Source organism: Agromyces sp. NPDC055661 (assembly GCF_053618135.1).
The window spans coordinates 57672-113684 of sequence record NZ_JBSHHC010000001.1 but is presented as its reverse complement, the minus strand read 5'-3'; the positions used below and the strand labels follow the sequence as shown (position 1 = coordinate 113684).

At 72.0% G+C, this 56013-nt stretch carries 55 protein-coding genes (1 of these 55 cut by a window edge); 39 read left to right on the top strand and 16 right to left on the bottom strand.

All coding sequences use genetic code 11. The annotated features are described in order from the left end of the window. The first annotated feature begins 131 nt into the window (after positions 1-131). Entirely contained in the window at positions 132-1043 is a 912-nt protein-coding gene (locus ACWGO8_RS00520) for an alpha/beta fold hydrolase (protein ID WP_452043502.1), read from the top strand. 6 nt (positions 1044-1049) lie between these two features. On the opposite strand, the gene ACWGO8_RS00515 is transcribed toward ACWGO8_RS00520, so the two are convergent. Continuing rightward, positions 1050-1850, bottom strand: a complete 801-nt coding sequence (locus tag ACWGO8_RS00515) for a glycosyltransferase family 2 protein (protein ID WP_452041218.1) — start codon at positions 1848-1850, stop codon at positions 1050-1052. Between the two features lie 190 nt (positions 1851-2040). Between ACWGO8_RS00515 and ACWGO8_RS00510 the strand changes: the two genes are divergently transcribed. From ACWGO8_RS00510 to ACWGO8_RS00490, 5 genes are all read left to right on the top strand, one after another. After that, positions 2041-3600 carry a M28 family metallopeptidase gene (locus tag ACWGO8_RS00510; protein WP_452041217.1) on the top strand — a complete coding sequence of 520 codons (1560 nt, stop codon included), beginning with the start codon at positions 2041-2043 and terminating at the stop codon, positions 3598-3600. A 102-nt stretch (positions 3601-3702) separates the two neighbouring features. Next, positions 3703-4461, top strand: a complete 759-nt coding sequence (locus ACWGO8_RS00505; RefSeq protein ID WP_452043501.1) for a fructosamine kinase family protein — start codon at positions 3703-3705, stop codon at positions 4459-4461. A 93-nt stretch (positions 4462-4554) separates the two neighbouring features. Then, a complete protein-coding gene (locus tag ACWGO8_RS00500; RefSeq protein WP_452041216.1) occupies positions 4555-5796 on the top strand; it encodes an LLM class flavin-dependent oxidoreductase in 1242 nt (413 codons plus the stop codon). Continuing rightward, the gene (locus ACWGO8_RS00495; protein ID WP_376956946.1) at positions 5793-6431 is read left to right on the top strand and encodes an FMN reductase; all 639 of its coding nucleotides are present in this window, start codon (positions 5793-5795) and stop codon (positions 6429-6431) included. The genes ACWGO8_RS00500 and ACWGO8_RS00495 overlap by 4 nt, the downstream gene beginning before the upstream one ends. A gap of 142 nt (positions 6432-6573) precedes the next feature. Beyond that, a complete protein-coding gene (locus ACWGO8_RS00490) occupies positions 6574-8859 on the top strand; it encodes a cell wall-binding repeat-containing protein (protein WP_452041215.1) in 2286 nt (761 codons plus the stop codon). Positions 8860-8886: 27 nt separating this feature from the next. Here the strand turns inward: ACWGO8_RS00490 and ACWGO8_RS00485 are convergent, their stop codons facing one another. Beyond that, complete coding sequence (locus tag ACWGO8_RS00485; RefSeq protein ID WP_452041214.1) at positions 8887-9495, bottom strand: DedA family protein; 609 nt, start codon at positions 9493-9495, stop codon at positions 8887-8889. A 67-nt stretch (positions 9496-9562) separates the two neighbouring features. Next, a complete protein-coding gene (locus ACWGO8_RS00480; RefSeq protein WP_376956943.1) occupies positions 9563-9766 on the bottom strand; it encodes a dodecin family protein in 204 nt (67 codons plus the stop codon). A gap of 203 nt (positions 9767-9969) precedes the next feature. Between ACWGO8_RS00480 and ACWGO8_RS00475 the strand changes: the two genes are divergently transcribed. After that, entirely contained in the window at positions 9970-11949 is a 1980-nt protein-coding gene (locus tag ACWGO8_RS00475; RefSeq protein ID WP_452041213.1) for a glycosyltransferase, read from the top strand. Here the strand turns inward: ACWGO8_RS00475 and ACWGO8_RS00470 are convergent. The 3 genes from ACWGO8_RS00470 to ACWGO8_RS00460 all read right to left on the bottom strand — a co-directional run bounded on the left by ACWGO8_RS00470 (position 11933) and on the right by ACWGO8_RS00460 (position 14684). Continuing rightward, entirely contained in the window at positions 11933-13492 is a 1560-nt protein-coding gene (locus ACWGO8_RS00470; protein ID WP_452041212.1) for an alkaline phosphatase family protein, read from the bottom strand. The two genes, ACWGO8_RS00475 and ACWGO8_RS00470, sit on opposite strands and share 17 nt — an antisense overlap. A 33-nt stretch (positions 13493-13525) precedes the next feature. Then, positions 13526-14341, bottom strand: coding sequence for an MIP/aquaporin family protein (locus ACWGO8_RS00465; protein WP_452041211.1), 816 nt, complete (start codon positions 14339-14341; stop codon positions 13526-13528). Positions 14342-14492: 151 nt separating this feature from the next. Beyond that, positions 14493-14684, bottom strand: a complete 192-nt coding sequence (locus ACWGO8_RS00460) for a DUF5302 domain-containing protein (protein ID WP_376956939.1) — start codon at positions 14682-14684, stop codon at positions 14493-14495. Between the two features lie 347 nt (positions 14685-15031). On the opposite strand from ACWGO8_RS00460, the gene ACWGO8_RS00455 reads away from it, so the two are divergent. After that, the gene (locus ACWGO8_RS00455; RefSeq protein WP_452041210.1) at positions 15032-17314 is read left to right on the top strand and encodes a polyribonucleotide nucleotidyltransferase; all 2283 of its coding nucleotides are present in this window, start codon (positions 15032-15034) and stop codon (positions 17312-17314) included. An 83-nt stretch (positions 17315-17397) separates the two neighbouring features. On the opposite strand, the gene ACWGO8_RS00450 is transcribed toward ACWGO8_RS00455, so the two are convergent. Together ACWGO8_RS00450 and ACWGO8_RS00445 are read right to left on the bottom strand one after the other, a co-directional pair. Beyond that, positions 17398-18288: an ATP-grasp domain-containing protein gene (locus ACWGO8_RS00450; RefSeq protein ID WP_452041209.1), complete on the bottom strand. Its 891-nt coding sequence runs from the start codon at positions 18286-18288 to the stop codon at positions 17398-17400. Positions 18289-18293: 5 nt separating this feature from the next. Continuing rightward, positions 18294-18758 carry an Lrp/AsnC family transcriptional regulator gene (locus ACWGO8_RS00445; RefSeq protein WP_376956933.1) on the bottom strand — a complete coding sequence of 155 codons (465 nt, stop codon included), beginning with the start codon at positions 18756-18758 and terminating at the stop codon, positions 18294-18296. A gap of 166 nt (positions 18759-18924) precedes the next feature. Here ACWGO8_RS00445 and pdhA point away from each other — a divergent pair, with 166 nt between their 5' ends. Genes pdhA through ACWGO8_RS00425 form a run of 4 tightly spaced genes read left to right on the top strand, consistent with a single transcriptional unit; the run spans position 18925 to position 22886 of the window. Beyond that, positions 18925-20067 (top strand): pyruvate dehydrogenase (acetyl-transferring) E1 component subunit alpha, encoded by a 1143-nt coding sequence (gene pdhA / locus ACWGO8_RS00440; protein WP_452041208.1) that lies wholly within the window; start codon positions 18925-18927, stop codon positions 20065-20067. After that, entirely contained in the window at positions 20064-21074 is a 1011-nt protein-coding gene (locus tag ACWGO8_RS00435) for an alpha-ketoacid dehydrogenase subunit beta (protein WP_452041207.1), read from the top strand. Before pdhA ends, ACWGO8_RS00435 begins: the two co-directional genes overlap by 4 nt. A 5-nt stretch (positions 21075-21079) precedes the next feature. Then, positions 21080-22549 (top strand): dihydrolipoamide acetyltransferase family protein, encoded by a 1470-nt coding sequence (locus ACWGO8_RS00430; RefSeq protein ID WP_452043500.1) that lies wholly within the window; start codon positions 21080-21082, stop codon positions 22547-22549. Positions 22550-22577: 28 nt separating this feature from the next. Then, on the top strand, positions 22578-22886 hold the full coding sequence (locus ACWGO8_RS00425) for a 4a-hydroxytetrahydrobiopterin dehydratase (protein ID WP_452041206.1): 309 nt from the start codon (positions 22578-22580) through the stop codon (positions 22884-22886). A gap of 18 nt (positions 22887-22904) precedes the next feature. On the opposite strand, the gene ACWGO8_RS00420 is transcribed toward ACWGO8_RS00425, so the two are convergent. Both ACWGO8_RS00420 and ACWGO8_RS00415 read right to left on the bottom strand, forming a co-directional pair. Next, positions 22905-23387 (bottom strand): GNAT family N-acetyltransferase, encoded by a 483-nt coding sequence (locus ACWGO8_RS00420; RefSeq protein WP_376956925.1) that lies wholly within the window; start codon positions 23385-23387, stop codon positions 22905-22907. Further along, entirely contained in the window at positions 23366-24025 is a 660-nt protein-coding gene (locus tag ACWGO8_RS00415) for a TetR/AcrR family transcriptional regulator (protein ID WP_452041205.1), read from the bottom strand. The genes ACWGO8_RS00420 and ACWGO8_RS00415 overlap by 22 nt, the downstream gene beginning before the upstream one ends. 102 nt (positions 24026-24127) lie before the next feature. Between ACWGO8_RS00415 and ACWGO8_RS00410 the strand changes: the two genes are divergently transcribed. After that, positions 24128-25735: a carboxyl transferase domain-containing protein gene (locus ACWGO8_RS00410; RefSeq protein ID WP_452041204.1), complete on the top strand. Its 1608-nt coding sequence runs from the start codon at positions 24128-24130 to the stop codon at positions 25733-25735. A 116-nt stretch (positions 25736-25851) separates the two neighbouring features. Here the strand turns inward: ACWGO8_RS00410 and ACWGO8_RS00405 are convergent, their stop codons facing one another. Continuing rightward, positions 25852-26577 carry an MBL fold metallo-hydrolase gene (locus ACWGO8_RS00405; RefSeq protein ID WP_452041203.1) on the bottom strand — a complete coding sequence of 242 codons (726 nt, stop codon included), beginning with the start codon at positions 26575-26577 and terminating at the stop codon, positions 25852-25854. A 115-nt stretch (positions 26578-26692) separates the two neighbouring features. On the opposite strand from ACWGO8_RS00405, the gene ACWGO8_RS00400 reads away from it, so the two are divergent. The 11 genes from ACWGO8_RS00400 to ACWGO8_RS00350 all read left to right on the top strand — a co-directional run bounded on the left by ACWGO8_RS00400 (position 26693) and on the right by ACWGO8_RS00350 (position 39070). Further along, complete coding sequence (locus ACWGO8_RS00400) at positions 26693-27265, top strand: TetR/AcrR family transcriptional regulator (RefSeq protein WP_452041202.1); 573 nt, start codon at positions 26693-26695, stop codon at positions 27263-27265. 166 nt (positions 27266-27431) lie between these two features. Beyond that, positions 27432-28208, top strand: a complete 777-nt coding sequence (locus ACWGO8_RS00395; RefSeq protein ID WP_452041201.1) for an electron transfer flavoprotein subunit beta/FixA family protein — start codon at positions 27432-27434, stop codon at positions 28206-28208. 10 nt (positions 28209-28218) lie between these two features. Beyond that, entirely contained in the window at positions 28219-29205 is a 987-nt protein-coding gene (locus ACWGO8_RS00390; RefSeq protein ID WP_452041200.1) for an electron transfer flavoprotein subunit alpha/FixB family protein, read from the top strand. Between the two features lie 609 nt (positions 29206-29814). Then, a complete protein-coding gene (locus ACWGO8_RS00385; protein WP_452041199.1) occupies positions 29815-30933 on the top strand; it encodes a cytochrome b/b6 domain-containing protein in 1119 nt (372 codons plus the stop codon). Between the two features lie 94 nt (positions 30934-31027). Then, entirely contained in the window at positions 31028-33112 is a 2085-nt protein-coding gene (locus tag ACWGO8_RS00380; protein ID WP_452041198.1) for an acetyl/propionyl/methylcrotonyl-CoA carboxylase subunit alpha, read from the top strand. A gap of 8 nt (positions 33113-33120) precedes the next feature. Then, positions 33121-34284, top strand: coding sequence for an acyl-CoA dehydrogenase family protein (locus ACWGO8_RS00375; protein ID WP_452041197.1), 1164 nt, complete (start codon positions 33121-33123; stop codon positions 34282-34284). Between the two features lie 33 nt (positions 34285-34317). After that, positions 34318-34854: a MaoC family dehydratase gene (locus ACWGO8_RS00370; RefSeq protein WP_452041196.1), complete on the top strand. Its 537-nt coding sequence runs from the start codon at positions 34318-34320 to the stop codon at positions 34852-34854. After that, entirely contained in the window at positions 34851-35666 is an 816-nt protein-coding gene (locus tag ACWGO8_RS00365; protein WP_452041195.1) for an HpcH/HpaI aldolase/citrate lyase family protein, read from the top strand. Before ACWGO8_RS00370 ends, ACWGO8_RS00365 begins: the two co-directional genes overlap by 4 nt. 177 nt (positions 35667-35843) lie before the next feature. Next, entirely contained in the window at positions 35844-36941 is a 1098-nt protein-coding gene (locus ACWGO8_RS00360) for an aldo/keto reductase (protein WP_452041194.1), read from the top strand. An 85-nt stretch (positions 36942-37026) separates the two neighbouring features. Next, the gene (locus ACWGO8_RS00355; protein ID WP_452041193.1) at positions 37027-38412 is read left to right on the top strand and encodes a M16 family metallopeptidase; all 1386 of its coding nucleotides are present in this window, start codon (positions 37027-37029) and stop codon (positions 38410-38412) included. Positions 38413-38467: 55 nt separating this feature from the next. Further along, a complete protein-coding gene (locus ACWGO8_RS00350) occupies positions 38468-39070 on the top strand; it encodes a histidine phosphatase family protein (protein WP_376956898.1) in 603 nt (200 codons plus the stop codon). A 38-nt stretch (positions 39071-39108) separates the two neighbouring features. Here ACWGO8_RS00350 and ACWGO8_RS00345 read toward each other — a convergent pair whose 3' ends face one another. After that, entirely contained in the window at positions 39109-39588 is a 480-nt protein-coding gene (locus tag ACWGO8_RS00345; RefSeq protein WP_452041192.1) for a GNAT family N-acetyltransferase, read from the bottom strand. A 58-nt stretch (positions 39589-39646) separates the two neighbouring features. Here ACWGO8_RS00345 and dapB point away from each other — a divergent pair, with 58 nt between their 5' ends. Then, on the top strand, positions 39647-40396 hold the full coding sequence (dapB, locus tag ACWGO8_RS00340; RefSeq protein WP_452041191.1) for a 4-hydroxy-tetrahydrodipicolinate reductase: 750 nt from the start codon (positions 39647-39649) through the stop codon (positions 40394-40396). Then, entirely contained in the window at positions 40393-40833 is a 441-nt protein-coding gene (locus tag ACWGO8_RS00335; RefSeq protein WP_376956893.1) for a hypothetical protein, read from the top strand. The genes dapB and ACWGO8_RS00335 overlap by 4 nt, the downstream gene beginning before the upstream one ends. On the opposite strand, the gene ACWGO8_RS00330 is transcribed toward ACWGO8_RS00335, so the two are convergent. The 4 genes from ACWGO8_RS00330 to ACWGO8_RS00315 are packed head-to-tail and all read right to left on the bottom strand — an operon-like array spanning position 40808 to position 43114. Continuing rightward, positions 40808-41710, bottom strand: a complete 903-nt coding sequence (locus ACWGO8_RS00330; RefSeq protein WP_452041190.1) for a TIGR01777 family oxidoreductase — start codon at positions 41708-41710, stop codon at positions 40808-40810. The two genes, ACWGO8_RS00335 and ACWGO8_RS00330, sit on opposite strands and share 26 nt — an antisense overlap. A gap of 1 nt (position 41711) precedes the next feature. After that, positions 41712-42134, bottom strand: coding sequence for an OsmC family peroxiredoxin (locus ACWGO8_RS00325; RefSeq protein ID WP_376956889.1), 423 nt, complete (start codon positions 42132-42134; stop codon positions 41712-41714). 55 nt (positions 42135-42189) lie between these two features. Beyond that, positions 42190-42648: a DUF4395 domain-containing protein gene (locus ACWGO8_RS00320; protein ID WP_452041189.1), complete on the bottom strand. Its 459-nt coding sequence runs from the start codon at positions 42646-42648 to the stop codon at positions 42190-42192. After that, positions 42635-43114 carry a TlpA family protein disulfide reductase gene (locus ACWGO8_RS00315; protein WP_452041188.1) on the bottom strand — a complete coding sequence of 160 codons (480 nt, stop codon included), beginning with the start codon at positions 43112-43114 and terminating at the stop codon, positions 42635-42637. Before ACWGO8_RS00315 ends, ACWGO8_RS00320 begins: the two co-directional genes overlap by 14 nt. A gap of 80 nt (positions 43115-43194) precedes the next feature. On the opposite strand from ACWGO8_RS00315, the gene ACWGO8_RS00310 reads away from it, so the two are divergent. From ACWGO8_RS00310 to ACWGO8_RS00250, 13 genes are all read left to right on the top strand, one after another. After that, complete coding sequence (locus ACWGO8_RS00310; RefSeq protein ID WP_452041187.1) at positions 43195-44004, top strand: thymidylate synthase; 810 nt, start codon at positions 43195-43197, stop codon at positions 44002-44004. Continuing rightward, complete coding sequence (locus ACWGO8_RS00305) at positions 44001-44579, top strand: dihydrofolate reductase (protein ID WP_452041186.1); 579 nt, start codon at positions 44001-44003, stop codon at positions 44577-44579. The genes ACWGO8_RS00310 and ACWGO8_RS00305 overlap by 4 nt, the downstream gene beginning before the upstream one ends. 275 nt (positions 44580-44854) lie before the next feature. Beyond that, complete coding sequence (locus tag ACWGO8_RS00300) at positions 44855-45760, top strand: DUF559 domain-containing protein (protein ID WP_452041185.1); 906 nt, start codon at positions 44855-44857, stop codon at positions 45758-45760. A 10-nt stretch (positions 45761-45770) separates the two neighbouring features. Further along, on the top strand, positions 45771-46745 hold the full coding sequence (gene dapA / locus ACWGO8_RS00295) for a 4-hydroxy-tetrahydrodipicolinate synthase (RefSeq protein WP_376956878.1): 975 nt from the start codon (positions 45771-45773) through the stop codon (positions 46743-46745). A 71-nt stretch (positions 46746-46816) separates the two neighbouring features. Next, positions 46817-48493, top strand: coding sequence for a ribonuclease J (locus ACWGO8_RS00290; RefSeq protein WP_452041184.1), 1677 nt, complete (start codon positions 46817-46819; stop codon positions 48491-48493). Positions 48494-48554: 61 nt separating this feature from the next. Beyond that, a complete protein-coding gene (locus ACWGO8_RS00285) occupies positions 48555-49046 on the top strand; it encodes an N-acetyltransferase family protein (protein ID WP_452041183.1) in 492 nt (163 codons plus the stop codon). 60 nt (positions 49047-49106) lie between these two features. Continuing rightward, the gene (locus tag ACWGO8_RS00280; protein ID WP_452041182.1) at positions 49107-51992 is read left to right on the top strand and encodes a DNA translocase FtsK; all 2886 of its coding nucleotides are present in this window, start codon (positions 49107-49109) and stop codon (positions 51990-51992) included. A 24-nt stretch (positions 51993-52016) separates the two neighbouring features. Further along, positions 52017-52619 (top strand): CDP-diacylglycerol--glycerol-3-phosphate 3-phosphatidyltransferase, encoded by a 603-nt coding sequence (gene pgsA, locus ACWGO8_RS00275; RefSeq protein ID WP_376956870.1) that lies wholly within the window; start codon positions 52017-52019, stop codon positions 52617-52619. After that, positions 52616-53185 carry a CinA family protein gene (locus ACWGO8_RS00270; RefSeq protein ID WP_452041181.1) on the top strand — a complete coding sequence of 190 codons (570 nt, stop codon included), beginning with the start codon at positions 52616-52618 and terminating at the stop codon, positions 53183-53185. The genes pgsA and ACWGO8_RS00270 overlap by 4 nt, the downstream gene beginning before the upstream one ends. Positions 53186-53331: 146 nt before the next feature. Next, positions 53332-53640: a helix-turn-helix domain-containing protein gene (locus tag ACWGO8_RS00265; RefSeq protein WP_452041180.1), complete on the top strand. Its 309-nt coding sequence runs from the start codon at positions 53332-53334 to the stop codon at positions 53638-53640. Between the two features lie 106 nt (positions 53641-53746). Continuing rightward, on the top strand, positions 53747-53974 hold the full coding sequence (locus ACWGO8_RS00260; protein WP_452041179.1) for a DUF3046 domain-containing protein: 228 nt from the start codon (positions 53747-53749) through the stop codon (positions 53972-53974). A gap of 309 nt (positions 53975-54283) precedes the next feature. Continuing rightward, entirely contained in the window at positions 54284-55354 is a 1071-nt protein-coding gene (recA, locus tag ACWGO8_RS00255; RefSeq protein WP_376956864.1) for a recombinase RecA, read from the top strand. 47 nt (positions 55355-55401) lie between these two features. Beyond that, positions 55402-56013 carry the 5' portion of a regulatory protein RecX gene (locus ACWGO8_RS00250; protein ID WP_452041178.1) on the top strand. The gene runs 180 nt beyond the window's last position, so only the first 612 of its 792 coding nucleotides appear in the window; the start codon lies at positions 55402-55404; its stop codon lies beyond the right edge, outside the window.

The window sequence follows — 56013 nt, the reverse complement described above, 5'->3', positions numbered from 1 at the left end:
CTATGTCGGTCGGCCGGGGGATCGCCCGGTGTTCGCTGTGGGCGCCCGCACGCCACGAGTATCCTCGTGGCGTGGTCGCATTCGGAGGGGTGCTCGGTTCGTTCCGTCGGCGCGGCTCGTCGCCCGACGACGTGCCGGCGCACGAGGCCGTGCGCGGCGACGAGGCCCACGCACTCGACGCCGCCATCCCCGACCTCGACTGGCGCGCCTTCCCGCCCGGCACCGAGCGCACCGAGTTCGCCGCGCCGAGCGGGCCGCTCGCGCGCGTGGCGCTCGGCCCGGCCGACGGGCCCCGAGTCGTGCTCGTGCCCGGGGCGACGGGGTCGAAGGAGGACTTCGTCCTCATGATGCCGCTGCTGGCCGACGCGGGCTACCGGGTGGAGTCCTACGACCTCGCAGGCCAGTACGAGTCGTGGAACGCGGGTCCGTGGAACCTCGAGCCGCCGCGCAGCCGCTACGACGAGCGTCTCTTCCTGGACGACCTGCTCGCCGTGCTCGACGACGGCGCCGGCGACGCGCACGTGCTCGGCTACAGCTTCGCGGCCACGCTCGCCGAGCTCGCCCTGCTCGAGCGCCCCGACCGGTTCGCGAGCCTCACGCTGCTCAGCGCACCGCCCGAGCCCGGCCAGACGTTCCGCGGGGTGAAGCGCATCGGGCCCATCAGCGGGCTCACCTCGCCGCGCCAGGGAGCGGCGCTCATGCTCTGGGGCATCCGCAACAACCTCAACAAGGTGCCGCCGCGGCGGCTCGCGTTCGTGCGCGAGCGGTTCGCGCTCACGCGGCGCGAGAGCGTCGACGACATCATCGGGCTCATGATGCGCACGCCCGACCTGCGGGCACGGCTCGCCGAGTCGTCGGTGCCGAAGCTCGTCGCCGTCGGCGAGCACGACCTGTGGCCGCGCGAATTGCACGAGCGGTTCGCGCAGCAGATCGGCGCGCGCTTCGCCGTCTACGCGACGGGGCACAGCCCCTGCGAGACCGCGCCGCACCAGCTCGTGCGCGACATGCGGGAGCTCTTCGAGCTCACCGACGCGGTGCCGTAGGTCGCCTCAGGCGGGCAGCGGCCGCTCGCCGTCACCGTCGGGGTCGGTCGCCTCGGCGAGCATCGCGGGCGAGACCAGGTCGACCTCGATCCGCCGGTCGGCGCGGCGTTCGAACGGCGGCCAGGCGCGCCACTCGACGCCGAGCGTGTGGAACGCCATGCGCACGCGCCGGCGGAGCTCGGCGAAGCTGTCGAACGGCCGCGCCGAGACGCCCACCACGAGCGATCGGTCGTACACGACGGACATGCCCGGCCGCAGCCACCACGCGAGGTCGAGGTCGTCGTGCAGGTCGGCGCGGTCGCGGTGCACGATGTCGCGCAGCACGAGCCAGGCGTCGGCGCGGATGGCGTAGTTCGAGCCGAAGATCGGCGGATGCCCCAGCAGCGCGCCGATCACCGTGAAGTAGCCGCCCAGGTAGACGTACCGGGCGATCCACCGGCGTGGCGCGGTCTGCCCGTAGAACACCCCGGTGCCGGTCACGACCGTCGGATGGTCGCGGCGCGACATCCGCTGCTCGACCCGCTCGAGCCAGTCGGGCGCGGGCACCGAGTCGGCGTCGAGCCGGGCCAGCAGGTCACCGGATGCCGCGTCGAAGCCGGCCGCGGTCGCAGGCCAGATGCCGCGAACGGGCTGGTCGACCACGCGGGCGCCCGCGGCGAGGGCGACCTCGACCGAGGCATCCGTGGAGCCGTTGTCGACGACGATGACCTCGTCGGCCGGGCGGGTCTGCCTCGCCAGGGCGTCGAGGCACGCCGCGAGGTATGCCGCGTCGTCCAGACACGGAATGACGACCGAGATCGTGCTCATCACGGCGAGTCTAGCCACCGGGGGAGCGTGCCCACGCAGCAATCGTGCGTGGGGCGCCGCGAATTCGGACCCGGGGGTTCCGCCTCCGCACAGCCTCCGCATAGGCTCCCCCAGAACGGGTGTCGACGAGGATGCCCGCACGGAAGGGAAGACGATGAAGTCATCTGCCACACTTTCCAGGCGCGCCAAGGTGGTGGGGGTCGCCACCGCGACCGTCGCGGCACTGGCGCTGGCGCCCGCCGGAGCCGCCATCGCGGCGCCGGGGTCGCAGGGTTGTGAGAACCGAAACAACAACACGATCGCGAGCCTCCTCGCGTGCGTCGACGCCGACGGGGCGAGGGAACACCTCGAAGCGTTGCAGGAGATCGCCGACGAGAACGGCGGCAACCGCGCCGCCGGCCTCCCGGGCTACGAGGCGAGCGTCGACTACGTCGTCGACACGCTCGAGGCCGCCGGATGGAACGTCACCATCGACGAGTTCGACTACACGTTCATCGGGCCGTCGGAGCTCGACCAGCTGACGCCGGTGCAGGCGTCCTACGAGACCGGTGCCTTCTCGGGCAGCGGCTCCGGCGAGGTCACGGGCAACGTGATCCCCGTCGACATCAACCTCACGGGCGATCGAGCCAGCACCAGCGGCTGCGAGGCGTCCGACTTCGCCGGCCTGAACTGGTCCGGCCCGGCCGACATCGCGCTGGTCCAGCGCGGCTCCTGCAACTTCGGCGACAAGGCGTTCTTCGCCGAGCAGGCCGGAGCCGAGGCGGTCATCATCTTCAACCAGGGCAACACGCCCGACCGCGAGGGCCTGATCGTCGCCGACGCCTCCTCGCGTACCGACGGCACTCCCGTGACGCACGGCATCCCCGTGGTCGGGGCGAGCTTCCAGCAGGGCGTCGCCCTGTCGGCGGCCGGCTCCACGGCGCGCGTGTTCGTGCCCGCGCCCGAGCAGCGTCCGCAGAAGAACGTCATCGCGGAGCTCCCCGGCAAGAACACCCAGAACGTCGTGATGGCCGGTGCGCACCTCGACTCGGTGCAGGCCGGTCCCGGCATCAACGACAACGGCAGCGGGTCCGCCTCGCTGCTGGAGGTCGCGCAGAACCTGTCGAAGCTCAAGCCGCAGAACACCGTGCGACTCGCATGGTGGGGCGCTGAGGAGGACGGCCTCCTCGGATCCGCCGCGTACGTGGCCGGCCTCTCGCAGGCCGAGAAGGACCGCATCGCGCTGTACATGAACTTCGACATGGTCGCCTCGCCGAACTACATCTTCATGGTGTACGACGGCGACGAGTCGGGCTTCCCGGCGCCGGTCACCGTGCCCGAGGGCTCGGTGCAGATCGAGGACCTGTTCGAGAGCTACTTCACGAGCGTGGGGCAGCCCTATGACGACGCGGAGTTCAGCGGTCGTAGCGACTACGAGGCGTTCATCCTCAACGGAATCCCCGCCGGCGGCCTGTTCACCGGCGCCGAGGTCGTGAAGACCGCGGAGCAGGAATCCATCTGGGGCGGCGTCGCCGGTGAGTCGTACGACCAGTGCTACCACGCGGCGTGCGACACCATCGACAACATCAACATGGAGGCGCTCGACGTCAACATCGATGCGATCGCCATGGCGATCCTCGCCTACTCCTACTCGACGGAGTCGGTGAACGGCGTGCCCGGCAAGAACATCCCCGGCGGCCTGAAGCTGCCGGCCCCGGCCGGGCCCGAGGGCACCGTCGGCAGCGACGGCGGCCACTCGCACGACAGCTGAGTCGAGCGAACGCCCGATCGAAACGGGGCGGGGGTGCCGCGAGGCGCCCCCGCCCTTCGGCTGCTCCAGTACGGGTCGGGCAGACTGTGACGGGTGCAGACCATCGTCAAGCGCCGGGCGGATGCCCCGCCGGGCTTCTTCGAGGCCGAGGCGGCCGGGCTCGCGTGGCTGGCCGCGGCCGGCGGCGTCGGCACGGTGGGCGTCGCGGCCGTGTCGCCGGGCCGGATCGAACTCGAGCGCATCGACGAGACGCGCCCCGATCGCGCGGCGGCGGAGGCGTTCGGAACTGCCCTCGCCCGCACGCACGCCGCGGGCGCGCGGGCGTTCGGCGCACCGCCCGACGGCTGGGACGGCCCCATGTTCATCGGCCGCCGGCCGCTGCCCGCGGCATCCGATCGCAGCTGGGGCGCGTTCTACGCGCGCGACCGCGTGCTCCCGTACCTCGAGCTCGCGGAGGAGGTCGGCGACACGACGGCGGCCGAGGGTCGGCTCGTGCGCCGGGCGCTCGATATCGTCGCGGCGGGCGCGTTCGACGACGACGAGCCGCCGTCCCGGCTGCACGGCGACCTGTGGAACGGCAACGTGCTCTGGTCGTCGCGCGGGGTGGTGCTGATCGACCCCGCGGCGCACGGCGGCCATCGCGAGACCGACCTCGCGATGCTCGCCCTGTTCGGCTGCCCGCACCTCGAGGTGGTGCTCGCGGCGTACGACGCGGCGGCGCCGCTGCGGGAAGGCTGGCGCGATCGCGTTCCGTTGCACCAGCTGCATCCGCTCGCGGTGCACGCCGCCGGGCACGGCCGCGGCTACGGCATCGCCCTCGCGGATGCCGCGGAGCGGGTGCTGGAACTCGCGGGAACCTGACGCGACGGATGCGGGAATAGATTCGTCGGGGCATCCGTTCAGAACAATTGCATGCAAACGCATGAAGTAGCAGGAAGAGCCCAGGAGGGCGAGATGCAGTTCGGAATCTTCACGGTCAGCGACATCACGCAGGACCCGACGACCGGTCGAACGCCGACCGAGGCCGAGCGGATCCAGGCGACGCTGACGATCGCCAAGCACGCGGAGGAGGTCGGACTCGACGTCTTCGCGCTCGGTGAGCACCACAACCCGCCGTTCTGGTCGTCATCGCCCACCACCACCCTCGCGTACATCGCCGGCCAGACGTCGACGCTGCAGCTGTCGACCGCGACCACGCTGATCACGACCAACGACCCGGTCAAGATCGCCGAGGACTACGCGATGCTCCAGCACGTGTCGGGCGGTCGCGCCGACCTCATGCTCGGCCGCGGCAACACCGGCCCCGTCTACCCGTGGTTCGGCAAGGACATCCGCCAGGGCCTGCCGATCACCCTCGAGTCGTACGAGCTGCTGCACCGCCTCTGGCGCGAGGACGTCGTGGACTGGGAGGGCAAGTTCCGCACTCCGCTGCAGGGCTTCACCTCGACCCCGCGCCCGCTCGACGGCGTGCCGCCGTTCGTGTGGCACGGCTCGATCCGCAGCCCCGAGATCGCCGAGCAGGCCGCGTTCTACGGCGACGGCTTCTTCGCGAACCACATCTTCTGGCCCGCGTCGCACACCCAGCGCATGATCGCGCTGTACCGCCAGCGCTTCGAGCACCACGGCCACGGCACCGCCGCGCAGGCGATCGTCGGACTCGGCGGCCAGGTCTTCATGCGCAAGAACTCGCAGGACGCGGTCCGCGATTTCCGTCCGTACTTCGACAACGCGCCGGTCTACGGGCACGGCCCGAGCCTCGAGGAGTTCAGCCAGCAGACCCCGCTCACCGTGGGCAGCCCGCAGGAGGTCATCGACCGCACCCTCGGCTTCCGCGACTACGTCGGCGACTACCAGCGCCAGCTGTGGCTCATCGACCACGCCGGGCTCCCGCTGAAGACCGTGCTCGAGCAGCTCGACCTGCTCGGCGGCGAGGTCGTGCCGGTGCTGCGCGAGGAGTTCGCGAAGGACCGCCCGGCCGACGTGCCCGACGCGCCGACGCACGTCTCGCTCGTGCGGGCGACGTACGGCGACGAGGCGCCGCGCCAGGCGACGCCCAACGCGAACCGCGGCGACAACCTGACCGTCGGCTCGCCGTACCAGGACGCCCAGCAGGACGCGCCCGCTGCGTCCGCGACGTCGAACCAGTCCGGCTCGGCCTTCGGCCCCGCCGCCACCCGCAAGGAGGTCGTGCGATGAGCACGAAGAAGATCGTCGTCATCTCGGCCGGTCTCTCGACCCCGAGCTCCACCCGGCAGCTGGCCGACCGGCTCGCCTCCGACACGCTCGGCATCCTGCGCGAGCGGGGCGTCGACGTGGAGGTGCAGACGTTCGAGCTGCGCGACCTCGCGCACGACATCACGAACCACCTGCTCATGGGCTTCGCCCCGCCGAAGCTGCAGGAGGCGCTCGACGCCGTGTCGTCGGCCGACGGCCTCATCGCCGTCACGCCGATCTTCACGACGAGCTACGCGGGCCTGTTCAAGTCGTTCATCGACGTGGTCGACCCGCAGGCGCTCACCGACCTGCCCGTGCTGCTCGGCGCGACCGGCGGCACCCCGCGCCACTCGCTCGCGATCGACTACGCGATCCGCCCGCTGTTCACCTACCTGCACGCCATCCCGGTCACGACCGGCGTGTTCGCGGCGACCAGCGACTGGGGCGGCACGGGCGAGGCCGGCGACGGCGTCCGCTCGCTGCCCGACCGCGTCTTCCGCGGCGCGAGCGAGCTCGCCGACCTCGTCGAGCGCACCGACCGATCGCAGCTCGTGAACGACCCGTTCGCGCTCGACCGTCCGATGGGCCACCTCGTCGGCGGTCTCGCGGGGGAGTAGCCCCGGGGGATTGCCCGGCAGACGCGGATGCCGCGACGACTCGATTCGTCGCGGCATCCGTCGTATCGCCCGGGGATCCGGGCCGCTATGCTCGCTCTCACGTGCCGGGCCCGACCGCGCCGTTGACCCGTGGAGTCCCCCCGTGCGCCCTACCCGCCGACGCGGCATCCTCGCGCTGCTCGCGACCGCCCTGCTCGCCCTGTCCGTTCCCGTCTCAGCCGGCGTCGCCGTTGCCGACGAGGCCAGGGCGGAGATCCGCGGGACCGTCGTCGGACCCGATGGCCTCCCGCTGCCGGCAGGTACGTACGCGTGGCTGGAGCTGCGCAACCACACGGGCAATGGCAGCGCGAGCGCCGCGCCGGGTGAGAACATGCGCACGGATGCCTCCGGCGCGTACCGGTTCACGGTCCCGCCGGGCACGTACGACGTCGAGTTCGTGTACTACGGCACCGATGAGCTGCTGAACGAGTGGTGGGGCGACGTGTACAACCGGCGCGACACGACTCCGATCACGGTCGAGAGCGGGAGCACGACGACGATGGACGTGCGGCTCGATCGGGCGCCCGTCATCACCGGGACGCTCTCGGGAGCGGGCGGGGTGGCGCTGAATGGGGCATCGATCATCATCGACAACCTCAAGGATGAATGGCAGCCCATCAACAACCCGAGTGCCTCGTGGTCGTTCGACGGCACGTGGCGCACGTGGCGCGCCACGCCCGGCGAGTACTCGCTCTGGTTCTCCAGCGGCGCGGAGTGGGCGGACGAGAACCAGAACGGCCTCCACCTCTGGGATCCGGGTCGACCCGGGCCCACTCTGGTCCTCCGGCCAGGCGAGACCGTGAACCTCGACGTCGTGCTCGAACGCTCGACCGCCATCGAGGGCACGGCGAGCATCGAGACGCCGACCGGAGAGGTCTCGTACGACGGATACGTGAACCTCTGGCGGTTGAACGGGGAGAGCGCGGCGCTCGTGTTCGCCGACACCTCCGGGCGCTGGTCCTTCGCCGGCATCGAACCGGGCGACTACTACGTCTCGTTCTCGCCCGACCAGGACTCGTCGTCGATCATCGCCGAGACCTACGAGGACGCGCGCGGCTTCGCCGACGCGACGGTGATCTCGGTCGCCCGGGGCGAGGTGGTGACCGGCATCCACGCCGTGCTGCAGTCCGGCGGTTCGATCTCGGGGCGGGTGCTCGTACGAGAGACGGCCAAGGCCGAGCCGATCGTGGCGGAGGCGCGCGTGACCGTGCTCCGCCTCGATCCGGCGACCGGCTACTACCAGCCCGTCCACGACTTCCCGTGGTGGGTGGACGCGCAGGGCGAATTCACGACGCCGAACCTCGAACCCGGTCGGTACACCGCGCACTTCACCGCCGACCGCGTCGACATCGGTGACGAGTTCTGGAAGGACGCGCGATACTTCGCCGCCAGCACCGACATCGAGGTTCGCGCCGGGGAGCGCATCGAACTCGGCGACATCGTGCTCGAACCGCGCTACTTCGACGTCGGGCGGATCGGCGGAGCCGACCGCTTCGACACGGCGGCGCGCATCGCGCAGTCCGCGATCCCCGACGGTGACCGCGCGCCCGTCGTGTACGTCACCAACGCCTACAACTTCCCCGACGCGCTCGCCGCGGGGCCGGCCGCCATCCGCTCGGGCGGTGTCGTGCTGACGATCCCGGGGGACGGGGTTCCCGCCGTCGTGGCGGACGAACTCGAGCGACTCCGACCCGAGCGGATCGTCGTGACCGGCGGGACGGCCACGATCTCGGACGCAGTGGTGCGCCAGCTCCGGGCCTTCGTCGACGAGCCCGCCGACGTGGTGCGGATCGGCGGCGAGACCCGCTACGACACCGGTCGCCTGCTCGCCCGGGATGCATTCGGCGGCACCGGGGCCGACGTGGCGTTCATCGCGACGGGGACCAACTTCCCCGACGCGCTGGCCGCGGGTCCCGCCGCCGGTCGGCTCGGCGGCCCGGTGATCCTCGTCGACGGGCACGGCTCGGGCATCGACGCGGAGACGGCGGCGCTCCTGCGTGACCTCGGCGTGACGAAGGCATTCATCGCTGGCGGGACCGCGACCGTGAACTCCGACGTCGAGGCATCGCTCGCGGCCGTCCTCGGTGGGGCCGACCGAGTCGTCCGCCTGGCGGGCGGAGACCGGTACGGCACGGCAGCGGCGATCAACACGGCGATCTTCCCGACGAGCGAGCACGTCTTCGTCGCCTCGGGGATCGGCTTCCCCGACGCGCTCGCCGGTGGCCCGCTGGCCGGCATGCTCGGCGCCCCGATCCACCTGTCGCCGGGCGGCTGCATCCCCGCGGAGGCCGCGGCCCACATGATCGAAGGTCGGGTCGTCGGCATCTGGCTGCTCGGCGGCGAGGCCGCCCTCGGTCCCGGTGTCGCCTCGCTCACGCAGTGCGGCTGACGCGATGACGTGGCGGGGGGCACAGACTCAGTCGTCAGCGCCCCGCCCCGCCCGCGCATCGAGGGCGGCGACCATCCGGTCGACGAGCAGCCCGAGTCCGATCGCGACCGGGATCGAGACCGCCACCGCGACGAGCGGGGTGTCCCGGAACGCGCTCCCGACGATGGCGCCGACGCCGACGTTGTAGAGCGCCCAGGCGATGCCCGCCGCGAGCGAGAGCGGCAGGTAGCGACGCAGCGGCACCCGTCCGGCGCCCGCGGCGAGGTTCACGGCGATGCGGGCGAACGGCACGTACCGCGCCGTGAACACGAGCACGGCCGTGCGCCGGTCCACCGTTGCGCGGGCGCGCGCGATCGCGGCGGACGCGCGGCCCTCGCGCTGCCAGCGCCACCGGTCGAGCCCGATCCGGCGGCCGATGAGGTAGCACAGGCCGTCGCCGACGACCGCGCCCGCGGCGGCCGCGAGCACGATCGCGAGCAGCGGCGGCGCCCCCTCGGTCGCCCAGAGCGCGCCCAGCGCGACGACCGCCGTCTCGCTCGGGAGCACGACGAGGAACGCGTCGCCGACCACGAGCGCGAACAGCGCGGGCACGAGCCACGGCGAGGTCGCGAGGCCGGCGACCCACGCAGCATCCACCCGGCCGTTCTATCGAGGCGATGTGAACGGCCGGCGACGGGACGGTGTCAGGCGTGCCCTTCGACGGTCAGTCGAGCACGAAGCTGACCTCGAGGACGACCGACCACGCGGTGATCTTCCCCTCGGACGCCTCGACCTTCTGCTCCTTCACCCAGGCGCCGCTGACATGGCGCAGGGTCTGCGCCGCGCGCTCGATGCCGACCGCGACGGCGTCCTCGAAGCTGGTGTCCGAACGGACGGTGATGGTGGTGACCCTTGCGACGGATGACATGGCGTTCCTCCTCGAACAGGCGGGTTTCCCTCGGGCCCCATCATCCGCCCTCGGCCTGCCGCCCGCGAGGGGTTGACGGTCGGATGCCGCGAGTCGACATCACGGCGACGGCCCGGCGAACGGCCGCCGACGACTCGATGAATCCTCGGCGATCAGGGCCGTTCCGGTCGGTCGCGGCCTCGTGGAGCAACCACGCTGGAGTCGTGAAGGTCGCCCTCCTCGCCGAATCGTTTCTCCCGCACATGAACGGCGTGACCCACTCGCTGCTCCAGGTGCTCCGGCACCTCGAGCGGCGCGGACACGAGGCCCTGGTCGTCGCACCGCGATCCGGGCCCATCGACCGTTCGCTGCACGGCGCGCAGACCGTGCTGCTCCCGTCGATGCCGCTGCCGAGCTACCCCGACGTGCGCGTCACGCTCGCGACGACGCAGCGGCTGTCGACCGTGCTCCGCGAGCACGGCGCCGACGTGATGCACCTCGCCTCCCCGTTCGTGCTCGGCTGGCGCGGGCTCGCCGCAGCCGAACCCCTCGGCATCCCGTCGGTGGCGGTGTACCAGACCGACATCCCGTCGTACGCCGAGAAGTACGGCGTGCCCGGCGCGGCGCCGGCGCTCATGCGCCACCTCGGCCGCCTGCACCGCCGCGCGACGCTGACCCTCGCGCCGTCGTCGTCCGCCGTGGAACGCCTCGCCGCGGCCGGCGTGCAGGACGACCGCGTGCGCATCTGGCGCCGCGGGGTCGACACCGAGCGATTCGCGCCCGGCCGCCGCAGCGAGCGCTGGCGGCGGGGGGTCGCGGCGCCCGGCGACGTGATCGTCGGCTACGTCGGCCGACTCGCCCCCGAGAAGCAGGTCGAGGACCTCCGCGTGATCACCGGGCTGCCGGGCGTGCGCCTCGTCGTGATCGGCGACGGACCGTCGCGCCCGGCACTCGAGCGGCTGCTGCCCGACGCGCACCTCACGGGCTTCCTCGGCGGCGACGCGCTCGCCGAGGCGATGGCGAGCCTCGACGTGTTCGTGCACCCGGGGGAGCGGGAGACGTTCTGCCAGACGGTGCAGGAGGCCCTCGCGAGCGGCGTGCCCGTCGTCGCGACGGGCGCCGGCGGCCCGCTCGACCTCGTGCGCTCGAGCGTCGACGGGTGGCTGTACCGTCCCGGGGACCTCGAGGAGCTCCGCGAGCGTGTGCGCGACCTCGCGGGCGACGACGCCAAGCGGCGCGCGTTCGGCGTGCGGGCCCGGGAGGCCGTCCGCGGTCGCGGCTGGGACGTCCTCGGCGACGAGCTCATCGGCCACTACGAGGACGTGGTCGCGAACCGGGTGCGCCCCGCCCGCCGTACGCCGATGACGACGGTGGATCGCGCGCCCGCGACATCCGTCGTCGCCCCGCCCCGCTGGCGGCGCTACGTGGCCGTCGGCGACTCGCTCACCGAGGGACTCTGCGACACGTCGCGCATGCCCGCGGGGGAGTACCGAGGCTGGGCCGATCGACTCGCCCTCCTGCTCGCGCTCGCGAGCCCCGCGGACGCTCCGGTCGAGTACGCGAACCTCGCGGTGCGCAGCCGGAAGGTCGCCGACGCGATCGAGGACCAGCTGCCGTCGGCCGTCGCCCTCGGGGCCGACCTCGTCAGCGTGCTCATCGGCGCCAACGACCTCGTCGGGCGTCGAGCGGATGCCGCGGAGCTGGCGACCCGACTCGGCGAGGCGGTGCTCGAGGTGCGCGGCACGGGCGCCGACGTGCTGCTCGTCACGCCGTTCATGCCGGCCCGTCCGGCCGCGCGCCTGTTCGACCTGCGGTTCGCGCAGTTCGCCGAGCGGCTCGCCGGGATCGTCGACGGTGCGGGTGTGCGGCTCCTCGACGTGCGCTCGGATCCCGGCCTCGTCGCACCCGCGATGTGGGCCGCCGATCGGGTGCACTTGAACTCGGCCGGCCACCGTTCCCTCGCCTACGCGGCGGCGGGAGTGCTCGGGGTGCCCGACGCCGTCGAGCTCGAGCGCCTCGAGCGGGCGGTCCACGATGACGGCGCGGCGCCCGACCAGCCGGTCGGCGATGCCGAGTGGCTGGCGCGGCACGCCGCGCCCTGGCTGCTGCGTCGGCTGCGCGGGCGCACCGCCGGCGACGGACGCGAGCCGAAGCGGCCCGGGCTCGTGGCGGTGCCGACGACGTCGACTATGCGCGCGCGTTGAGGTGCGGGAAGAGGTGCCCCACCGTCTCGCGCAGCTTCGCGAGTGCCTCCGCGCCGGTGAGCTGATCGACGTCCTCGATCTCGGGAGCGTCCGCGTCCATGCTGTGCGCGAGCGTCGCACCACCGCCGACGAGCGCCTGCGCCAGGGGTGACAGCGGGGCATCCGGGGGCACGAGCGACAGGTCGAACTCGGGGACCGGCCGGGGGTGCACATCGGGCCAGTCCTCGGGACGCCGGGGCTCGTCGCGGGTGAGGAGTGGTGCGAGGTCGGGCGCGTCGGCGTCGCGCTGCGTCAGGGGTGCGCCGAGGTCCCACCGTTCCCGCAGCGTCCGGATCACCGACGTATGGTGGAAGACGTCGTTGACGACGGTGCGCTCGTCGATCCAGGGCGACACGGCGATCGCGGGCAGGCGGACGCCCAGCCGGTCGAACGTGAAGTTCATCTGGCCCGCGGGCGCGGCGGGATCCGGGGGCGTCGCCGACGGCGGAGGGACGTGGTCGTAGGTGCCACCGTGCTCGTCGAAGACCACCATGAACAGCGTGTTCCACCAATTGGAGCCCGTCTCGCTGTCGGAGGAGCGGACGGCCTCGTAGATCCTGGCGAGGAGGGCCTCGCCGCCGAGGAGCGACGACGGCGCGTCGATCGCGAGGCCGGGCATGAGCGCCCCGATGGGCGGGTGCATGTCGTTGTGGCCGTGGATGAGGTTCGGTTCGATGAACGAATACGTCGGAAGCTCACCGTTCGCGGCATCCTCGACGAACTGGTCGGTCGTCACGAAGTGCGTCGCGAACCGATGCCGGAGGCGGTCGGCGTGGATGAGGGCCGTGAACGGGGCGATGGCCGGCGGGTCGACGTACACCTTCCAGGTGAGCCCCTTGGCCTCCAGCCGCTCGAAGATCGTCTCCGCCGTGTTCTGGCCGGGGAAGCTCTTGTACGGGGCGTTGACGACGAGTCCCGACGCGTTCGCGGCGTGGAAGAACGAGCGGTTGGTGAACGTCTGCGACGGTACCTCGGCGAACCAGTGGTCGAACGTCCCGAATCCTCGCGCGATCGTCGACAGCACCGGCATCTGCTCGGGCGTGTAGCCCTGCATGATCTGGGCGTATTGCTCGTAGGTCGGCTGCACGCCCATCTCCGCGGTGAACGCGCTGATGTAGTCGGTCACGAACCCGTCCATCGTCGGCGTGCGCTGCGGGTCGGCCGGGAGGTTGTACGGGGCGGTCATGTGCTCGGCCAGCACGCCCCGGTTACCCGGAGGGTCGATGATGCCGAACAGTTGGGTGTTGACGTGCTGGTACTCCTCGCCCGGGTCGGGGTTCGGGGTGTCCATCGTCCGGGCGATCCCGTAGGCGACGGACCCGCGGTCGGCGCCGTGCTCCGCCCAGTCGGGGATCGGGTTCGACAGGTCCTTTCCGATGACCCCCTCGAACGACTCGACCTCGCCCGGTTCGTAGAGCCTGCCGAGCAGGTTGTCGAACGATCGGTTCTCGAACATGAGCACGACGACGTGGTCGAGTGCGTGCGTGCGATCGGGCGTGGGCATGGGGCCTCCGTTCGGTTCGGTTCCGTCGGGTCGTCAGGCCTGGTCGGGACGCGCAACCTCGGTGCGGAGGTCGCCCTGGGCGGCTGCCGAGCCGCTCCGGCCGCCGCCGTAGCCGCGCAGGACGAACGCGAGGAGCACGGCGATCCCGGCACCGACGAGCGGTCCGGCGACGTAGACCCAGTAGTCGGAGAAGTCGAGGCCCGCGAGGTCGGGCCCGAACGTGCGGGCCGGGTTCATCGAGGTGCCCGAGATCGGGCTGCCCCAGAGTCCGGCGAGCGCGATGTAGCCGCCGACGCCGAGGGCGCCGATCACGCCGAGGTTCTGCGCACCGGAGGCGGTGCCGAGGATGACGCTGACGAGCCCGAGTGTGAGGAGTGCCTCCATCAGGAAGGCCTGGAACGAGGTGTACCCGTCGGCGGGGTAGTTCGAGCCGTACGTCGCGGACACCCCGATGATCCACTGCAGGAGCCACGCCGCGAGGGTCGCGCCGATGAGCTGCACGAGGATGTAGCCCGGCACGCGCCGCCACGGGAAGTCGCCGCGCGTCGCGAAGGCGAGCGTCACCGCGGGGTTGAGGTGCGCGCCGGACACCTTGCCCATGAACAGGATGATGCCCATGACCATGAGTCCCGGGGCGACCACCGCGGCCGTGCGGCTGATCGTCTCGGGGAAGGCCTGGCTCATCATGCCGCCGCCGGCGGCGACGATCACGAGCAGGAACGTGCCGAACAGCTCCGAGAACAGCCGACGCCATTCCTGCTGCGGATTGCGGAAGTCCGCCATCGGGTCGAGGACCTCGACCTCGAACCAGCGCTCGAACCGCGCCTTGACGGCACCGTCGGACTGCACATCGCGATTGGAATCGACCATCGTTCCCCCAGGCTCGCACCGATGTGATGCGGCGGTCGACGACGACCCATGGCGACCGCTCTGGGCAGAGCATAGACCCGCGGATGCGGGTCCGACAGGGTGGCCTCGTGGCGAACGACCCGGGTGGCGCTCAACCGCTCTTGCGGCGGAACTCCCGCTTGTGGTCGACCGGGCCGTGCGTGTTGTTCGCGCCCGAGGTGCCGTCGAGATGCGACTCGCCCTCGCGCTGCTTCGAGGCCTTGTTCTTGCGATCGAGCGCCTCGCGGAACTTGCGCTTCGTCTCCTCGGAGGGTCCGGTGGTGCTCTGCTCGTCGGAAGTCATGTCCACGAGTCTGGCACGGATGCCGCGACGCACCCCTCTGCTAGGCTGGGACCGGTCGCCCGATGGGCCACCGCCGTCTGGGGTGCCGTGAACCGGCAGCCATCCGCTCGGATGATCCCGGCGGCACAATTGCACATCGAGCACCGTGCTCAATTCGAGCACACACGGAGCAGGCCGGCAGGAAGCTGGTCCCCTGTGGTGGCTTACCAAACCGCGAGGCTTGGTGGACTTCTACTGGTGGCCAGCGTGAGCACATCGCCTGATGCGTTTCGTAATGCCTGTTCCTGCTCCTGACGTATGAGTCGCGCCCACGACGGGGTGCGACGTAAAACAAAGGAGAAGACCTCTTGGAAGGTCCTGAGATCACGTTCGCCGAAACCGTCATCGACAACGGTCGGTTCGGCACCCGCACCATCCGGTTCGAGACCGGCCGCCTCGCCCAGCAGGCGCAGGGCTCCGCCGTCGCCTACATCGACGAGGAGACCATGCTGCTGTCGGCGACCTCGGTCTCCAAGCAGCCGAAGGAGCACTTCGACTTCTTCCCGCTCACGATCGACGTCGAGGAGCGCATGTACGCCGCGGGCCGCATCCCCGGCTCGTTCTTCCGCCGCGAGGGCCGTCCCTCGACCGAGGCGATCCTCACCTGCCGTCTCATCGACCGCCCGCTGCGCCCCTCGTTCGTCGAGGGCCTCCGCAACGAGGTCCAGGTCGTCGTCACGGTGCTCGCCATCGAGCCCGACGAGTACTACGACGTGCTCGCGATCAACGCCGCGTCGCTCTCGACGCAGCTTTCCGGCCTGCCCTTCTCGGGTCCGATCGGCGGCGTTCGCGTCGCGCTCATCGACGGCCAGTGGGTCGCGTTCCCGAAGTACTCGCAGATCGAGGAGGCCGTGTTCAGCATGGTCGTCGCCGGTCGCGTGGTCACCGAGGCCGACGGCTCGCAGGACGTCGCGATCATGATGATCGAGGCCGAGGCCACCGACAACGCGTGGAACCTCATCCAGGCCGGCGGGGTCAAGCCCGACGAGACCGTCATCGCGCAGGGCATCGAGGCGTCGAAGCCGTTCATCCGCCAGCTCGTCGAGGCGCAGCAGCAGGTCGCGGCCACCGCGGCGAAGCCGACCGCCGACTACCCGACGTTCCCGCCCTACCAGCAGTCGACCTACGACGTGGTCGCCGCAGCGGCCTACGAGGAGCTCAAGGGCATCTACCAGATCGCCGAGAAGGTCGCCCGTCAGGACGCCGACGACGCGCTCAAGGCCCGAGTCAAGGAGCAGGTCGCTGCGAAGGTCGCGGCCGGCGAGCTCCCCGAGTCCGCCAACGCCGAGGTGTCCGCCGCGTACAAGTCGGTCACCAAGCTGGTCGTCCGCTCGCGCGTGCTCGAGGAGGGCGTCCGCATCGACGGCCGCGGCCTCGCGGACATCCGCCCGCTCGACGCCGAGGTGCAGGTCGTGCCGCGCGTGCACGGCTCGGCCATCTTCCAGCGCGGCGAGACGCAGATCCTCGGCGTCACCACGCTGAACATGCTGAAGCTCGAGCAGCAGATCGACTCGCTGAGCCCGGTCACCAAGAAGCGCTACATGCACAACTACAACTTCCCGCCCTACTCGACCGGTGAGACCGGCCGCGTCGGGTCGCCGAAGCGTCGCGAGATCGGGCACGGCGCACTCGCCGAGCGCGCGCTCGTGCCGGTGCTGCCCACGCGCGACGAGTTCCCCTATGCGATCCGCCAGGTGTCCGAGGCGCTCGGCTCCAACGGCTCGACCTCGATGGGCTCCGTCTGCGCCTCGACGCTCTCGCTGCTCAACGCGGGCGTGCCGCTGCGCGCTCCCGTCGCGGGCATCGCGATGGGCCTCATCTCCGACACCGTGGACGGTGAGACCCGCTACGCGGCCCTCACCGACATCCTCGGTGCCGAAGACGCCCTCGGCGACATGGACTTCAAGGTCGCCGGCACGTCGGAGTTCGTCACCGCGATCCAGCTCGACACCAAGCTCGACGGCATCCCCGCCTCGGTGCTGGCCGGCGCGCTGACGCAGGCGAAGGACGCCCGCACGACGATCCTCGCGGTGCTCAACGCCGCGATCGACGGTCCCGACGAGATGGCTCCGACCGCGCCGCGCGTCATCAGCGTGCAGATCCCGGTCGACAAGATCGGCGAGCTGATCGGCCCGAAGGGCAAGACGATCAACGCGATCCAGGACGAGACCGGCGCCGAGATCTCCATCGAGGAGGACGGCACCGTCTACATCGGCGCGACCGACGGCCCCTCGGCCGAGGCCGCCCGCGCCCAGGTCAACGCGATCGCCAACCCGACCAACCCCGAGGTCGGCGAGCAGTTCCTCGGCACCGTCGTGAAGATCGCCGCGTTCGGCGCCTTCATCTCGCTGCTGCCCGGCAAGGACGGCCTGCTGCACATCTCCGAGGTGCGCAAGCTCGCCGGCGGCAAGCGCGTCGAGAACGTCGAAGACGTGCTCGGCGTCGGCCAGAAGATCCTCGTCGAGATCACCAAGATCGACGACCGCGGCAAGCTCTCGCTCGCCCCGGTGCTGGCCGAGGAGGCCGACACCGAGGGCCGCGAGGCGACCGGCGTGCACGCCGATGCTCCCGCCGAGGGCGCCGACGTCTAGTCGATCACCGCGTCACCGGATGCCCGTCCCGACTCGTTCGGGGCGGGCATCCGTCGTCTCACCGGGCCGGTGCGCGCGTCGCCTCACGCCGAGTCGAGCCGCGCGATCGTCGCGTCGGCAAGGCGACCGGCGCTCCCGGGCGCGAGGCCGAGGTAGAGCATCGGCTCGATGAGCTCGAGCTCGAGCACCGCGAGGCGCCCGGCGAAGCGCACGACGTCGAACCGGGCGTAGAGCAGGTCGAAGGGGAGCCGATCGAGCATCGCCGACACCGCCGCGACGTCGGCCGGATCGGGGTCCGTGAGCTCCACCGTCCCTCCGTAGATCCCGTGGGCGCGGAAGTCGCCCGCGGCCGGACGCTTGCGCAGCGCGTGGCTCGGCGAGCCGCCGAGGAACGCGAACGACAGCTCGCCCTCGTCGGTGATCGCGTCCGCGAAGGGCTGCACCATGACCTCGGTGCCGGGCGCCATGGAACCGAGCGCGTCGGCCAGCCCCGCGGCATCCGTGCGCACGACGCCCGAGCCGCCGACGCCGATCGCGGGCTTGAGCACAAGCTCGTGCCAGCCCGCGTCCTCCACCGCACTGAGCAGGCTGGATGCCTCGGCCGCCGTGCCACGCACGAGCGGCACGATCGGCACGCCGATCCGCTCGAGGTCGTCGAGGTAGTGCTTGTCGGCGTTCCAGTGCACGGCCGAGACCGGATTGAGGAGGGTGCACCGCGACCCGGCGATCTCGCCGGTGACGTCGAGGAACTCGCCGAGGTGGTCGACGTAGTCCCAGGTGCTGCGCAGCAGTGCGACGTCGTACGCGTCCCAGTCGACGTCGGGGCGCGACCAGGCCACGGCCTCGGCGTCGACGTCGCGCTCGGCGAACGCGTCGAGGACCCGGCGGTCGTCGTCGAACAGCGCCTCCACGTCGGGGATCTCCCAGTCGACGAAGCTCGGGAGTCGCTCGCACCGCAGCACCGCGACGCGCATGGACGTCAGGCCCGCTTGTCGAGGAGGGGTGCGAGCCGGAAGGGGATCAGCTCGCCCATCGCGAGCGAGGTCTCGGTGCGCTCGACGCCGTCGATGGCGAGGATGACGCCGTCGATGCGGAACAGGTCGTGCGCGTCGCGGCACACCACGCGCACGAGCAGGTCGACGGTTCCCGAGAGGCCGTGCGCCTGGATCACCTCGGGGATGAGCGCGATCTGGTCGACCACCTCGGCGAGCTGCTTCTGCCGCACGTGCACCGAGATGAACGCCTCGAGCGGGTACCCGAGCGGCACCGGATCGATGCTCCGCTCGAACGAGAGGAAGGCACCGGATGCCTCGAGCCGCGCCATGCGCGCCTGCACCGTGTTGCGCGACAGCGCGAGGCGATCGGCGAGGGCCACGACCGTCGCCCTCGGGTCCGCCGCGAGGGCCGCGAGCAGTGCCCGGTCCACCGAGTCGTAGCCGTTCATATCGCCACACGATAGCACCGGATCGCGGGGAGGTACTTGGCAACATGCTCAACGCGTCCGCGCCAACTTGAGCGCAGTGACATATCGACGTACGCTCACGGTATCCGGCAGAGCCGCCGGGCGCGGGCACGCCCACAAGGCAGCCCGCCGAGAGCGAGGATCGACGATGACCCCATCCGACCGAGACGCAACCGGGCTCCTCACCCGACCCGATCACTTCGTGCAGCTCGTCACCCCTGCGGGCGAGCGCCGCGCCGACGCCGAGTTCGACCCGTGGGTCGCCGACGTCGACACCGCCGCCCTCGGCCGGCTGTACCGCGACATGGCGATCGTGCGCCGCATCGACACCGAGGCCACCGCGCTCCAGCGCCAGGGCGAGCTCGGCCTCTGGCCGCCGCTCATGGGCCAGGAGGCCGCCCAGATCGGCTCCGCCCGTGGACTCCGCGACGACGACTTCGTGTTCTCGAGCTACCGCGAGCACGCGGTGGCGTGGTGCCGCGGCGTGAGCGCCGCCGACCTGCTGCGCGTCTGGCGCGGGTCCGCGGCATCCGGCTGGAACCCCTACGACCACAACATGGCCGTGCCGCAGATCATCATCGGCGCCCAGGCCCTGCACGCCACCGGCTACGCCATGGGCGCAGCCTGGGAGGGCACCGACACCGCCACGATCGCGTACTTCGGCGACGGCGCCACGAGCGAGGGCGACGTGAACGAGGCGTTCATCTTCGCCGCGAGCTTCGACGCGCCCGTCGTGTTCTTCTGCCAGAACAACCAGTGGGCGATCTCCGAGCCCGTCGACCTGCAGTCGAAGCAGCCCCTCGCGCGCCGTGCGGACGGCTTCGGCATGCCCGGCATCCGCGTCGACGGCAACGACGTGCTCGCCGTGCTCGCGGCCACCCGCATCGCGCTCGACCGCGCCCGCCGCGGGGAGGGCCCGACGCTCATCGAGGCCGTGACCTACCGGATCGGCCCGCACACGACCGCCGACGACCCGAAGCGCTACCGCACCGACGAGGAGCTCGTCGAGTGGGGCGCTCGCGACCCGCTCGCGCGCGTGCTCACCCTGCTCGCCTCGACGGGCTTCGACACCGAGGCGCTCGAGCGCGAGGTCGCCGAGGAGGCGAACCGCGTCGCGGCCGAGCTGCGCGCGGCGATCACGACCATCCCCGACCCCGAGGCGATGACGGTCTTCGACCACGTCTACGCCGAGCCGAACACGCACCTCGCGCGCCAGCGCGATCACTACGCCCGCTACCTCGCCATGTTCGACGAGGACGCCGCGGCATCCGGCGAAGGAGCCGCACGATGACCACGCTCACGCTCGGCAAGGCCCTCAACCAGGGCCTGCGCCGCTCCCTCGCGGGCGACGACAAGGTCGTGCTCATGGGCGAGGACATCGGCACGCTCGGCGGCGTCTTCCGCATCACCGACGGCTTGAAGGCCGAGTTCGGCGCGCACCGCGTCGTGGACACGCCGCTGTCGGAGGCGGGCATCATCGGCACCGCCGTCGGCCTCGCGTACCGCGGCTTCCGACCGGTCGTCGAGATCCAGTTCGACGGCTTCGTCTACCCGGGCTTCGACCAGCTGGTCGCCCAGGTCGCGAAGCTGCACTACCGCTCGCGCGGCACGGTGCGGATGCCGCTGACCATCCGCATCCCGTTCGGCGGCGGCATCGGCGCGGCCGAGCACCACTCCGAGTCGCCCGAGGCGTACTTCGCCCACACCGCGGGACTGCGCGTCGTCGCGTGCTCGAACCCCGCCGACGCGTATGTCATGATCCAGCAGGCGATCGCGAGCGACGACCCGGTGATCTTCCTCGAGCCGAAGCGCCGCTACCACGTGAAGGGCGAGGTCGACGAGGCCGCGAGCCTCGCCGACGCGAAGCCCATGGGCGTCGCCTCCGTCGTCACCGCCGGGTCCGACGTGACCCTCGTCACCTACGGCGCGCTCGTGACGACCGCGCGCGACGCGGCGATCGCGGCCGGGGAGGACGGCGTGTCGATCGAGGTCATCGACCTGCGCTCGCTCGCTCCGGTCGACTACGCGACGGTCGAGGCATCCGTGCGCCGCACCGGCCGGCTCGTCGTCGCGCACGAGGCCGGCCAGCAGGGCGGCGTCGGCGCGGAGCTCGCCGCGAGCATCACCGAGCGCTGCTTCGAGTTCCTCGAGGCCGCGCCGGTGCGCGTGACCGGCCACGACATCCCGTACCCGCCCGCGAAGCTCGAGAAGCACCACCTGCCCGACCTCGACCGCATCCTCGACGGCGTCGACCGCGCGCTCGGACGACCGAACTCGCTGAGCGGAGTGGAGGCGTGAGCCGGATGATCAAGGAGTTCCCGCTCCCCGACCTCGGCGAGGGCCTCACCGAGTCCGAGATCGTGGCCTGGCGCGTCGCGGTCGGCGACCGCGTCGAGCTCAACCAGATCATCGCCGACGTCGAGACGGCCAAGGCCGTGGTCGAGCTGCCGTCGCCGTACTCGGGCGTCATCACGGCGCTGCACGCCGCCGAGGGCGAGACCGTGAACGTCGGCGAGCCGCTGTTCTCGTGCGACACCGGCGAGGGCGCCGGTGAAGGTGCGCCGACGGATGCCGCGGGCGCGACGTCGGCGGATGCCGCCGCGGCCCCCGCCACCGCCGCTGCCGAATCCCCCCCGGCGGCCGAGCCCGACGCGGCGCCCGGACCGAACCTCGTGGGCTACGGAGCCCGCGACGAGGGCGGGCCGAAGCGACGTGCCCGCCGCACCGCGCTCGCGGACGACCTCGTGCCGTCCGTCCCCGAGAACGGCGGGGCGACCGACCTCGACGCGCCGCCCGCCGGCGCCGCGGCCGCAGCGGCGACGCCCCCGCCGACCGACCTCTCGACGGGCGCACCCGAGCGTCCGCGCTCGACCCCGCCCGTGCGCAAGCTCGCGCGCGACCTCGGCATCGACCTCACGACCGTGAACGGCACGGGGGAGCGCGGGCTCATCACGCGCGCCGACGTCGAGGCCGTCGCCTCCGGTGCTCCGACGAGCGCCGAGCCGGCCGTCGCGCCGACCGAGGTTCCAGGCGCAGCTCCGGCCGCCGCGGGCGCCGCCGGCGCCGAACGGCCCGCGGAGACCCGCATCCCGATCAAGGGCGTGCGCAAGCACACCGCCGCGGCCATGGTGCAGAGCGCGTTCACCGCGCCGCACGTCACCGAGTTCCTCACGATCGACGCGACCGCGACCATGGAGCTGCTCCGCGGCATCCGCGACGACCGCGCGTTCGCCGGGCACAAGGTGACGCCGCTCACGGTGGTGGCGAAGGCCGTCTGCATCGCCGCGCGTCGCACGCCCGAGGTGAACTCGCGGTGGGACGAGGGCGCCCAGGAGATCGTGCAGTACGGCGGCGTGAACCTCGGCATCGCCGCGGCGACCGGCCGCGGGCTCGTCGTGCCGAATGTCAAGGGCGCCGAGCGGATGACGCTCATCGAGCTCGCCGATGCGATCTCCGCGCTCGCCGAGACCGCGCGAGCCGGACGCACGCCGCCGGCCGACCTCTCGGACGGCACGATCTCGATCACGAACATCGGCGTCTTCGGCATCGACGCGGGCACGCCGATCCTCAATCCGGGGGAGGCGGCAATCCTCGCCATGGGCGCCGTGCGTCGCCAGCCGTGGGAGCACCGCGGCGAGATCGCGCTGCGCGAGCTCATGACGCTGAGTCTCTCGTTCGACCACCGCCTGGTCGACGGCGAGCAGGGGTCGCGGTTCCTCGCCGACATCGGCGCGATCCTCCGGGAGCCCGGCCTGGCGCTGACCATGGCGTGACGTCGCGATCGGCGGGAGGATGGGCGTCATGGACGCACGCAGCATCCTCTCGCCGACCGAGACCGACGCGAGCCTCGAGGGCTCGGGATTCCGCAACTCGCAGAACCACCTCGTGGGCGCCTTCACGACGGCGGACTTCCGCAGCGCGGTGCAGTTCGTCGACAGGGTGGCGGTGGTCGCCGACGAACTCAACCACCACCCCGACGTGCGGCTCGGCTGGGGCCACGTGGAGTTCGCCCTCACGTCGCACGATGTGGGCGGGGTCACGCAGCGCGACGTGGACCTCGCGCTGCGCATCCGCGCGATCGCCGACGAGCTCGGCGCGACGCCGGGCTGAGACCGGGCCGACGCCGACTCAGTCGAGGAGGTAGATCCGCTCCTCGACCTCGATGCCGCGCGCGTTCGCGAAGCTCCGCTCGGTGCCGACCTGCACGAAGCCGAGCTTCTCGACGATCGCGATCGAGCGCGCGTTGTCGGCGGCGACGCGCACGCGCACCGGGCGGTCGTGGACGGCGTCGAGGAACAGTCGCACCGCGCGGCTGCCGATGCCCTCGCCCCAGTGCGCAGGGTCGATCCAGTAGGTCATCTCGGCCGTGCCCTCGTCGTACCAGCGGGCGACGCTGCCCACCACGGCGCCGTCGGCGCGCACCGTGCGCGCGTCGACCGACGGGTCGGCGAGGAGCCGGCGCCAATGGGCGTCGAACGTGGCGCGGTCGGTCGGGTCGGGCGGCGTGAACGCGGCCATCTGCACGGCCGCCTCGTCCTGCTCGAAGGTGAACAGTGCATCGAGATCCCCGTCGCGGGTCGCGCGCAGGGTCACGACATGAGGCTCGCCCATGTCATCTCCTCCAGGATGCCGCGGACGGTGCCGTCGGCGGGTCTGCGCCCAGGGATGCGGGCGCTGTGCGGAGTGGAGTTCAGGAGTCCGAAGGCGGCGTGTGCCCGGAACCTGAGCTCCGTCTCGGCCCGATCGGGCCGGAGTCGCGAGAGGGTGTCGACCCAGTGCTCGACGTAGCGCCGCTGGAGCGAGCGCACCTCGTGCCGTGCACCGCCGTCGAGCTGCTCGAGCTCGCGGTCCTGCACGACGATGACGTCGGCCTCGCCGAGGGCGAAGTCGACGTGGAAGCGGATGAGCGAGCGGAGTGCGGCGGCCGCATCGGGGGCGTCGCGGAGCACGCCCTCCGCACCTTCGAGCAGCGAACGGCTGGCGCCCTCGAGGATCGCGGCGAGCACGGCGGCCTTGCCCGGGAAGTGCCGGTAGACGGCCGGACCGGACACGCCGACGGCGGCACCGAGGTCTTCGATCGTGACGCCGGCGTAACCGCGCTCGGCGAACAGCGTGGCGGCCGAGCTCAGGATCGCGGCGCGTCGATCGGCCTTGAGCCGTCCGCGCTCGGTGCGCGGCAGGCCGGTCGCCGGGGCGTCGGCCTGCGGGTCCGCGAGGGGGACCGCCGCGTCGTCGAGGGTGCTTGCCATGTCGGTGAGTGCTCGCTAACATCGGGAATCGAGTTAGTGAACACTAACCGAAATGGCGTGCCCCGCACAAGAGGGCACGCCGTCGACGAAGACGGGCAGGCCATGACGACCCTCACGACGGGCATCGACCCCTCGAGCGACGCGGCGCGGCGCAACGCCGCGGGCCACGCGGAGCTCGTGCAGGAGCTCCGCGAGAAGCTCGCCACGGCCGCCCTCGGCGGGCCCGAGGCATCCCGCGAACGGCACGTCTCGCGCGGCAAGCTGCTGCCCCGCGACCGCGTCGACCGGCTGCTCGACGAGGGCAGTCCCTTCCTCGAGCTGTCGCCGCTCGCGGCCGACGGACTGTACGACGGCGACTCGCCGGGCGCCGGCATCATCACGGGCGTCGGGCTCGTGCAGGGCCGTCCGGTCGTGGTCGTCTGCAACGACGCCACGGTCAAGGGCGGTACCTACTATCCGATGACGGTGAAGAAGCACCTGCGTGCGCAGGAGGTCGCCCGCGAGCACCGCCTGCCGTGCGTCTACCTCGTCGACTCGGGCGGCGCGTTCCTGCCGAAGCAGGACGAGGTGTTCCCCGACCGCGATCACTTCGGCCGCATCTTCTACAACCAGGCCCAACTCTCGTCGATGCGGATCCCGCAGCTCGCGGCCGTGCTCGGCTCGTGCACGGCCGGCGGCGCGTACGTGCCCGCGATGAGCGACGAGTCCGTGATCGTGCGCAACCAGGGCACCATCTTCCTCGGCGGTCCGCCGCTCGTGAAGGCCGCGATCGGCGAGGTCGTCACCCCCGAGGAGCTCGGCGGCGGCGAGCTGCACTCGCGCATCTCGGGCGTCACCGACCACCTCGCCGACGACGACGAGCATGCGCTCGAGCTCGTGCGCGACATGGTCGCGACCCTGCCGCAGCCCGCCGAGCGCGCCTGGGCGGTGCGCGAGTCGCGTCCGCCCGCCGTCGACCCCGCCGACCTCCTCGCCGCGGTGCCGGTCGACGTGCAGCAGCCGTACGACGTGCACGAGGTCATCGCCCGCCTCGTCGACGCGAGCGAGTTCAACGAGTTCAAGCCCGACTACGGCGACACCCTCGTGACGGGCTTCGCCCACATCGACGGCCACCCGGTCGGCATCATCGCGAACAACGGGGTGCTGTTCAGCGAGTCGGCGATGAAGGGCGCGCACTTCATCGAGCTCTGCGACCAGCGCGGCATCCCGCTGGTGTTCCTGCAGAACATCTCGGGCTTCATGGTCGGTCGCGATGCGGAGGCCGGCGGCATCGCCAAGCACGGCGCGAAGATGGTCACGGCCGTCGCCACGACGCGAGTGCCGAAGCTCACGGTCGTCATCGGCGGCTCGTTCGGCGCCGGCAACTACTCCATGTGCGGCCGGGCGTACTCACCGCGGTTCCTCTGGATGTGGCCGAACGCCCGCATCTCGGTGATGGGCGGCGAGCAAGCGGCATCCGTGCTCTCGACCGTGAAGCGCGACCAGCTCGCAGTGCGGGGCGAAGCGTGGTCGGATGACGCGGAGCAGGCGTTCAAGGCGCCGATCCGCGAGCAGTACGAGCACCAGGGGAGCCCGTACCACTCGACGGCGCGACTGTGGGACGACGGGATCATCGACCCCGCCGACACCCGCACGGTGCTCGGCCTGGCGCTCGAGCTCGCGAGCCGCACGCCGCTGCCCGAGCCCGCGTTCGGCCTGTTCCGGATGTGACGACCTCGCGAGTGATCCTCCGCCGGGGGTAGTCGAGTCGAAACGGCGCGGATGCCGGGTCCCACCCTGCATCCGCGCCCGCTCGATCCTCGGCCGCAGCGTCGGAATGGTCCGAATCAGGCCGCCGGATGCCCCGCAGCCTCGGTGACCCGCCGCACGGCCTCATCGACGCCGCCGTTCCACGGCGTGCCGTGGCCGGGCAGCACCCAGGTGGCCCCGAGCCCGTCGAGGTGCTGGAGGGAGGAGATCGCCCCGGCGGGGTCGTCGGTGAACGGTGCCGGCTGGGGACCGTTCGCGCCCGTGAGGACGTGTCGCGTGGTGAGCGCGTCGCCCACGAACACCGCGTCGACGGCGGGCACGTGGATCGCGATGCTGCCGGGGGAGTGGCCGGGCATCCCGATCACCCGCGGCGAGCCCGGCAGGTCGAGCACGTCGCCGTCGTGAACGGGGACGACTTCGGCGACCGGGGTCGTGCGCAGGCCGTTCTTGCGCATCGCGTACCAGAGGAACTTCGCGGTGGCGCCGAGCTTGAGGTGGCCCCACTCGGGCTTGGTCGAGACCTCGCCTCGTGCGCGCGCGGCATCCGCTTCATGCACGTGGATCGGCACGCCGTGATCGCGGCGGAGGCGCTCGGCGAAGCCGATGTGGTCGCTGTCGCCGTGCGTGAGGACGACGCCGCGCACGTCGTCGACCGAGCGGCCCATGGCGGCGAGCTCGGCGGTGAAGTCGGACCACTGCCCGGCGAGGCCGGCGTCGATGACGGTGACGCCCTCGGGCGTGTCGACGAGGTAGACCGCGACGAGGTCGTTGCCGACGCGGTGGAGGTGGGGTCGGAGTTGCATCCTGGATCCTCGATCTGAATGGCTGGGGTGGACGATAGCTATGCTACATAGCTATGATGGCTACGGTCAATAGCCGAGACTGGGATCGACCGCCGTTGGACTCCGGGAGGACCACATGCCGACACCCGATCGCACGTCGCTCGCCGAGATCGTCGAGGCGGGGCGCGAGCTGCTCGAGCGCGACGGGCTCGACGGCCTCACCATGCAGGCGGTCGCCACGCGCGTCGGCGTGCGCGCGCCCTCGCTCTACAAGCGCGTGAGCAACCGCGACGCGCTCGTGGCCCTCGTTGCCGACGCGACACTGCGCGAGCTCGGCGACTCGGTCGACGCGGCGGCCGGCGATCTCGAGCGCGACCCGCGCGAGCGGCTGCGGGAGATGGCGCGCGCCGTCCGCGCATTCGCCCGTCGACGCCCGGTGGCGTTCCGGCTCATCTTCGCGCCAGGCGCGGAGCTGCGACTCGATCCCGATTCGCTGGCACGGTCGAGCGCGTCGGTCGTGGCCGTCTCGGGGGAGCTGGCGGGCGAGGAGCACGCGCTCGACGCCGCACGCACGTTCACCGCCTGGGCGAACGGGTTCGTGAGCATGGAGCTCGCCGGCGCGTTCCGTCTCGGCGGCGACGTCGATCGCGCGTTCGAGTTCGGGGTCGAGCGCCTCGCCGACGCCGTCGCGGCATCCGGCGCTCGCTGATCGCCTCGGCCCACGCGCGCGGTCGCCCGCCCGCCGCGCGTCGCTTGCCATTTCAGTTAGCGGCCACTAACCTAGTTCGGGTTCGGCGCGCTCACCGCGAGCGCGCGAAGCAACGTCGCAGAGAGGCGCCGATGGTCATGCTGAGCACGCCGAGGAGCGGGGCCCGATGAGGATCATCGTCCTCGTGAAGGAGGTCCCCGACACCTACGGGGAGCGCAAGCTCGACCTCGAGACGGGGCTCGCCGATCGCGCAGCCAGCGAGGCCGTGCTCGACGAGATCAGCGAACGGGCCCTCGAGGTGGCCCTCACCTACGCCGACGGGCACGACGACACCGAGGTGGTGGTCCTGTCGATGTCGGCCGAGAGCGCCGCGACGACCATCCGCAAGGGCCTGGCCATGGGAGCCGCTTCCGCCGTGCACATCGCCGACCCCGGCCTGGCGGCTGCGGACCTGGGCCTCACCGCGCGCACGCTCGCCGCGGCGATCCGGCGCACCGGGTTCGACCTCGTCATCACCGGCAACCTCTCGACCGACGGCAGCGGCGGCGTGATCCCGGCCATGCTCGCCGAGCTGCTCGAGGTGCCGAACGCGACCGCCCTCTCGTCCGTCGAGATCGCGGCCGACGCAGTGTCGGGAACCCGCACCGTCGACGGCGGAGTCATGCGCGTGAGCGCCCCACTGCCGGCCGTCATCTCGATCACCGAGGCGCTCCCCGACGCCCGCTTCCCGAACTTCAAGGGCATCATGGCCGCGAAGAAGAAGCCGTTCGAGACGCTGAGCGCGACCGAGCTGGGCATCGACCCCGAGGACCTGTCCGTCGCCGTGTCGATCATGACCGCAATCGCCGAGAAGCCCCCGCGCACGGCGGGGACCAAGATCACGGACGAGGGCGACGGCGGCACGAGGATCGCGGAGTTCCTGATCGAGAACCGGCTGGTCTGAGAGGACGATCATGACCGACTTCCCCGCAGACTCGATCCTGGTCCTGCTCGAGGCGACGCCGACCGGCGAGCTCGCGACGAGCGCGGCCGGCCTCCTGGCTGCCGCCTCGCAGGTCGGCACGCCCGTCGCGCTCGCCGTCACCACGCCCGGACGGGCGCAGTCGCTGGCCGAGCAGGCCGCCGCGCTCGGAGCCGACCGCGTGCTCGCCGTCGAGACGGCCTCGGCGTCGTCCGACCTCACGATCCCGCAGGTCGACGCCCTCGCCGCGGCGGCGGCCCTCGTCGCGCCCGAGGCGGTGCTCGTCTCGAACTCCATCGACGGCCGCGATGTCGCGGGCCGGTTCGCGGCCCGCACCGGCGCCGCCATCGCCGTGGACGCGATCGGCGTCTCGCGCGACGACGAGGGAGTCATCGCCCACCACTCCGTCTACGGGGGCGCGTACAACGTCGACTCCGCGGCGACCTTCGGGCCGCTCGTCGTCACCGTGCGCCAGGGCGCCGTCGACGCGCGCGCCGAGGCACGGCCGGTCGCCCTCGAGTCGCTCGAGGTGCCCGCCTCGGGCGCGGCATCCGCCACCATCGAGTCGGTCGAGGCCGTCACCGAGACGTCGAGCCGACCCGAGCTGCGTGGGGCGAAGCGGGTCGTCTCGGGCGGTCGTGGCCTCGGCTCCGCCGAGCAGTTCGCGCTCGTCGAGGAGCTCGCCGACGCGCTCGGCGCCGCTGTCGGCGCGTCGCGCGCCGCCGTCGACGCCGGCTACATCCCGGCGAGCGCCCAGGTCGGGCAGACCGGCGTCTCGGTCTCGCCGCAGCTGTACATCGCCCTCGGCATCTCGGGCGCCATCCAGCACCGCGCGGGCATGCAGACGGCCAAGAACATCGTCGCCGTGAACAAGGACCCCGACGCGCCGATCTTCGAGGTCGCCGACTTCGGCGTCGTCGGCGACGTCTTCACCGTGGTCCCGCAGCTGATCAGCGCGCTCGCCGAACGGAAGCGCTGACCCGTGACCGCGGTGCGGAACCTGCGCAGGGGACTGCCTCGGCAACACGGCGGTGAGCCCTGGCCGCCGGCCGGCGAGGCGTCGGTCGTCGATGCGCCGGTCGAGGCCCCAGCGACTCCGGCGGCCGCCACGATGGCGATCGCCGCGGAACCCGTTGCGACGACGCCTGCGCCGCCTGTGCCGTCCACGCCTGCAGCTCCAGTCGTCGCGGCCACGGCGGGGGCGTCGGGTCGGCGGCGTCGAAGCGGGCTCCCGCGCGTGCCCGGCGGTGCGCCGTGGCCGGTGGTCGGCGAGTCGACGGTTGCTCCGAAGGTTGCGGTGAGGGATGCCGCGCCGGCGCCGTCGCCCACAGCAGCCGCGGAGCCCGTCACCGAGTCGGCCGTCCCCGCGGCACCTGCTGCGCGGTCCGCTCCGGTCGCCGCTGCCGCAGCAGCCTCGGCGGCCGCGACGTCAACCGGACTTCGCCGCGGGCTCCCGAGGGTCGCCGGGGGAGACGCGTGGCCGCCTGCGTCAGTCGTCGCACCGATCGCCGAGGCCACGACGGCGGCGCCCGCGGCGGAGCTGCAAGCGGCCGAACCGCCCGCCGAGTCCGCGCCCGCGGCGTCGGTGGTGGCATCCGCACCGCCCAGGGAAGCGGAGGTCGCGCCGCCCGCCATGCCCGCCCCCACGGCCTCGGCTCCCGCGGCATCCGTGGCGACCGCGCCCGCGGCGCCCGCGCGGCCGGCCGAGCCGGCTGCGGCGACCGCACCGGCCGCGCCGGCCGCCGCACCCGCCGTGCCCGCCACCGCAGCACCGAGCACCCCCACGCAGCCCGGCCCGAAGCGATACGGCCGCCTCACCTTGAAGCAGTGGGTCGGGGCCTCCGTCGTCGGCATCCTCGCGATCATCGGCGCCGCGACGATCGTGGTGCAGCTCACCCGTTGGTTCATCGGGCTCGAGTTCATGCAGGGCTTCCTCGCGACCTACCCCGGCGAGACGCCGCTCCCCGAGGGCGCGCCGGTGGGACTGCCGGCGTGGCTCGGCTGGCAGCACTTCTTCAACGTGTTCCTGATCGTGCTCATCATCCGTTCGGGGCTGCAGGTGCGCACCGAGCGGCGGCCCCCGGCCTATTGGACGCCCAGGTGGGCAAAGGGCGGGCAGGGCAGGATCAGCCTGAACCTGTGGTTCCACCAGTCGCTCGACATCCTGTGGCTGGCGAACGGACTCGTCTTCGTGGTGCTGCTGTTCGCGACCGGGCAGTGGATGCGCGTCGTGCCGACGAGCTTGGAGGTCGTGCCGAACGCGATCTCGGCCGGCCTGCAGTACCTGTCGCTCGACTGGCCGCTCGAGAACGGGTGGGTCAACTACAACAGCCTCCAGGTGCTCGCGTACTTCGTGACGATCTTCGTCGCGGCGCCGCTCGCGGCGATCACCGGCGTGCGCATGTCGGGCCTGTGGCCGAAGAACGCGACGACGCTCAACCGCGTGTATCCCGTCGAGTGGGCACGGGCCGTGCACTTCCCGGTGATGCTCTACTTCGTCGCGTTCATCGTGGTGCACGTCACGCTCGTCTTCCTGACCGGGGCGCTGCGCAACCTCAACCACATGTACGCGGCGAGCGACGCCGACGGCTGGCTCGGCTTCTGGATCTTCGTCGCCTCGCTCGTGGTGATCGCCGCGGCGTGGGTCGCCGCTCGGCCGTCGCTCCTCGCGCCGATCGCGGGGCTGTTCGGCAAGGTCGGCCGATAGTCCTCTTGTCATTTCAGTTAGCGACCGCTAACATCGAATCCAGTTAGTGCGCGCTAACTGGATGGCGCGCGGACGACGTCGCAGAGAGGCGCGGATGGTCACGCTCACGAGCCCGCCCGATCGGGCATCGGAACCGACGCCGCAGGCCGCGTCGAACGCCGGGCCGCGACCCTTCGACCGGGTGCTCGTCGCCAACCGCGGCGAGATCGCCGTGCGGGTCATCCGCACGCTGCGCCGCCTCGGGATCCGCTCGATCGCGGTCTACTCCGACGCCGACGCCGACGCCCCGCACGTGCGCCTCGCCGACGAGGCCGTGCGCATCGGGCCGGCCCCCGCGGCCGAGAGCTACCTCGACCCCGAGCGCATCGTCGCCGCGGCACTCGCGACCGGCGCCCAGGCGATCCACCCGGGCTACGGCTTCCTCTCCGAGCACGCCGGGTTCGCCGAGGCCTGCCGCGACGCGGGCCTGGTGTTCGTCGGTCCGGGCGTCGAGGCGCTCGAGGTGATGGGCGACAAGATCCGCGCGAAGCGGCACGTCGAGGCATCCGGCGTGCCGACCGTGCCCGGCATCGCCGACCCCACCCTCGACGACGCCGCGCTCATCGCCGCCTCGGAGTCCGTCGGATTCCCGCTGCTCGTGAAGCCCTCGGCCGGCGGTGGCGGCAAGGGCATGCAGGTCGCGCGCGACGCCGAGGAGCTGGCCGCTGCGCTGCCCGCGGCCCGCCGCATCGCCCTCGCCGCGTTCGGCGACGACACGATGCTCATCGAGCGGCTCATCGAGCGCCCCCGCCACATCGAGGTGCAGGTGCTGGCCGACGCCCACGGCACCGTCATCCACCTGGGCGAGCGCGAGTGCTCGCTGCAACGACGCCACCAGAAGGTCATCGAGGAGGCGCCCTCGCCGCTGCTCGATCCCGAGACCCGGTCGCGCATCGGACAGGCGGCGTGCGACGCGGCGCGCAGCGTCGACTACCTCGGCGCGGGCACGGTCGAGTTCCTGGTGTCGGATGCCGCGCCCGACGAGTTCTTCTTCATCGAGATGAACACCCGGCTCCAGGTCGAGCACCCCGTGACGGAGCTCGTCACGGGCATCGACCTCGTCGAGCAGCAGCTGCGGATCGCCGCCGGCGAGCCGCTCGCCCTCGCGCAGCAGCAGATCGAGCTGCACGGGCACGCGATCGAGGCCCGCGTCTACGCCGAGACCCCGCACCGCGGCTTCCTCCCGTCGACCGGAGAGGTGCTCGCCTGGCGCGCCCCGGTCGGCGAGGGCGTGCGCGTCGATGCGGGCATCGACGAGGGCCTCGAGATCACCGCCCACTACGACCCGATGATGGCCAAGGTGATCGCGTACGGTTCCGATCGCGCGCAGGCCCTCGGCCGGCTCGACCGCGCGCTCGCCGACACCGTCGTGCTCGGCGTCGACACGAACATCGCCTTCCTCCGGCGCCTGCTCGCCGATCCCGCGGTGCAGGCCGGCGACCTCGACACCGGACTCATCGATCGGATGCCCGAGGCCGACGCGACCGACCTGTCGCCGTCGCTCGTCGAGGCGGCAGCGCACCGATTCGTCAGGGACGACGTCGCAGGCCGGCTCGCGTCGATCGCGGCAGGACCGCGGACCTGGCAGTCGGCCGCGGGCTGGCGGCCGGGCACCGCGCGCCCGCTCGGGGTGCTGATCGCGCCGCGCGACCATCCGCACGACGTGCGCGAGGTCGCGACCGACCCCGACGGCGCCGCGGCATCCGCTTCGGCCGACGAGGTCGTCCGGATCGGCGACGACGGAGCGGTCTGGGTCCACCGCGACGGCGAGTCCATCGCCTTCGTGCGCGTCGACCGTCGGACCCGCGCCGAGCAACGACGCGCCGCGGCCGAACGCGGCGGACTCGCCGCGGAGCCCGAGCTGCGCGCCCCCATGCCGGGCACCGTCACTGCGGTGTTCGCCGCAGACGGCGACCGCGTCGAGGAGGGCGACGCCATCGTCGCCATCGAGGCGATGAAGATGGAGCACCGCGTCGTCGCCGCCTTCGACGGCACCGTGCGGCTCGGCGTCGCCGTGGGCGACCTCGTGAGCCGCGACCAGGCGGTCGCCCGCATCGAGCCGCACGCCGAGGCATCCGAACCCCAATCGACCGACGGCCCTCACGAGGGCGCCGTGGCGAACGCATCCGACCAGGAATGAGGAGCACCATGCACGACCTGACCGACGAGGAACAGCAGCTGTACGACATGGTCTGCGAGTTCGCCGACACCGTCGTCGCCCGGCAGGCCTACGAGGCCGACCGCACGCACGAGCTGTCGATGGACGTCGTCGCGCAGATGGGCGAGCTCGGACTCTTCGGCCTGCCGTTCCCCGAGGAGGTCGGGGGACAGGGCGGCGACTACATGGCGCTGTGCCTCGCGATCGAGGCGCTCGCACGCGTCGACCAGTCGATCGCGATCACCCTCGAGGCGGCCGTCGGCCTGGGCGCGATGCCCGTCTTCCGCCACGGCACCGAGGAGCAGAAGGCCGAGTTCCTGCCCGACCTCGTGGCGGGCCGCGGTCTCGCGGGCTTCGGCCTCACCGAGCCCGAGGCCGGCTCCGACGCTGGCGCCACCCGCACGACGGCCGTGCTCGACGGCGACGAGTGGGTCGTCAACGGCTCGAAGCAGTTCATCACCAACTCGGGCACGCCCATCACCCGGTTCGTCACCGTCACCGCGGTGACCGGGGAGCGCACGCGCCCCGACGGCTCCGTCTCGAAGGAGCTGTCGACGATCATCGTGCCGAACGGCACGCCCGGCTTCACCGTCGGGCCGAGCTACGACAAGTCCGGCTGGCGCGCCTCCGACACCCACCCGCTGACGTTCGACGACGTCCGGGTGCCGGCCGCCAACCTGCTCGGCGAGCGCGGTCGCGGCTTCGCCAACTTCCTCCGGACGCTCGACGAGGGACGCATCGCCATCGCCGCCCTCGCGACGGGTGCGGCCCAGGGATGCCTCGACGAGGCCCTCGCCTACGCGAAGACGCGCAACGTCTTCGGCGTGCCGATCGCGAGCCACCAGTACATCGCGTTCACCATCGCCGGGATGCAGGCCCGCGTGCACACCGCGCGGCTCGCGTGGCACGACGCGGCGCGGCGCGCCGACGCCGGCCTCCCGTTCAAGAAGGAGGCCGCGATCGCGAAGCTCGTCTCGAGCGACGCCGCCATGCTGAACGCCCGCGACGCCACCCAGATCTTCGGCGGCATGGGCTTCATGAACGAGACGACCGTGGCCCGGCACTACCGTGACTCGAAGATCCTCGAGATCGGCGAAGGCACGAACGAGGTGCAGCTCATGGTCATCGCCCGCGAGCTCGGGCTGGCCGGCTAGGGCGGCTCGGCCGCCGGGGAGGAGGGGAGCGTCATGACGGATGCCCCGATGCGCGAGGTCGTGCAGCGCGGACTCTGGTTCGAGGAGTTCGAGGAGGGCGTGCGCTACCTGCACCGCCCCGGCCGCACCGTGACGGAGGCCGACAACGTCCTCTTCACCACGCTCACCATGAATCCGCAGCCGCTGCACCTCGACGCGGCATGGTCGGCGCGCCAGCCGTTCGGCAGGATCCTCGTGAACTCGCTCTTCACGCTGTCCACGCTCGTCGGGCAGTCCGTGGGGCAGCTCACGCAGGGCACGCTCGTCGCGAACCTCGGGTTCGGGGCGGTCGCGTTCCCGAACCCGGTGTTCGTGGGCGACACGGTCTACGGCGAGAGCGTCGTCGAGTCGAAGCGCCTGTCGTCGTCGCGACCCGGGGAGGGGATCGTCGTGCTCGGGCACACCGCGCGCAACCAGGACGGCGTGGTCGTCGCCACGGCGTCGCGCACCATGCTCGTGTGGACACGTGCGGCGGGGGAGCGCGCGACCGAGGCAGCCGCGACCGACGAGGCATCCGGGAGCGACGGATGACGCACCCGCCGTTCCGCTTCGGTCCGGCCCTGCTGTTCTGCCCGGCCGACCGTCCCGACCGCTACGCGAAGGCGCTCCAGCGGGCCGACGCGGTGATCCTCGACCTCGAGGACGCCGTCGCAGACGCCGACAAGCGCGACGCGCGCATCGCCCTCGTCGAGTCGGACCTCGACGCCGAGCGCGTCATCGTGCGCGTGAACCCGGCCGGGAGCCCGTACTTCGCGGACGACCTCGCCGCGCTCGCCGGCACCGCGTACCGCACCGTCATGCTCGCGAAGTGCGAGGGCACCGCCGACCTCGTCGACCTCGAGGAGTACGAGGTCGTCGCACTCTGCGAGACGGCGCGTGGCGTGCTCGCCGCCGCCGAGGTCGCCGCGCTCCCGAACGTCTCCGCGCTCATGTGGGGCGCCGAGGATCTCGTCGCATCGTTGGGCGGATCCTCGAGCCGGCACGCCGACGGCCGGTACCGCGACGTGGCGACGCACGCCAGGTCCCAGGTGCTGCTCGCGGCGGGCGCGCACGACGTCGCCGCGATCGACACCGTGCACCTCGAGATCGCCGACGTCGACGGCCTTGGCGCCGAGGCGATGGATGCCGCGGCGGTCGGCTTCGCGGCCACGGCGTGCATCCACCCGTCGCAGGTCGACGTCGTGCGCGATGCCTACCGACCCGACCCCGAGCGGCTGGAGTGGGCCCGCGCCGTGCTCGCGGCCGCCGTCGACGAGCCCGGCGTGTTCGCCTTCCGCGGCGCGATGGTCGACGCGCCGCTCCTCCGGCAGGCCGAGGCCGTCGTGCGTCGCGACCGGGACTGAATCGTCTCAGGACGTCGTTCGACCCCCGATGGGGGCACATATCACGCGCTCAGTCCTCGGTTCGGGGGACACGCCGTACCGTCACCGCAAACGATTCGGTAACGGTTCACCCGTTCTTCCGGGGGACAGGTACCCCGAGGACGTATCCTCGGAGTCAATCCTGGGGAGGAGGAGCGCGTGGCACGACGGCATAGCTACCGCGCCCACGAGGCGAGCGTCGCGGGGGCGACGTTGGTCGAGGACGGCATCACGACCGCGGTCGACGACGCGGCGAGCGTCACGGCGTCCACTGCGGCGACCTCGGCGCTGCGGGTCGAGACGGTCGAGACGAACACCATGTCGGGGCCGATCATGGTCCCCGTGCGGCGTCCGCTCGGCGACACCGGCATGGCGACGCATCCGCTCGCACTCGGCGGCAGCACGTTCGGCTGGACGCTCGGTCGCGACGAGGCGTACGACGTCCTCGACCGGTTCGCCGGCATCGGCGGCGACCTGATCGACACGGCCGACAGCTACGCCGCGGGTCGCAGCGAGTGCATCCTCGGCTCGTGGATGCGCACGCGGAACACACGCGACCGCATGCGGATCATGACGAAGATCGGTCGCCACCCCGACCACCGGGGCCTCGCACCGGTCGACATCCGCGCCGCCGTCGAGGACTCGCTCCAGCGACTGGGCACGGATCGCATCGACGTGCTGTTCTTCCACGGCGACGACCCCGAGGTGCCGCTCGAGGAGAGCCTCGGCGAGGTCGACGCGCTCATCACGGCGGGCAAGGTGCTCGCGATCGGCGCGGCGGACTTCTCGCCGGAGCGCCTCATCGAGGCGCGCGTGCTGGCAGCGAACGGCCTGCCGCGGTTCGAGCTGCTGACGACGCGCTACAACCTCATGGAGCGCAAGCCGTTCGAGGGCGCGACCGAGCTCGTCGCGCACGCGCAGGGGCTCGCGGTGCTGCCGTACTTCGCGCTCGCCAACGGCTTCCTCGGCGGCCAGGTGCGTCGTCGCTCCGACGTGCGACACGACGCCCGCGGCCACCGGGTGGCCAAGCACCTCGGCCGTCGCGGCCACCGGGTGATGTCCGCCGTCGACGAGATCGCCTTCGCGCACGGCGTGCAGCCCGCGTCGATCGCGCTGGCCTGGCTCCTCGCCAAGCCCACGGTCGTCGCGCCGGTGGCGAGCGCCACGCGACCCGACCAGGTCGAGGCGCTCATCGCCGCGGCATCCGTGGAGCTGCACCGCTCGGAGCTCGTCGAGCTCGACCGCGCGTCCGCCTGAGCCGAGGCCGCCGACGCGCGGCGGCGAGCCGCGCCGACACGTCTCGTCCTGCCCATCGGGGACGTCGTGGCATAGGCTGTTCGGGATGAACGGCGCCGTCGACCTCCCACTCGGCCAGGCCGAACTCTCGTTCACGGCAGCAGGCGACGCGCGAGTTCGGCGCAGCGTGCTCCCGTCGGGTGTCCGGGTCCTCTCCGAGCAGGTGCCGGGCAGCCGCAGCGTCACGGTCGGCTTCTGGGTCGCCGTGGGCTCGCGCGACGAGCAGCACGCGGATGCCGCGCACCCGGCGACGTACGGCTCGACCCACTTCCTCGAGCACCTGCTCTTCAAGGGCACCACGAGCCGCACCGCGCTCGACATCGCGATCTCGTTCGACGCGGTCGGAGGCGAGCACAACGCGCTCACCGCCAAGGAGTACACCTGCTACTACGCCAAGGTGCAGGATCGCGACCTGCCGATGGCCGTCGAGGTGCTCGCCGACATGTTCACGTCGTCGCTGCTCGATCCGGTCGAGTTCGACAACGAGCGCGGCGTGATCCTCGAGGAGCTCTCGATGGCCGGCGACGACCCCGCCGACGTCGCGAACGAGCGGTTCTTCGAGGCCGTGCTGGGGCAGCATCCGCTCGGCCGTCCGATCGGCGGTGACCCGACGACCATCCGCGCCGCGACCCGCGACGCCGTGTGGGACCACTACCGCGCCAACTACCGGCCGCAGGACCTGGTGGTCACGGTCGCCGGCGCCGTCGACCACGACACCCTCGTCGCCGACCTCACGGCGGCGCTCACCCGCCACGGCTGGGACCTCGGCACCGAGGCCGCGCCCGTCGACCGTCGCAGCGAGGCGCCCGCGACGCTCGCGACCGGCACGCCGCTGACGGTCGTCGAGCGGCCCATCGAGCAGGTCAACCTGCTGCTCGGGGTGCCCGGCATCGTCGCGACCGACGAGCGCCGCTCGACCATGAGCATGCTCAACGCGATCTTCGGCTCGGGCATGTCGTCGCGGCTGTTCCAGCAGGTGCGCGAGCGGAGGGGGCTCGCCTACGCGGTGTACTCGTTCGCGCCCGCCTACTCCGACGCCGGGCTGTTCGGCATGTACGCCGGCTGCGCCCCCGCCAAGGCCGGCACGGTCGCCGCACTCATGCGCACCGAGCTCGAGCGCGTCGCCGAGCACGGCGTCACCGCCGACGAGCTGCGCCGCGCCTCCGGCCAGCTCGCGGGCGCGTCGGCGCTCGCGCTCGAGGACTCCGACACCCGCATGTCCCGGCTCGGACGCGCCGAGCTCACGCTCGGCGAGTTCGCCGACCTCGACGAGGCCCTCCGCCGCATCTCGCTCGTCACCGTCGACGACGTGCAGGCGCTGGCGGCCGACCTCGCCTCCCGGCCGTTCTCGCTCGTCGCCGTCGGCGCGACCGACGAGGCGGCGCTCCACGGCGCGGTCGACGAGATCGCCGCCGGCACCGACGTCGCCTGACGCCGGATCCGACCGACGCCGACCAGGCTCCGACGCAGCACAGGAAAGCAGGACCGTGCCACACCACCTCTACCTCGTCCGCCACGGCGAGCAGCTCGACGCGGAGCACGGCATGCCCGACGGACCCCTGTCCCCGCGCGGGCGCCGCCAGGCGGAGCTGCTGGGCGAACGCCTCGGTGGCGTGCCGTTCGACCACGCGTGGCACTCGCCGCTGCAGCGCGCGGCCGAGACCGCCGCGATCATCGCCGCGAAGATGCCGGCCCTCGAGCCCGAGCCCTCGGCCCTGCTGTTCGACTGCATCCCGTCGGGTCCGGCGCCCGAGACGCCGAAGGTCTACGAGGGGTTCTTCGGGTCGGTCACCGAGGCGCAGATCGAGGCCGGCAGCGCGCAGATGGCGGATGCCGCGGCGGAGTTCCTGCGGTCGCACCGCGAGGACCGGCACGACCTCCTCATCACGCACAATTTCGTCATCGCCTGGCTCGTGCGCGAGGCGCTCGGGGCGCCCGACTGGCGCTGGCTCTCGATCAACCAGGCGAACTGCGGGCTCACGGTGCTCACGCAGAAGAGCGGGCGGCCGTGGAGCCTCATGGTGCACAACGACCTGGCGCACCTGCCGCCCGAGCTGCGCACGGGGCTGCCGGAGCAGTACGCCCTGTAGTGCTCGCCCGGCCACGGCCCGGCGGCCTCACGACCCGCTCAGCCGACGCGCTTGCCGTACCAGTGCGTGGCGTTGGGGTTCGCGTTGTACGGCTCGACCTCGACGTAGCCGCTCGAGCGGTAGAGCCCGCCCGCGGCCTCGAGGCTCGCATTCGTGTCGAGCACGAGCTCCTGCGCGCCGAACCCGATCGCGCGACGCTCGAGCTGGTGGAGGAGCTGTCGCCCCGCGCCCTTGCCCCGAGCGTTCGGCGCGAGCCACAAGTGCTTCACCTCGAAGCGCACCTCGTAGGTCTCGGGTCGGCGCTGGATCCGACGCACGCCGCCGCAGCCGATGACCTCGCCCGCGTCGTCCTCGACGACGAGGAACACGCCCGCCGGCGGCGTGAACTGCTCGGACGTGGGATACGTGGGACGGTACTCTCCCTGCTCCGCCGGGAATCCGGCCGAACGCTCGGCGAAGTACGCATCGAGCAGGGCGAGCGCCTCGGCGCTCGTGACGTCGACCTCTCGGAACCGCATGGCCCCAGCCTATGGCGGCCGGACGGGGCATCCGACCGCCCTTGCTAGGGTGAAGCACGTGACGATACGGGTCGCCGTGGCCGGGGCCACGGGCAAGATGGGACGCTTGGCGATCGACCTCATCGAGGCATCCGACGACCTCGAACTGCACGCGGCGCTCGACTCGAGCTCGGAGCTCGACGAGATGCTCGGCGCCGACGTCGCCCTCGACGTCACGCACCCCGCGGCCAGCGCGGGCATCGTGGAGTTCGCGACGGGCGCCGGGATTCCGATCGTCGTCGGCACGTCGGGGTGGTCGCACGACCGCATCGCCGAGATCGCGCAGTTCGTGCGCGGGCACGACGACGCCGGCGCGGTGCTGTTCATCCCCAACTTCTCGATCGGCAGCGTGCTCGGCACCGCCTTCGCCGCGCTCGCGGCGCGCTTCTTCGACTCGATCGAGATCGTCGAGGCGCACCACGCCGGCAAGGTCGACTCCCCTTCGGGCACCGCGGTGCGCACGGCCGAGCTCATCGGCGAGGCCCGCGCCGCGATCGGCCCCGTGTCCGCGCCGCATGCCGACCAGCGCGCCCGCGGCCAGCTCGTCTCGGGCGTGCCCGTGCACAGCCTCCGCCTCAACGGACTGCTCGCCGAGCAGCGGGTCGTGCTCGGCGGCGACGGGGAGACGCTCACGATCGCGCACTCGACCGTGTCGTCGTCGGCGTACGAGCAGGGCATCCTCCTCGCACTGCGGCGAGCGCCGTCGGCCACGGGCGTCATCGTCGGCCTCGACGCGCTGCTCGACCTCGGGCTCCCGGGCGCTCCGTGACGACGCGTGCGGGCGCCATCCTCATGGGGGTGCTGCTCGCGATCTACCTCGTGCTCGTCGGCTGGCGGGCGGTGCAGTTCGTCGCCACGGGGGAGCCCGTCGCGGTCGGCATCGGCATCGCGCTCATCGTGCTGCCGGTCATCGCGGCGTGGGCGCTGTGGCGCGAGATCGCGTTCGGCGTGCGCTCGCAGGCGCTGATGCGCCGCCTGGAGGCCGAGGACGGGCTCGACCTCGGCATCCCGACCACCCCGAGCGGCCGGGCCGAGCGGGCCGGTGCGGATGCCGCGTTCCCCGCATTCCGCGAGGCGGCCGAAGCCGAGCCCGACTCCTGGCGGGCGTGGCTGCGCCTCGGCCTCGCCTACGACGCCGCGGGCGACCGTCGCCGGGCGCGGAGTGCCGTGCGGCGCGCGATCACGCTCGAGCGCTCGGAGCGCTGAGCATCGCGTCGAGCGCCGACTCGACGGTCACGTGCTCGAAGCGGAAGCCGTCGTCGATCAGGCGCTGCGGCCGCACCTTCTGGCTGGAGAGCAGCAGCTCGTCGGCGGCGCGGCCGAGCGCGAGCTCGAGCATGCGCTCGGGCACGGTGAACGTGTAGGGGCGGTGCATCCGCTCGGCCATCGCGGTCATCACGCGATCGGCGGTCGCCGGCGTCGGGCCGGAGAGGTTCACGGCGCCCGAGACGTGCGACGTGAGCAGGTGCGCGATGCCGGCGACCTCGTCGTGCAGCGAGATCCACGGCCAGTGCTGGCCGCCCGTGCCGAGCCGGCCCGAGAGGCCGAACCGGGTGATGGTGCCGACCCGCTGCATGGCGCCGCCGTGGCCTATCACGATGCCCGTGCGGAACACGACCGTGCGCGTCTCGTCGGGTGCGAGCGTGGCGGCGCCCTCCCAGCGCTGCACGACCTCGGCGAGGAAGCCCGAGCCCGCGCTCGAGAACTCCGTGAGCAGCTCGCCGGGACGGTCGCCGTAGTACCCGACGGCGGACGCGCTCAGGAACACCGCCGGGGGCTGTCGGGCCTTGCGCATCGCGTCGGCGAGCGTGCGCGTCGCGGTCACCCGCGAGTCGACGATCTCGCCGCGGTAGCTCTTCGTCCACGGCAGCCGCGCGAGCGATGCGCCCGACAGGTTGACGACCGCGTCGACCCGGTCCATCACGGTGAAGTCGATGATCCCGGAGGCCGGCGACCAGGATGCCTCGTCGGGCCCCTGCGCACGACGCCGCACCAGCCGCACGACCTCGTGGCCCTCGGCGGTGAGCCGCTCGATGAGGGCCGTTCCGATGAAACCGGAGGCGCCGGCGATGAGGATCCGCACGTCAGGCGAGCTCGGCTTCGATCGTGATCGGGATGGACAGGGCCTGCGAGATGGGGCAGTTCGCCTTGGCGTCGTCGGCGAAGCGCTCGAACTCCTCCTCGGTGATGCCGGGCACCCGGGCGCTCACCAGCAGGTGGCTGCCGAGCACGCCGCGCCCCGCCTCGAACGTCACGGCGGCCGTCGCCTGGATGCTGTCGGCCGGATGGCCCGCCTGTGCGAGCGCGAGGGAGAGCGCCATGCAGAAGCACGCGGAATGCGAGGCGGCGAGGAGCTCCTCGGGATTGGTGGTGTTGGCCACGCCTGCCGCCCGAGCGTCCCAGTTCACCCCGAAGGTCGCGAGCCCCGACGAGTCGAGCGACACGTCGCCGGACCCTTCGAAGAGCGTGCCCTTCCAGATGGTGGTCGCTTCAGACGTCAGTGCCATGTGGTCCTCCTCCTCGAGCCGTGATCCCAGCCTAGCCCGGGGGGCGCGGGCGTCGTCAGGTCCTGGGGATGACTCGGGCGCGCACCAGCAGCAGGTAGAGCTGGCAGCCGAGGCAGTAGCCGAACACGGCGTTGAGGAAGGCCGCGACGAACGCCAGCGACGCCGCGATCGGCACCGCGAGCGGCAGCCCGATCGCACCGAGCAGCACGCCGACGACGGTCACCGCGAACCCGACGCCCTGGGCGAAGGTGGGCGGCCGCGGGTCCTCGAGCTCGTCGGGCGGCGAGAGGCGGGGCCGCACGAACCGCTTGAACAGCAGGCCGAACGGATGCCGCCGGACCCCGGCGAACGCGCCCCAGGCGAAGAGCGCGGCGAGGGCCGCGAGCAGGAGCCACGCGGCCAGGTCGGCCCCGCCGAACCCGAGCACGGCGACCACGAGGAGCAGCACGGCCGTGATGCCTGCGGTGAAGCGGGGACCGCGCGGATCGATGCCGGCGGGTTCAGGCTGGGACACGGGTCCTCCCGGTGAGTTCGTCGAGGCGGTCGCGCACCTCGTTCGAGCGCGGAACCCCGGCGATGCGCGCCGTGGTCGCGCCGCGCGCGTCGAGGATGAGCGTGGTGGGCGTCTGCAGCACGCGGAACCGGTCCGCGATGTCGGGCCGGTGCGTGAGGTCGACCTCGACGTGGCGCACTCCGACGTAGTCGTGCGCGATCGATGCGAGTTCACGCGCCGTGGCGGGGCAGCGGCTGCAGTAGGCGGTGGAGAACTGCACGAGCGTCGCCGACTCGCCGAACGCCTCGGTCGCGACGCCCAGACCGCGACTCGCGTCGGCGGTCGTCGGGGCCGCCGCCTCGTCGCCGGTCCGGCCCGCGCTGCGGACGGTCCGGACGCGGCCCGCGCGCGACTTCCATGCGAGGCCGATCGCCGCGGCCGCCGCGGGCAGCGCGACGGCGGCGATGAGCGCGGCAGGCCAGTCCATGCGGGGATGCTACGCCGACGCGGCATCCGCCCGGCCCGGTATGACGGCGGATGACGCACGCCGGGGTTACCATCGACGCGATGGCCGCGACGATCCCCACGCCCTACGAAGACCTCCTCCGCGACGTGCTCGAGCACGGCACGCACAAGTCGGACCGAACGGGCACCGGCACGCGCAGCGTGTTCGGCCGGCAACTTCGGTTCGACCTCGCGCAGGGCTTCCCGCTCGTCACCACGAAGCGCGTCCACTTCAAGTCCATCGCGTACGAGCTGCTCTGGTTCCTGCGCGGCGAGTCCAACGTGCGGTGGCTGCAGGAGCACGGCGTCAGCATCTGGGACGAGTGGGCGGATGCCGCGGGCGAGCTCGGCCCCGTCTACGGCGTCCAGTGGCGCTCGTGGCCGACGCCGGGCGGCGACACCATCGACCAGATCTCGCAGGTCATCGAGCAGATCCGGGTGAACCCCGATTCGCGCCGGCTCATCGTCTCGGCCTGGAATCCGGCCGACATCCCCGACATGGCCCTCGCGCCGTGCCACGCGCTGTTCCAGTTCTACGTGGCCGACGGCCGCCTCTCGTGCCAGCTCTACCAGCGCAGCGCCGACCTCTTCCTCGGCGTGCCGTTCAACATCGCGTCCTACGCGCTGCTCACGCACATGGTGGCGCAGCAGACCGGCCTCGAGGTCGGCGACTTCGTCTGGACGGGCGGCGACTGCCACATCTATGACAACCACGTCGAGCAGGTCACCGAGCAGCTGTCTCGCGACCCGTACCCGGCGCCGACGCTCCGCTTCGCCCGCCGGCCCGACTCGATCTTCGACTACGAGTTCGACGACTTCGTCGTGGAGGGCTACCGGCACCACCCGGCGATCCGCGCGGCCGTCGCCGTATGACGGGCGGTGCGGAGGCCGCCGAGACAGTGCCCGCGGATGCCGGCCGGCCGCGCATCGGCCTGATCTGGGCCGTATCCGCGGGAATCATCGGCCGCGACGGCGGCATGCCCTGGCACGTGCCCGAGGACCTGGCCCACTTCAAGGACGTCACGCTCGGCGCGCCCGTGGTGATGGGCCGCCGCACGTGGGAGTCCCTGCCGCCGCGGTTCCGCCCACTCCCCGGGCGAGCCAACATCGTCGTGACCCGCAACGACGGCTGGGCCGCGGACGGCGCGATGCGCGCGGCATCCGTCGACGACGCCCTCGCACTCGCCGAGGCCGGCGACCCGCCCTGGATCTGGGTCATCGGGGGCGCCGACCTCTTCGGCCAACTCATGCCGACGGCCGACCGCCTCGAGGTGACCGAGCTGCGCGCCCCGGACGGCGGCGACGCGGTCGTGCCCGAGCCCGGGGACACCCCCGCACCGACGATCGACCCCGCCGGCTGGCACCTCGCCCACGTCGACCCGCCCACGGGTTGGCTGCCCTCCCGTTCGGGCCTCGAGTACCGCTTCCTCCGCTACCTCCGCGCCTGACCCGGAACCCGCCGTCCGGCCCTGTCTCGGGGCCGCTCGTCCGCGAGCGTGCCCCTGCCGCGACTGCGCCCGCGCCCGCGCCCGCGCCCGCGACAAACATGGCGGATATACGATCCGGCGCGCCGCGCTGCCGCCCGATTCATCGGGGTGGCGGATCGTATGTCCGCAGACCTTGACGGGGGACTTGTCCTCGACAGCCGCCCGCGGGTCGGCGGGCGTCGTACGTGCGTCGCGCCGGCGGCGCGGCCGAGGGCGGCGACCGGGACCATCGGGGCATGCGCAGCGAGAGGCGGGCGGGATCGGCCGCAGCGGTGTGCCGCGCGCTCGGCGGGGTCGCGCGGCGCGAGCAGCTCATACGCGCGGGCGTCGATGACCGGATGCTGCGGCACGCCGTCCGCGGCGGCGGGCTCGAGCGCGTACGACCCGGGACCTACGCGGATCCCGACCTTCCCGCGCCGATCCGCATCGCCCTCCGACACGGAGGCGTCCTCGCGTGCGTCTCCGTCCTGAGGATGCGGGGGCTCTGGGTGATGCCGCTCGCGGAGATCGTGCACGTCTCATTGCCGCCGAACGGCCACGCGCGACGGCACCCCGGCTGCGCCTGCATCCAGCACTGGAACGCGCTCGAATGCACGACGACCGAAGTCTCGCTGGTGGATGCGCTCCTGCAGGTCCGCGGATGCCAGGGCGAGGACGCGTTCTTCGCCGCGCTCGAGTCGGCACTGCACGAGGGTGTCCTTTCGCGAACGAATCGGGCCGAGCTCCGCCGCCGCATCACGGAGTCCGCTCGATGGCTCGTGGACTTCGCTCGGCGTGACGCCGACAGCGGTCTGGAGTCCCTGCTCCGGATCCGCCTGCACCGTCTCGGGATCCCGCTGCGTACGCAGGTCCAGGTTCCAGGCGTCGGCCGCGTGGACTTCGTGCTCGGCGACCGGCTCATCCTCGAGGTCGACGGCCGGCAGAACCACGAGGAAGCGCCGAAGCGCCATCGCGATCTCGTGCGGGATGCGGTCGCCGCCGCGCATGGATTCGACACGTTGCGATTCGACTACGCGCTCGTCGTCCACGACTGGCCGCTCGTCGAGGCGGCGATCCTCGCCAAGCTCGACCGCGGTCTGCATCTGACCGGGCGTGGTGCCCACGGCGTCGCGGGGCCGCGCGGCATCCGCTCGACCCGATAGCCTTGAGCACGTGACTCAGGACAACCCCTTCGGACAGGTGCTCGTCGCGCTCGTCACGCCGATGACGGCGGACGGCGAGGTCGATTGGCCCGGGGTCGAGAAGCACATCGACGACGTCATCACCGCGGGCGCCGACGGCATCGTGGTCACGGGCACGACGGGGGAGACCTCGACGCTCACCGACCCCGAGAAGATCCGCCTCGTCGAGGTCGGCAAGGACGTCGCGGCGGGGCGCGCGAAGATCATCACCGGCGGCGGCTCCAACGAGACCGCGCACGCGATCGAGCTCTACAAGCACAGCGAGCGGGTCGGGGCCGACGGCATCATGATCGTCACGCCCTACTACAACAAGCCGACGCAGGCGGGCATCCTCACGCACTTCCGGCTGGTGGCGGATGCCACGGACCTCCCGGTCATCCTCTACGACATCCCCGGGCGCACCGGCGTGCCCATCAAGTACGAGACGATCCTGCGGCTCGCCAAGCACCCGAACATCCTCGCGATCAAGGACGCCAAGGGCGACTTCAGCGAGGTCAGCCGCGTGCTCAACCAGACCGACCTCATGTACTTCTCGGGCGACGACGCGAACGTGCTGCCGCACCTGGCGATCGGCGCCACGGGGCTCATCGGCGTCACCGCGAACATCGCGCCCGCGCCATACCGCACCATCGTCGACGCCGTGAACGCGGGCGACCTGACGACGGCCACGGCCGAGCACCAGCGGCTCGAACCGCTCGTGCGGGCGGTCATGACGCACGTGCCGGGCACGGTCGCGGCGAAGTACATCCTCCACGGGCTCGGCCGCATCGGCAGCCCGCGCGTGCGCCTGCCGCTCGTGGGCCCCGAGGAGTGGGAGGCCGCCCTCATCGAGGACGAGATCGACCTCGTCCAGGGCATCCCCGGCGCCGACTTCCACAACTTCCGTCCCGACCGCAACGCCGCCGCCGGCGGCGCGCTGCCGAAGGTCGCGGGCACGACGCGCTGACGCGCGCCACGAGGCATCCGCGGAGCCGTGAAGGCCCGCACGAACTGAACACCGCAACGTAAGGAGGGCCCATGCCCGACGTCGTCATCGAACCGGAACCGCTCGATCCGGGAACACTGCGCATCATCCCCATCGGCGGCCTCGGCGAGGTCGGCCGCAACATGACGAGCTACGAGATCGACGGCAAGATCCTCATCGTCGACTGCGGCGTGCTCTTCCCCGAGGAGCACCAGCCCGGCGTCGACCTGATCCTGCCCGACTTCGGGTTCCTCCGGGAGCGGCTCGACGACATCGTGGGCGTCGTGCTCACGCACGGCCACGAGGACCACATCGGCTCCGTGCCGTATCTCCTCCGCCTGCGCCGCGACATCCCGCTCATCGGCTCGACGCTCACGCTCGCGCTCGTCGAGGCGAAGCTCAAGGAGCACCGCATCCAGCCCTACACGCTCACCGTGCGCGAGGGGCAGCGCGAGCGGATCGGCCCGTTCGACCTCGAGTTCATCGCGGTGAACCACTCCATCCCCGACGCGCTCGCCGTGGCCATCAAGACGAGCGCGGGCACCGTGCTCGCGACCGGCGACTTCAAGATGGACCAGCTACCGCTCGACGGCCGGCTCACCGACCTGCGCGAGTTCGCGCGCCTCGGCGAAGAGGGCGTCGACCTCTTCATGGTCGATTCCACCAACGCGGATGTCCCGGGCTTCACCCCGCTCGAGCGGTCGATCGGGCCCGTGCTCGACGAGGTCATCGCGCGCTCGCCGCGCCGCGTGATCGTCGCGAGCTTCTCGAGCCACGTGCACCGCGTCCAGCAGGTGCTCGACGCCGCGGCCTTCAACGGCCGCCGCGTCGCGCTGCTCGGGCGCAGCATGGTGCGCAACATGACGATCGCGGCAGACCTCGGGTACCTGAAGGTGCCCGAGGGCGTGCTCGTCGACTACAAGAAGGCCGGCGACATCCCCGACGACGAGATCGTCTACATGTCGACCGGATCGCAGGGCGAGCCCATGGCCGTGCTCTCGCGCATGGCGAACCGCGACCACCAGATCGAGATCGGCGAGGGCGACACGGTCATCCTCGCGTCGAGCCTCATCCCGGGCAACGAGAACGCGGTGTACCGCGTGATCGACGGGCTCACGAAGCTCGGCGCCAATGTCGTGCACAAGGGCAACGCGAAGGTGCACGTCTCGGGCCACGCGGCGGCGGGAGAGCTCCTGTACTGCTACAACATCCTGAAGCCCCGCAACGTCCTGCCGATCCACGGCGAGTACCGGCACCTGTTCGCGAACGCGAAGCTCGCGCAGGACACGGGCATCCCCGAGGCGAACACGTTCATCGGCGAGAACGGCACGGTGTATGACCTGCGCGACGGCGTCGTGCGGGTGACCGGCCAGCTCGACCTCGGCTTCGTCTACGTCGACGGCTCGACGGTCGGCGAGATCACCGACGCCGACCTGAAGGACCGCCGCATCCTCGGCGAGGAGGGCTTCATCTCGGTCATCATCGTCGTGGATGCCTCGACCGGCCGCATCATCGTCGGCCCCGAGATCCACGCCCGGGGCTTCGCCGAGGACGACGCCGTGTTCGAGGAGGTCAAGCCGAAGATCTCGGCGGCCCTGCTCGAGGCGGCGCAGAACGGCGTCCGCGACCAGCACGCGCTGCAGCAGACGGTGCGACGCACGGTCGGCACGTGGGTGAACCGGCGGCTGCGGCGGCGGCCGATGCTCGTCCCGCTCGTCATCGAGGCGTAGCGGCCGTCGGAGGAGCCGGACGAGAAACACCGCGGAAACACGCCCGGCGTAGCATCCGTGCATGGCGGACTTCACCGTCCGCCCGGCCATCCCCGGCGACGGCGCGTTCCTCGCGGACATGGTGGTCGAGGCGGCGAACTGGCGGGCGGGGATCACCCGGCCCCGTCCGGTCGTGCTCGCCGACCCCGCGTACCGCGGCTACATCGCAGGCTGGCAGCGCCCGTCCGACCAGGGCGTCGTCGCACTCGACCGCGACGGCAAGCCCGTCGGCGCGGCCTGGTACCGGCTCTTCGCCGCGGATGCCCCGGCCCACGGCTTCATCGGCAGCGGCGTGCCCGAGCTCATCATCGGGGTGCGTCCGCTCTGGCGTGCGCAGGGCGTCGGTCGCGCGCTGCTGCAGTCGCTGGCGGATGCCGCGCGCTCGGCCGGATTCGCCCGGCTCACGCTGAGCGTGGAGCACGGCAACTTCGCCGAGGCGCTCTACCGTTCGGAGGGCTTCACCGTCGTCGGCACCGGCAGCGGTCGCGACACGATGGTGCGGCGGCTGCGCTGATCGCGGACATGCGCCGCGTCCTGTCGGCGCGCGTCGCCCGTCGGCCGTAACGTTGGGCACATGGCTACGAGCACCAGGTCGAACGGGCGTGCCTCGGGCGCGTCCGGGCGCGGCTCGAGCTCCAAGACCGCGCCGACGAAGAAGCTGCCGGCGACGACCGCCCGCGGGTCGAGCAGCACGGGGCGTGCCGCCGCCTCGAAGGCGAAGCCGGCCAAGGCGCCGTCCGACGGTCCCAACGTCTTCGTGCGCGCCTGGATGGGCCTCGCCCACCTCACGGGGGGCGCCGCGCGCGCCCTCGGCCCCGAGACGCTCGCGAAGGAGGAGCGGCGCGACGGCCTCCCCTTCTTCATCGTGCTGCTGGCCATCGCGGGCGCCGTCGTCGAGTGGTTCTTCATCAACGACCCGGTCGCGCAGACGTTCGACGCGTGGACGTTCGGCGGCCTCTTCGGACGCGTCGCGTTCGCGCTGCCCGTCATCATGCTGCTGTTCGCCGTCTGGCTGTTCCGGCATCCGAGCTCGGTGCACGACAACACCCGCATCGGCATCGGGCTCGGACTGCTGCTGCTCACCGTCTCGGGGCTCTGCCACCTGTTCGGCGGGCAGCCCGAGCCGAGCCGGGGCATGGCGGTCCTCGCCCGTGCGGGCGGCATCCTGGGCTGGATGCTGGCGCAGCCGCTGATCCTCCTCATCACCGAGGTCGGCGCGGTGATCGTCATCGTCCTGCTCCTGCTGCTGTCGCTCCTCATCATCACGAAGACTCCGCCGAACCGGATCCCGGCGCGCTTCCGCGAGCTGTACGTCTGGCTCTTCGGCGCACCCGAGCCCGACGCGGAGGCCGCCGACGCCAAGGCGTCGCGCCGCAAGGGCAAGTCGGTCCAGACCGAGCTCGACGGGATCGACGACGCCGATGGCGAGCGGGGCGGCCTCGTGCCGTGGTGGCGCCGCAACGCGTCCAACCGCGAGGAGGACCCCGCGTTCGCGGCCGGCGGCGTCGACGGCATCACCGAGGTGTTCGGCCCCGGATCCGCCGCGGGCAGCTTCGAGTCGCCGCTCGAGGGCGTCGGCGGCGCGGGCGCCTACAGCACCGAGGTCATGGGCGACCTCGAGCGCGCCGAGTCGGCGCTCCAGTCGTTCACCGGCGACGTGCCGCGCGGCGGCACCGGCCTCCGCGGCGACGACGCCGGCGCGACGAACGTGCTCTCGGTGTTCGATGAGCCCGGCGACGGCGAGCCGGGGGCGCCAGGCGGTGCGGATGCCGCGCTCGGCGAGCCCGCGGCATCCGAGCCCGAGCGTCCCTACCACCTGCCGGCCTCATCGACCCTCGCGGCCGGTGCGCCCGCGAAGTCGCGCTCGGCGGCGAACGACGACGTCGTGCGCCAGATCACGGGCGTGCTCGAGCAGTTCCAGGTCGACGCGAAGGTCACGGGCTTCTCGCGCGGCCCGACCGTGACGCAGTACGAGATCGAGCTCGGGCCCGGCGTCAAGGTCGAGCGGGTCACCGCGCTGTCGAAGAACCTCTCCTACGCGGTGGCCTCGAACGAGGTGCGCATCCTCTCGCCGATCCCCGGCAAGAGCGCGATCGGCGTCGAGATCCCCAACGCCGACCGCGAGATCGTGACGCTCGGCGACGTGCTGCGGTCGGGAGCGTCGGCGAACGCCAAGCACCCGATGACCATCGGCGTCGGCAAGGACGTCGGCGGCGGCTACGTCGTCGCGAACCTCGCGAAGATGCCGCATCTCCTCGTCGCCGGCTCGACCGGCTCGGGCAAGTCGAGCTTCGTGAACTCGATGATCACGTCGCTGCTCATGCGGGCGAAGCCCGCCGACGTGCGCATGGTGCTCATCGACCCGAAGCGGGTCGAGCTCGCGCCCTACGGCGGCGTGCCGCACCTCATCACGCCCATCATCACGAACCCCAAGAAGGCCGCCGAGGCGCTGCAATGGGTCGTGAAGGAGATGGACATGCGGTACGACGACCTCGCGTCGTTCGGCTTCCGCCACATCGACGACTTCAACAAGGCCGTCGTCAACGACGAGATCGTGCTGCCGGCCGGCTCCGAGCGCAAGCTCAAGCCGTACCCGTACCTCCTCGTCGTGGTCGACGAGCTCGCCGACCTCATGATGGTCGCCCCGCGCGACGTCGAGGACTCGATCGTGCGCATCACCCAGCTCGCCCGCGCCTCGGGCATCCACCTCGTGCTCGCGACCCAGCGTCCGTCGGTCGACGTGGTCACGGGCCTCATCAAGGCCAACGTGCCGTCGCGCCTCGCGTTCGCCGTGACGAGCGTCACCGACTCCCGCGTCATCCTCGACCAGCCCGGCGCCGACAAGCTCATCGGCCAGGGCGACGGCCTCTTCCTCCCGATGGGGGCGTCGAAGCCCATCCGCGTACAGGGCGCGTGGGTCAGCGAGGCCGAGATCGAGAAGGTCGTCACGCACGTCACGCGGCAGGCGCGGCCCGAGTACCGGCAGGATGTCGCGGCCGCCGTCGAGCGCAAGGAGATCGACGCGGACATCGGCGACGACCTCGAGCTGCTGCTCGCCGCCGCCGAGCTCGTGGTGTCGACCCAGTTCGGCTCGACCTCGATGCTGCAGCGCAAGCTCCGCGTGGGCTTCGCGAAGGCCGGGCGCCTCATGGACCTGCTGGAGTCGCGCGAGATCGTCGGGCCGTCCGAGGGATCGAAGGCCCGCGACGTGCTCGTCACGGCCGAGCAGCTGCCCGGCGTGCTCGCCCGGCTGCGCGGCGAGGAGCCCGCGGGCGTCGTCGGCGGCGGGGCATCCGCTGCGGCCGGATCGGGCATGAGTGCGTCGGCCGCCGCCCACGCGGCCGCCGAGCAGGCCGTCGACGACCGCTACGACGACCCCGTGGGCCGCAGTTCCGAGGGCCTCGAGGAGGTCGACGGGGACGCCGACGAGGATGCCTGGGGACTGACCGGTCGCGACTGACCGCCGCCCGTTATCCTTGGCCCTATGACCTCCTCCGCCGGCAGCCCGGCGCGCTCGGCCAACTGGAACCTCCCCAACGCCATCACGGTGGTGCGGATCCTGCTCGCACCCGTGTTCTTCTGGCTGCTGCTGGCCGACGACGGCGAGGGCGGCACGCTGCGGTGGATCGCCACCGCGCTCTTCGTGATCGCCATCTCGACCGACGGCATCGACGGCTACCTCGCGCGCAGCCGCGGACAGGTCACCGACCTCGGCAAGATCCTCGACCCCATCGCCGACAAGCTCCTCACGAGCGGCGCGCTCGTGTGCCTCTCGATCCTCGGCGAGGTGCCGTGGTGGGTCACGGCGCTCATCGTCATCCGCGAGGTCGGCATCACGATCTGGCGCTTCGTCGAGCTCGGCCGTGGCAACGTGGTCCCGGCCTCCTCGGGCGGCAAGCTGAAGACCCTCGCCCAGTCGATCGCGATCTCGTTCGCCCTCGCGCCGCTGCCTGCGCTGCTCGGCGAGTGGATGGCGTGGGTCAACGCGGTCCTCATGGCGATCGCCCTCGTGCTCACCGTCTGGTCGGGGCTGCTCTACGTGCGCGACGCGGTGCGCCTGGCACGCGAGCACCGCGCGCAGGGGTGACGCCGGTGCCGACGGATGCCGCGGCCGGCGAACCCGCGACCGACCCGACCGACCCGACCGACCCGATCGACCCGACCGCCCTCGTCATCGCCGAGCTCACCCGGCGCGGGCTCCGGATCGCCGTGGCCGAGTCGCTCACCGGTGGCCTCGTGACCGCCGAGCTCACGCGGATCCCTGGTGCCTCGCTCGCCGTCTCAGGCGGCGTGGTGGCCTACGACACCGCCGTGAAGGCGTCGGTGCTCGGCGTCGACGGAGGGCTCCTCGCACGCGAGGGCGCGGTGCATCCCGAGGTCGCCCGTCAGATGGCGTCGGGTGTCGCGGCGGCGCTGGCCGTCGACGGGCGCCCGGCCGACATCGGCCTTGCGACGACCGGCGTGGCCGGTCCCGACGGCCAGGACGGCCGCGAGCCGGGGACCGTCTTCGTCGGCATCGCGGCCTTCGGCGAGGTCGAGGCGGTCGAGCTGTCGCTCACCGGCGACCGGCAGGAGATCCGCTCGGCGACGGTCCGCTCGGCGATCGACGTGGTCCTCGCGCGCCTCCGCGAGGGCGGACCGGTCGCGGAATAACGTACGTGAACACCCTGTTACATGTGTCGAGTTCACACCGAAGCCACAGTGTGCGACGCTAGGTTAGAGGGTACGGAGAGTCAGTGTAAACTGACGCTCCCGTTCCGGCTCCGGCGGAGTCGCAGGGCAGAGAGAAGGAGGTTCCGATGGTTCTGGTTCGACAAGAGATCGGCGACGTGCTGAGGGACTTCCGTCTGCAGAAGGGGCGCACGCTCCGGCAGGTCGCGTCGAAGGCGAGCGTCGCGCTGGGCTACCTGAGCGAGGTCGAGCGAGGCCAGAAGGAGGCCTCGTCCGAGATCCTCGCGTCGGTCGCCGAGGCGCTCGACACCCCCATCTCCGTCATCATGCACGAGGTCGGCGACCGCATCGCGGTCATCGAGGGTCTGGCCACGGTGCCCGACAGCCTCCCCGACGAGCTCGTGGCGGAGTTCGATGCGGACATGATGGTCCGCTGATCACGCACGTTCCAACCCGATCGGCCGGTCTTCGGACCGGCCGATCGCGTGTCCGGGCCATGCAGCCCCGTGTCCACATGCTCCGATCCCGCAGAGGAGGGGTCCGATGAAGCTCAGCGAGTTCCAGAACGCCGTCGACGACGAGTTCGGCCCCGCCTACGGCAACGTCGTCGTCAACGACGTCGTGCTCTCGGGCGTCGGCGACCGCACCGCACGCGAGGCGCTCGCTGCCGGCGTGCCCGCCCGCGACGTCTGGCTCGCCCTCTGCGAGGCGACGGATGTCCCGCCCTCACGCCGGCACGGCGTCGGCCTCCGCGAGCCCGCGGAGGGCTGATCACCGTCGCCGAGGCGGTGCGCTGACTCCTTCGCGCCGTCGCTCCGGCGCGCCCGAAGACGTGTTCGACACGCGGGCGCGGCTTCGAACATCCGTTCGGATGCTCGGCTAGGCTCGTCCTCGACAGCAGGAGGAACGACGCGTCTCTCCACACCCGGCTCCTCGGAGCTCCGGATGTCGGTGGGCGGCCATACGGTCGAAGCGTCGGAACACACCGCAAACGCCTTGTCGCGAGACGCCGCGGGTCACGGCCCGCAACGTGGAACGACAGCCTAGAGGCAGCCGCATCGAGCACGAGGGAGCCAGCACATGCCATCACCTGTAGACCGCGAGAAAGCACTCGAGACCGCACTCGCCCAGATCGACCGCCAGTTCGGCAAGGGTTCGGTCATGCGCCTCGGCAGCGAGGAGCGCGCTCCCGTCGAGGTCATCCCCACCGGATCGATCGCGCTCGACGTGGCGCTCGGCGTCGGGGGCCTTCCCCGGGGCCGCATCATCGAGATCTACGGCCCCGAGTCCTCGGGCAAGACCACGCTCACGCTGCACGCAATCGCCAACGCCCAGCGCGCCGGCGGCATCGCGGCGTTCGTCGACGCCGAGCACGCGCTCGACCCCGACTACGCGAAGAAGCTCGGCGTCGACATCGACTCGCTCCTCGTCTCCCAGCCCGACACGGGCGAGCAGGCACTCGAGATCGCCGACATGCTCGTGCGGTCCGGTTCGATCGACCTCATCGTCATCGACTCGGTGGCGGCGCTGGTGCCGCGCGCCGAGATCGAGGGCGAGATGGGCGACTCCCACGTGGGCCTCCAGGCGCGACTCATGTCGCAGGCGCTCCGCAAGCTCACCGGTGGGCTCAACCAGACGAACACCACCATGATCTTCATCAACCAGCTCCGCGAGAAGATCGGCGTGTTCTTCGGCAGCCCCGAGACCACGGCCGGAGGCAAGGCGCTGAAGTTCTACGCCTCGGTGCGCCTCGACATCCGCCGCATCGAGACCCTGAAAGACGGCACCGAGGCCGTGGGCAACCGCACTCGCGTCAAGGTCGTCAAGAACAAGATGGCGCCGCCCTTCAAGCAGGCCGAGTTCGACATCCTCTACGGCGTCGGCATCTCGCGCGAGGGCAGCCTCATCGACTACGGCGTCGACCAGGGCATCGTGAAGAAGTCGGGCGCCTGGTACACCTACGACGGCGACCAGCTCGGGCAGGGCAAGGAGAACGCGCGCAACTTCCTCCTGCAGAATCCCGACATCGCCGCCGACATCGAGAAGAAGATCCTCGTGAAGCTCGGCATCGGCCAGCCGGCCGGCGGCGCGCAGGCCGCGCCGTCCAACGTCGAGTCCATCGAGAGCAAGCTCGGGCGCAAGGGCGCCTGAGCGACCATCGCACACGCTGTGCAGCCGAGACCGGGGAGGGGAACCAGATGAGCGACGCATCCGAGCATCTCGCCCCGGTCTCGTACCTGCCGTGGGCGAAGCCGGGCGAGGTCGACGCCGAGCGGTGGGCGAAGCCCGACGAGGTCCCGGCCGAGCCGTGGATCGCTGGGCTGAACGACTCCGCCGGGCAGGACGAAGAGCCCGACGACGTCGATGCCGAGGTCGACGGGAAGCGCCCCGCCGACGGGCACGAGGGCGGTGAGCGCGGGCGATCCGATCGCCGCGATCGGGCGCGATCCGATGATCGGCGTGCCGCCTCCCGCCGGGCGCGGTTCACCGTCGTCGACGACGAGCCCGACGAGACGGGGCCCGAACGCGACGAGCGCATCGACCGCCTGGTCGTGTCGCGCCTGCGCCGGTCCGCGCTGTCGGTCGCCGAGGTCCGGGCGGTGCTCGCCGAGCACGGGCTCGACGACGTCGAGATCGAGGAGTGGATCGAGCGCTACGAGCGGCTCGGCTACCTCGACGACGCCCGGCTCGCCGAGCAGCTCGTCCACGTCAACGGCACGCGTCGCGGGCGGGGGAGCGGCGCCATCCTGCAGGAGCTCACTCGGCGCGGGGTCGACGGGGCGGCGGCCAGGGCCGCGGTCGACGAGCTC

Coding starts and splice junctions, on each gene's coding strand:
- ACWGO8_RS00515 (WP_452041218.1), bottom strand. CDS start 1,850: ATGAGCACGATCTCGGTCGTCATTCCGTGTCTGGACGACGCGGCATAC.
- ACWGO8_RS00500 (WP_452041216.1), top strand. CDS start 4,555: ATGCAGTTCGGAATCTTCACGGTCAGCGACATCACGCAGGACCCGACG.
- ACWGO8_RS00495 (WP_376956946.1), top strand. CDS start 5,793: ATGAGCACGAAGAAGATCGTCGTCATCTCGGCCGGTCTCTCGACCCCG.
- ACWGO8_RS00480 (WP_376956943.1), bottom strand. CDS start 9,766: ATGTCATCCGTCGCAAGGGTCACCACCATCACCGTCCGTTCGGACACC.
- ACWGO8_RS00470 (WP_452041212.1), bottom strand. CDS start 13,492: ATGCCCACGCCCGATCGCACGCACGCACTCGACCACGTCGTCGTGCTC.
- ACWGO8_RS00460 (WP_376956939.1), bottom strand. CDS start 14,684: ATGACTTCCGACGAGCAGAGCACCACCGGACCCTCCGAGGAGACGAAG.
- ACWGO8_RS00450 (WP_452041209.1), bottom strand. CDS start 18,288: ATGCGCGTCGCGGTGCTGCGGTGCGAGCGACTCCCGAGCTTCGTCGAC.
- ACWGO8_RS00445 (WP_376956933.1), bottom strand. CDS start 18,758: ATGAACGGCTACGACTCGGTGGACCGGGCACTGCTCGCGGCCCTCGCG.
- pdhA (WP_452041208.1), top strand. CDS start 18,925: ATGACCCCATCCGACCGAGACGCAACCGGGCTCCTCACCCGACCCGAT.
- ACWGO8_RS00435 (WP_452041207.1), top strand. CDS start 20,064: ATGACCACGCTCACGCTCGGCAAGGCCCTCAACCAGGGCCTGCGCCGC.
- ACWGO8_RS00430 (WP_452043500.1), top strand. CDS start 21,080: ATGATCAAGGAGTTCCCGCTCCCCGACCTCGGCGAGGGCCTCACCGAG.
- ACWGO8_RS00425 (WP_452041206.1), top strand. CDS start 22,578: ATGGACGCACGCAGCATCCTCTCGCCGACCGAGACCGACGCGAGCCTC.
- ACWGO8_RS00420 (WP_376956925.1), bottom strand. CDS start 23,387: ATGGGCGAGCCTCATGTCGTGACCCTGCGCGCGACCCGCGACGGGGAT.
- ACWGO8_RS00415 (WP_452041205.1), bottom strand. CDS start 24,025: ATGGCAAGCACCCTCGACGACGCGGCGGTCCCCCTCGCGGACCCGCAG.
- ACWGO8_RS00410 (WP_452041204.1), top strand. CDS start 24,128: ATGACGACCCTCACGACGGGCATCGACCCCTCGAGCGACGCGGCGCGG.
- ACWGO8_RS00405 (WP_452041203.1), bottom strand. CDS start 26,577: ATGCAACTCCGACCCCACCTCCACCGCGTCGGCAACGACCTCGTCGCG.
- ACWGO8_RS00400 (WP_452041202.1), top strand. CDS start 26,693: ATGCCGACACCCGATCGCACGTCGCTCGCCGAGATCGTCGAGGCGGGG.
- ACWGO8_RS00395 (WP_452041201.1), top strand. CDS start 27,432: ATGAGGATCATCGTCCTCGTGAAGGAGGTCCCCGACACCTACGGGGAG.
- ACWGO8_RS00390 (WP_452041200.1), top strand. CDS start 28,219: ATGACCGACTTCCCCGCAGACTCGATCCTGGTCCTGCTCGAGGCGACG.
- ACWGO8_RS00380 (WP_452041198.1), top strand. CDS start 31,028: ATGGTCACGCTCACGAGCCCGCCCGATCGGGCATCGGAACCGACGCCG.
- ACWGO8_RS00375 (WP_452041197.1), top strand. CDS start 33,121: ATGCACGACCTGACCGACGAGGAACAGCAGCTGTACGACATGGTCTGC.
- ACWGO8_RS00370 (WP_452041196.1), top strand. CDS start 34,318: ATGACGGATGCCCCGATGCGCGAGGTCGTGCAGCGCGGACTCTGGTTC.
- ACWGO8_RS00365 (WP_452041195.1), top strand. CDS start 34,851: ATGACGCACCCGCCGTTCCGCTTCGGTCCGGCCCTGCTGTTCTGCCCG.
- ACWGO8_RS00355 (WP_452041193.1), top strand. CDS start 37,027: ATGAACGGCGCCGTCGACCTCCCACTCGGCCAGGCCGAACTCTCGTTC.
- ACWGO8_RS00345 (WP_452041192.1), bottom strand. CDS start 39,588: ATGCGGTTCCGAGAGGTCGACGTCACGAGCGCCGAGGCGCTCGCCCTG.
- ACWGO8_RS00325 (WP_376956889.1), bottom strand. CDS start 42,134: ATGGCACTGACGTCTGAAGCGACCACCATCTGGAAGGGCACGCTCTTC.
- ACWGO8_RS00315 (WP_452041188.1), bottom strand. CDS start 43,114: ATGGACTGGCCTGCCGCGCTCATCGCCGCCGTCGCGCTGCCCGCGGCG.
- ACWGO8_RS00310 (WP_452041187.1), top strand. CDS start 43,195: ATGGCCGCGACGATCCCCACGCCCTACGAAGACCTCCTCCGCGACGTG.
- ACWGO8_RS00305 (WP_452041186.1), top strand. CDS start 44,001: ATGACGGGCGGTGCGGAGGCCGCCGAGACAGTGCCCGCGGATGCCGGC.
- ACWGO8_RS00300 (WP_452041185.1), top strand. CDS start 44,855: ATGCGCAGCGAGAGGCGGGCGGGATCGGCCGCAGCGGTGTGCCGCGCG.
- ACWGO8_RS00290 (WP_452041184.1), top strand. CDS start 46,817: ATGCCCGACGTCGTCATCGAACCGGAACCGCTCGATCCGGGAACACTG.
- ACWGO8_RS00285 (WP_452041183.1), top strand. CDS start 48,555: ATGGCGGACTTCACCGTCCGCCCGGCCATCCCCGGCGACGGCGCGTTC.
- ACWGO8_RS00280 (WP_452041182.1), top strand. CDS start 49,107: ATGGCTACGAGCACCAGGTCGAACGGGCGTGCCTCGGGCGCGTCCGGG.
- pgsA (WP_376956870.1), top strand. CDS start 52,017: ATGACCTCCTCCGCCGGCAGCCCGGCGCGCTCGGCCAACTGGAACCTC.
- ACWGO8_RS00265 (WP_452041180.1), top strand. CDS start 53,332: ATGGTTCTGGTTCGACAAGAGATCGGCGACGTGCTGAGGGACTTCCGT.
- ACWGO8_RS00260 (WP_452041179.1), top strand. CDS start 53,747: ATGAAGCTCAGCGAGTTCCAGAACGCCGTCGACGACGAGTTCGGCCCC.
- recA (WP_376956864.1), top strand. CDS start 54,284: ATGCCATCACCTGTAGACCGCGAGAAAGCACTCGAGACCGCACTCGCC.